The organism is Geobacillus sp. WSUCF1, from assembly GCF_000422025.1.
GTDB classification, from domain to species: domain Bacteria; phylum Bacillota; class Bacilli; order Bacillales; family Anoxybacillaceae; genus Geobacillus; species Geobacillus zalihae.
The window spans coordinates 1-42,842 of record NZ_ATCO01000138.1 but is presented as its reverse complement, the minus strand read 5'-3'; the positions used below and the strand labels follow the sequence as shown (position 1 = coordinate 42,842).

General features: G+C 55.0%; 43 protein-coding genes, 3 pseudogenes and 1 other annotated feature. Of the genes and pseudogenes, 42 read left to right on the top strand and 4 right to left on the bottom strand.

Translation table 11 applies throughout. The annotated features are described in order from the left end of the window. The first annotated feature begins 238 nt into the window (after nt 1–238). The 17 genes and pseudogenes from I656_RS0116405 (at nt 239) to pheA (ending at nt 12,633) form a co-directional block, all read left to right on the top strand. Nucleotides 239–813 (top strand): annotated as a pseudogene (locus I656_RS0116405) (nucleoside triphosphate pyrophosphatase). Nucleotides 814–948: 135 nt separating this feature from the next. Then, entirely contained in the window at nt 949–1,629 is a 681-nt protein-coding gene (gene radC, locus I656_RS03120) for a DNA repair protein RadC (protein WP_015375501.1), read from the top strand. Between the two features lie 157 nt (nt 1,630–1,786). Continuing rightward, on the top strand, nt 1,787–2,809 hold the full coding sequence (locus I656_RS03125) for a rod shape-determining protein (RefSeq protein ID WP_011232093.1): 1,023 nt from the start codon (nt 1,787–1,789) through the stop codon (nt 2,807–2,809). A 19-nt stretch (nt 2,810–2,828) separates the two neighbouring features. Continuing rightward, nucleotides 2,829–3,695 carry a rod shape-determining protein MreC gene (gene mreC / locus I656_RS03130; protein WP_015375500.1) on the top strand — a complete coding sequence of 289 codons (867 nt, stop codon included), beginning with the start codon at nt 2,829–2,831 and terminating at the stop codon, nt 3,693–3,695. Next, entirely contained in the window at nt 3,692–4,210 is a 519-nt protein-coding gene (mreD, locus tag I656_RS03135) for a rod shape-determining protein MreD (RefSeq protein WP_015375499.1), read from the top strand. The genes mreC and mreD overlap by 4 nt, the downstream gene beginning before the upstream one ends. A gap of 40 nt (nt 4,211–4,250) precedes the next feature. Beyond that, on the top strand, nt 4,251–4,943 hold the full coding sequence (gene minC / locus I656_RS03140; protein ID WP_013144614.1) for a septum site-determining protein MinC: 693 nt from the start codon (nt 4,251–4,253) through the stop codon (nt 4,941–4,943). Between the two features lie 2 nt (nt 4,944–4,945). Continuing rightward, a complete protein-coding gene (gene minD, locus I656_RS03145; RefSeq protein ID WP_014196423.1) occupies nt 4,946–5,752 on the top strand; it encodes a septum site-determining protein MinD in 807 nt (268 codons plus the stop codon). Between the two features lie 259 nt (nt 5,753–6,011). Further along, the gene (locus I656_RS03150; RefSeq protein ID WP_033006367.1) at nt 6,012–6,779 is read left to right on the top strand and encodes a M23 family metallopeptidase; all 768 of its coding nucleotides are present in this window, start codon (nt 6,012–6,014) and stop codon (nt 6,777–6,779) included. Next, nucleotides 6,772–7,633, top strand: a pseudogene (locus I656_RS0116400) (site-2 protease family protein). Before I656_RS03150 ends, I656_RS0116400 begins: the two are co-directional and overlap by 8 nt. 373 nt (nt 7,634–8,006) lie before the next feature. After that, nucleotides 8,007–8,086 (top strand) — a sequence feature (ribosomal protein L21 leader region). Nucleotides 8,087–8,100: 14 nt separating this feature from the next. Then, a complete protein-coding gene (rplU, locus tag I656_RS03155; protein ID WP_011232086.1) occupies nt 8,101–8,409 on the top strand; it encodes a 50S ribosomal protein L21 in 309 nt (102 codons plus the stop codon). Nucleotides 8,410–8,411: 2 nt separating this feature from the next. Continuing rightward, complete coding sequence (locus I656_RS03160; protein WP_020756216.1) at nt 8,412–8,741, top strand: ribosomal-processing cysteine protease Prp; 330 nt, start codon at nt 8,412–8,414, stop codon at nt 8,739–8,741. A gap of 15 nt (nt 8,742–8,756) precedes the next feature. Beyond that, complete coding sequence (rpmA, locus tag I656_RS03165; RefSeq protein WP_011232084.1) at nt 8,757–9,047, top strand: 50S ribosomal protein L27; 291 nt, start codon at nt 8,757–8,759, stop codon at nt 9,045–9,047. 170 nt (nt 9,048–9,217) lie between these two features. Continuing rightward, nucleotides 9,218–9,766 (top strand): sporulation initiation phosphotransferase B, encoded by a 549-nt coding sequence (locus I656_RS03170; RefSeq protein WP_015375495.1) that lies wholly within the window; start codon nt 9,218–9,220, stop codon nt 9,764–9,766. A gap of 21 nt (nt 9,767–9,787) precedes the next feature. Further along, nucleotides 9,788–9,913, top strand: coding sequence for a hypothetical protein (locus I656_RS19790; RefSeq protein WP_255348559.1), 126 nt, complete (start codon nt 9,788–9,790; stop codon nt 9,911–9,913). 91 nt (nt 9,914–10,004) lie between these two features. Then, a complete protein-coding gene (obgE, locus tag I656_RS03175) occupies nt 10,005–11,303 on the top strand; it encodes a GTPase ObgE (RefSeq protein WP_011232082.1) in 1,299 nt (432 codons plus the stop codon). 16 nt (nt 11,304–11,319) lie between these two features. Continuing rightward, the gene (locus I656_RS03180; RefSeq protein ID WP_011232081.1) at nt 11,320–11,763 is read left to right on the top strand and encodes an ACT domain-containing protein; all 444 of its coding nucleotides are present in this window, start codon (nt 11,320–11,322) and stop codon (nt 11,761–11,763) included. 21 nt (nt 11,764–11,784) lie between these two features. Beyond that, the gene (gene pheA, locus I656_RS03185) at nt 11,785–12,633 is read left to right on the top strand and encodes a prephenate dehydratase (protein ID WP_011232080.1); all 849 of its coding nucleotides are present in this window, start codon (nt 11,785–11,787) and stop codon (nt 12,631–12,633) included. Nucleotides 12,634–12,741: 108 nt separating this feature from the next. Here the strand turns inward: pheA and I656_RS03190 are convergent, their stop codons facing one another. Both I656_RS03190 and I656_RS03195 read right to left on the bottom strand, forming a co-directional pair. Continuing rightward, nucleotides 12,742–13,281 carry a transcription repressor NadR gene (locus I656_RS03190; RefSeq protein WP_013144620.1) on the bottom strand — a complete coding sequence of 180 codons (540 nt, stop codon included), beginning with the start codon at nt 13,279–13,281 and terminating at the stop codon, nt 12,742–12,744. Between the two features lie 15 nt (nt 13,282–13,296). Further along, nucleotides 13,297–14,421, bottom strand: a complete 1,125-nt coding sequence (locus I656_RS03195) for an IscS subfamily cysteine desulfurase (protein WP_013524233.1) — start codon at nt 14,419–14,421, stop codon at nt 13,297–13,299. A gap of 69 nt (nt 14,422–14,490) precedes the next feature. Between I656_RS03195 and nadB the strand changes: the two genes are divergently transcribed. The 15 genes from nadB (at nt 14,491) to yajC (ending at nt 28,387) form a co-directional block, all read left to right on the top strand. Then, on the top strand, nt 14,491–16,083 hold the full coding sequence (gene nadB, locus I656_RS03200; RefSeq protein ID WP_020756211.1) for an L-aspartate oxidase: 1,593 nt from the start codon (nt 14,491–14,493) through the stop codon (nt 16,081–16,083). 28 nt (nt 16,084–16,111) lie between these two features. After that, entirely contained in the window at nt 16,112–16,942 is an 831-nt protein-coding gene (gene nadC, locus I656_RS03205) for a carboxylating nicotinate-nucleotide diphosphorylase (RefSeq protein WP_013524231.1), read from the top strand. A 14-nt stretch (nt 16,943–16,956) separates the two neighbouring features. Further along, on the top strand, nt 16,957–18,060 hold the full coding sequence (gene nadA, locus I656_RS03210) for a quinolinate synthase NadA (protein ID WP_033006365.1): 1,104 nt from the start codon (nt 16,957–16,959) through the stop codon (nt 18,058–18,060). Nucleotides 18,061–18,217: 157 nt separating this feature from the next. Next, complete coding sequence (gene safA, locus I656_RS03215) at nt 18,218–19,834, top strand: SafA/ExsA family spore coat assembly protein (RefSeq protein ID WP_020756209.1); 1,617 nt, start codon at nt 18,218–18,220, stop codon at nt 19,832–19,834. Further along, a complete protein-coding gene (locus I656_RS03220) occupies nt 19,818–20,762 on the top strand; it encodes a phosphotransferase (RefSeq protein ID WP_033006364.1) in 945 nt (314 codons plus the stop codon). Before safA ends, I656_RS03220 begins: the two co-directional genes overlap by 17 nt. Nucleotides 20,763–20,796: 34 nt before the next feature. Next, on the top strand, nt 20,797–21,537 hold the full coding sequence (gene nadE / locus I656_RS03225; protein ID WP_013144627.1) for an NAD(+) synthase: 741 nt from the start codon (nt 20,797–20,799) through the stop codon (nt 21,535–21,537). Nucleotides 21,538–21,652: 115 nt separating this feature from the next. Continuing rightward, the gene (locus I656_RS03230) at nt 21,653–22,387 is read left to right on the top strand and encodes a YhcN/YlaJ family sporulation lipoprotein (protein ID WP_020756206.1); all 735 of its coding nucleotides are present in this window, start codon (nt 21,653–21,655) and stop codon (nt 22,385–22,387) included. Between the two features lie 138 nt (nt 22,388–22,525). After that, the gene (locus I656_RS03235) at nt 22,526–23,266 is read left to right on the top strand and encodes a YebC/PmpR family DNA-binding transcriptional regulator (protein ID WP_014196414.1); all 741 of its coding nucleotides are present in this window, start codon (nt 22,526–22,528) and stop codon (nt 23,264–23,266) included. Nucleotides 23,267–23,492: 226 nt separating this feature from the next. Beyond that, nucleotides 23,493–23,969, top strand: a complete 477-nt coding sequence (locus I656_RS03240) for an intercompartmental signaling factor BofC (protein WP_011232069.1) — start codon at nt 23,493–23,495, stop codon at nt 23,967–23,969. A 103-nt stretch (nt 23,970–24,072) separates the two neighbouring features. Then, a complete protein-coding gene (ruvA, locus tag I656_RS03245; protein ID WP_020756204.1) occupies nt 24,073–24,657 on the top strand; it encodes a Holliday junction branch migration protein RuvA in 585 nt (194 codons plus the stop codon). A gap of 25 nt (nt 24,658–24,682) precedes the next feature. Next, the gene (gene ruvB, locus I656_RS03250; RefSeq protein WP_033006369.1) at nt 24,683–25,684 is read left to right on the top strand and encodes a Holliday junction branch migration DNA helicase RuvB; all 1,002 of its coding nucleotides are present in this window, start codon (nt 24,683–24,685) and stop codon (nt 25,682–25,684) included. Continuing rightward, nucleotides 25,681–25,887 carry a DUF2905 domain-containing protein gene (locus I656_RS03255; protein WP_011232066.1) on the top strand — a complete coding sequence of 69 codons (207 nt, stop codon included), beginning with the start codon at nt 25,681–25,683 and terminating at the stop codon, nt 25,885–25,887. Before ruvB ends, I656_RS03255 begins: the two co-directional genes overlap by 4 nt. Nucleotides 25,888–25,902: 15 nt before the next feature. Further along, nucleotides 25,903–26,931 carry a tRNA preQ1(34) S-adenosylmethionine ribosyltransferase-isomerase QueA gene (gene queA, locus I656_RS03260; protein ID WP_020756202.1) on the top strand — a complete coding sequence of 343 codons (1,029 nt, stop codon included), beginning with the start codon at nt 25,903–25,905 and terminating at the stop codon, nt 26,929–26,931. Between the two features lie 17 nt (nt 26,932–26,948). Beyond that, on the top strand, nt 26,949–28,091 hold the full coding sequence (gene tgt / locus I656_RS03265; RefSeq protein ID WP_033006363.1) for a tRNA guanosine(34) transglycosylase Tgt: 1,143 nt from the start codon (nt 26,949–26,951) through the stop codon (nt 28,089–28,091). Between the two features lie 23 nt (nt 28,092–28,114). Further along, nucleotides 28,115–28,387, top strand: coding sequence for a preprotein translocase subunit YajC (gene yajC / locus I656_RS03270; RefSeq protein ID WP_033006362.1), 273 nt, complete (start codon nt 28,115–28,117; stop codon nt 28,385–28,387). Nucleotides 28,388–28,550: 163 nt separating this feature from the next. Here the strand turns inward: yajC and I656_RS03275 are convergent, their stop codons facing one another. After that, complete coding sequence (locus I656_RS03275) at nt 28,551–28,934, bottom strand: TIGR04086 family membrane protein (protein ID WP_033006360.1); 384 nt, start codon at nt 28,932–28,934, stop codon at nt 28,551–28,553. Between the two features lie 66 nt (nt 28,935–29,000). Beyond that, a complete protein-coding gene (gene spoVB, locus I656_RS03280) occupies nt 29,001–30,563 on the bottom strand; it encodes a stage V sporulation protein B (protein WP_033006359.1) in 1,563 nt (520 codons plus the stop codon). A 111-nt stretch (nt 30,564–30,674) separates the two neighbouring features. On the opposite strand from spoVB, the gene I656_RS0116395 reads away from it, so the two are divergent. The 10 genes and pseudogenes from I656_RS0116395 to ahpF all read left to right on the top strand — a co-directional run bounded on the left by I656_RS0116395 (nt 30,675) and on the right by ahpF (nt 42,722). Further along, nucleotides 30,675–30,962 carry a post-transcriptional regulator gene (locus I656_RS0116395; protein WP_033006357.1) on the top strand — a complete coding sequence of 96 codons (288 nt, stop codon included), beginning with the start codon at nt 30,675–30,677 and terminating at the stop codon, nt 30,960–30,962. A gap of 112 nt (nt 30,963–31,074) precedes the next feature. Beyond that, a complete protein-coding gene (gene secDF / locus I656_RS03285; protein WP_020756196.1) occupies nt 31,075–33,327 on the top strand; it encodes a protein translocase subunit SecDF in 2,253 nt (750 codons plus the stop codon). A 135-nt stretch (nt 33,328–33,462) separates the two neighbouring features. Next, nucleotides 33,463–34,371, top strand: a complete 909-nt coding sequence (locus I656_RS03290; protein ID WP_014196411.1) for a cation diffusion facilitator family transporter — start codon at nt 33,463–33,465, stop codon at nt 34,369–34,371. 57 nt (nt 34,372–34,428) lie between these two features. After that, nucleotides 34,429–36,793: pseudogene (gene recJ / locus I656_RS0116390) on the top strand (single-stranded-DNA-specific exonuclease RecJ). Continuing rightward, nucleotides 36,784–37,296: an adenine phosphoribosyltransferase gene (locus I656_RS03295; RefSeq protein WP_013144641.1), complete on the top strand. Its 513-nt coding sequence runs from the start codon at nt 36,784–36,786 to the stop codon at nt 37,294–37,296. The pseudogene recJ and the gene I656_RS03295 overlap by 10 nt, the downstream one beginning before the upstream one ends. 148 nt (nt 37,297–37,444) lie before the next feature. Next, on the top strand, nt 37,445–39,643 hold the full coding sequence (locus I656_RS03300) for a bifunctional (p)ppGpp synthetase/guanosine-3',5'-bis(diphosphate) 3'-pyrophosphohydrolase (RefSeq protein ID WP_011232055.1): 2,199 nt from the start codon (nt 37,445–37,447) through the stop codon (nt 39,641–39,643). A 23-nt stretch (nt 39,644–39,666) separates the two neighbouring features. Then, on the top strand, nt 39,667–40,125 hold the full coding sequence (gene dtd / locus I656_RS03305) for a D-aminoacyl-tRNA deacylase (protein ID WP_011232054.1): 459 nt from the start codon (nt 39,667–39,669) through the stop codon (nt 40,123–40,125). 81 nt (nt 40,126–40,206) lie between these two features. Further along, nucleotides 40,207–40,380, top strand: a complete 174-nt coding sequence (locus tag I656_RS18770; RefSeq protein WP_020756192.1) for a hypothetical protein — start codon at nt 40,207–40,209, stop codon at nt 40,378–40,380. A 234-nt stretch (nt 40,381–40,614) separates the two neighbouring features. Continuing rightward, complete coding sequence (ahpC, locus tag I656_RS03315; protein WP_011232052.1) at nt 40,615–41,178, top strand: alkyl hydroperoxide reductase subunit C; 564 nt, start codon at nt 40,615–40,617, stop codon at nt 41,176–41,178. Nucleotides 41,179–41,192: 14 nt separating this feature from the next. Next, on the top strand, nt 41,193–42,722 hold the full coding sequence (gene ahpF / locus I656_RS03320; RefSeq protein WP_011232051.1) for an alkyl hydroperoxide reductase subunit F: 1,530 nt from the start codon (nt 41,193–41,195) through the stop codon (nt 42,720–42,722). Nucleotides 42,723–42,842 lie beyond the last annotated feature (120 nt).

Genomic DNA, 42,842 nt, shown 5'->3' with positions numbered 1-42,842 from the left:
TCGACTGTCGAAGGCAAGCCTGTGGCTTGGAAGACCGAACAACCACCCGCTTCACAGACCCATACATGGGTCTGAAAGCGGCGTTGTTCGGTCGCCCGACAGTCGATCAAATGCCTAGTAAAATCTGCAAATGTTCATGCTTCAAATTGCATCTATACAGAAAATTGCCTTTCACCGCAAAATTTGCTACGATACAAATGAATCTTCCGAGCCGAAACGAGTGAAAGGAGAATGAACGATGCCTCCACGGTTCGTGCTTGCTTCCCGCTCCCCGCGCCGCAGGCAGATCCTCGAGCTGGCCGGTTGGCCGTTTGACGTTCAAGAAAGTCAAGCCGATGAGACGATCGCCCCCGGAACGCCCCCTGATGAAGCGGTTCAACTTCTTGCCCGCCGGAAAGTGGAGGCGGTGATGTCCTCTTTTCCCGACGCGTATGTTCTTGGCGCTGATACGATCGTTGTGTGCGATGGCCGCTTGTTAGGGAAGCCGCGCACGGAAGAAGAAGCATTCGCCATGCTGCGTCAGTTGTCCGGGCGGACGCATGACGTATGGACCGGTGTCGCCATCGCACTCCCTCAAGGTCCATCACCTCGTTTGCGGAAAAAACAGCGGTGACGTTTTGGGAGCTCGATGACGAGGAAATCGCCGCCTATATTGCGACCGGGGAGCCGATGGACAAGGCGGGGGCGTATGGCATCCAAGGCCGCGCTGCCCTGTTTGTCAAACGGATCGAAGGCGACTATTTGACGGTCGTCGGCCTGCCGCTGTCGCGGACGGTGAGGGAATTGCGCCGGCTCGGGTGGCCGCCGGCATAGATCAAAGCAAAAGCGGCCGCCGTCTGGCGCTTTTTGGCAAAAGAACGCCCCCGCAAACGGATTCTGCTGTCGTACCGAGGGGCGGTTCAAGCCTCTCCATCTTTCGATGAAGCAAAACAAAAAAGGGGGAGTATGATGGCGTGGATGATCCGCGATGTTCCGAAAGACAGCCGGCCGCGTGAACGGCTGCTGTCATCAGGGCCGGAAAGTTTATCCGACCATGAACTGATCGCCATTTTGTTGCGCACGGGCACGAAGGAGGAGTCGGTCGTGCAGCTCGCCCAGCGTCTCCTTCGCCATTTTGAGGGGCTGAGACCGCTCAAAGACGCAACGGTCGAAGAAATGACAAACATCAAAGGGATCGGGCCGACGAAAGCCGTGCAAATTTTGGCGGCGTTGGAGCTCGGCCGACGCATCCACCAGTCCGGCTGCGCCGACCGCTATGTGATTCGCTGCCCGGAAGACGGAGCGAAATACGTCATGGAAGATATGCGCTTTTTATCGCAAGAACATTTTGTCGCCATTTATTTAAATACGAAAAATCAAGTCATCTACCGCAAAACGGTGTTCATCGGCAGTTTAAACGCCTCGATTGTCCATCCGCGCGAAGTGTTTAAAGAGGCGATCAAACGTTCCGCCGCCTCCGTCATTTGTGTGCATAACCACCCTTCTGGCGATCCGACTCCAAGCCGCGAAGACATCGATGTGACGAAACGGCTCGCGGAATGCGGCCGCATCATCGGCATCGAGCTCTTGGATCACCTCATCATCGGCGATCAAAAATTCGTCAGTTTGAAAGAAAAAGGCTACGTCTAGCGGTTCTCATTTTTTGTCGAATCAGTTATAATATCAACTATGGGTTTTTCCGAATCCGTTCGGGCGGTGTTGTACAATTTATAAATGACTTGACATCCGATTCATGTTGTCAATAGAAAATCATATGCATTTCGTTTCGGAAAGGAAGATCGATCATATGTTTGGAATTGGGACGAAAGATCTCGGGATTGATTTAGGAACAGCGAATACGCTCGTTTATGTGAAGGGAAAAGGGATCGTTTTGCGCGAGCCGTCGGTTGTCGCCATTCAGCGCGACACGAAGCAAATCGTCGCCGTCGGCAATGAAGCGAAAAACATGATCGGGCGCACGCCGGGCAACATCGTGGCGCTTCGTCCGATGAAAGACGGCGTCATCGCTGATTATGAAACGACGGCGACGATGATGAAATATTTCATTCGCAAGGCCGTCAAAACGAAAGGGTTGTTTGCCAGCAAGCCGTATGTGATGGTATGCGTGCCGTACGGCATCACGGCCGTAGAGGAGCGCGCGGTCATCGATGCGACGCGCCAGGCTGGAGCACGCGATGCCTATACGATTGAAGAACCATTTGCGGCCGCGATCGGCGCCAATTTGCCGGTGTGGGAGCCGACCGGGAGCATGGTCGTCGACATCGGCGGCGGTACGACTGAAGTGGCCGTGATTTCGCTCGGCGGCATCGTGACGAGCCAGTCGATTCGCATCGCCGGCGATGAAATGGATGAGGCGATCATTCAATACATCCGAAAAACGTACAATTTGATGATCGGAGAACGGACGGCGGAGGCGATTAAAGTCGAGATCGGCTCAGCCGGAAATCCGGAAGGAATCGGAAACATGGAAATTCGCGGCCGCGACTTGCTCACTGGGCTGCCAAAAACGATCGAAATCAGCGCCGAAGAAGTGGCTGAGGCGCTGCACGATACGGTCTATGCGATCGTCGAGTCGGTGAAAAACACGCTCGAAAAAACACCGCCGGAGCTAGCGGCTGACATTATGGACCGCGGCATCGTGCTGACAGGCGGCGGCGCTTTGTTGCGCAATTTGGACAAGGTCATCAGCAAAGAGACGGACATGCCGGTCATCGTCGCGGAAAATCCGCTTGATTGCGTGGCCATTGGCACCGGGAAAGCGCTCGACCACATCGACTTGTTTAAAAACAAGGCGAGAGACCATCGCTGACGGTAAGAAGGTGTGACGCATGCCACAGCTTTTTGGGAATAAGCGTCTCATTTTTTTGCTCGTCAGCATCGTCATCCTTGTCATGTTGATCGGCTTTTCCCTGCGCAGCCGCGAAGAATTGACGTGGCCGGAGCAGTTTGTAAAAGATACGGTCGGTTTTGTTCAGCTTCTGTTTGGGAAGCCCGCCCAGCAAGTCGCGGGCTTCTTTGAAAATGTGAGCGATCTTCGCCGTACATATAAGGAAAACGAACTGCTGAAGGCAAGACTTGAGGAATATGCGGCGCTTGAGACCGAGGTCGAGGCGCTGCGGCAAGAAAACGAACGGCTGCGCGCGTTGCTCGATAAAAAAGAGAGCTTGCGTGATTTTGTTTCGATTCAGGCGACGGTGATCGGGCGGAACCCGGATCGTTGGCGGGAAACGATCATCATCAACAAAGGCGAGCAACACGGCGTGAAAAAAGATATGGCCGTCATCACCCCAGCGGGGCTTGTCGGCAAGGTGCAGCACGCTTCCCAATTTACGTCCACTGTGCAGCTGTTAAGCGCGCTTGACCAAAACAACCGCATTTCCGCTTATATCCAAGGAAAGGAAAACGTGTTTGGGTTGATCGAAGGCTACGATGAGAAGCGGCGCGAGTTGCTGCTCGGAGAAATTCCGATTGACGCCAAAGTGGAAAAAAGGCAAAAAGTGTTGACTTCCGGCCTTGGCGGCGTGTTTCCGAAAGGACTGCCGATCGGTGAGGTGACCGAGATCAAGCCGGACCAATACGGATTGACGAAAGTCGTCTATGTCAAGCCGTTTGCCAACTTGTATGATATTGACGACGTCATGATTGTGAAACGAACCATCGATGCAGCACTGCAGGAAAAGGAGGAGGCAAAGTGAACAAGTGGCGTCTCCCTTTCCTTGCGGTGTTATGTTTTGTGAGTGAGAGCCTGTTTGTTGATGTATGGCCAAAAGGCGACTTGTATGTCCACTATTTTTTTGTTCCCCGGTTTTTTCTTGTTTTTCTCGTGTTCACAGCGATGCATTTCGGCGGGACGCGGGCGATGGGGTACGGGTTCATCTTCGGTTTTCTGTATGACTGCGTCTACACAGAGCTGCTCGGTGTTTATGCGTTTGCCTATACGCTTATCGCCTACTTGGCGGGCAAAGCGATGAAATGGTTCCACCAAAACTGGTTCGTTGCATCGCTCTTGTCGCTGCTTTCCATTGTGCTGCTTGACAGTTATGTCTACGGCATCCAGCTGTTGATCGGGCGGACCGATTGGTCGTTTTCTGTTTTTTGGGACCGCCGTCTATGGCCGACGCTGCTTCTGAACGTCGCGTTTTTGCTCGTCTTTTCGTACCCGCTCGAACGGCGATTGGCCAAAATTCGCCGGTTTGAGCAGGAAGAATAAAAGAGGAAAAACGGCCCGTTTTGTAGAATTATTCGTTGGGGTGAACGTTGTGGCGAAACAAAAGCAGCAGTATGTGACGATTAAAGGGACGAAAGATGGGCTGACGCTGCATCTCGACGACCGCTGCTCGTATGACGATTTATTGAAAGAAATCGAGGAGCGGCTTGTCAAACAAGCTGGCGTCGCGCCAGACAGCCCCCTTGTCTCTGTTCATCTGAAAATTGGGAACCGCTATTTGACGCCTGCCCAAGAGGAAGAGGTGCGTGCGCTCATCCGCCGTTCAAAAAATTTGGTCGTCGATTCGATCGAAAGCAATGTCATGTCGAAAGCAGAAGCGATAGAATGGATGAGAAAAACGGAAATTGTGCCCGTTTCGCGCATTGTCCGTTCGGGACAAGTGCTTCATGTCGAAGGGGATTTGCTGCTGATCGGCGACGTGAACCCTGGCGGAACGGTCATTGCCGGAGGCAACATTTTCATTCTCGGCGCCTTGCGCGGCATCGCCCATGCCGGGTATGCCGGCAATAAACAGGCGATCATCGCTGCATCGGTCATGAAACCGATGCAGTTGCGCATCGGCGACATCATGAGCCGAGCGCCCGATTCGAAAACGGATGAAGGAAATGAAATGGAATGCGCCTATATTGATGAGCATAACCAAATTGTTGTCGACCGCCTTCAGCTGCTTATGCATTTGCGGCCGAATTTGACGCGCTTAGAAAGGAGAATGTGACCGTGGGAGAAGCGATCGTCATCACTTCCGGAAAAGGCGGCGTCGGCAAAACGACGACGACCGCGAACCTTGGGACGGCCCTCGCCATTCTAGGGAAGCGGGTGTGCCTTGTCGACACCGACATCGGGCTGCGCAACCTCGATGTCGTGCTTGGGCTTGAGAACCGAATTATTTATGATTTGGTCGATGTCGTGGAAGGGCGTTGCACAGTGCAAAAAGCGCTTGTGAAAGACAAGCGGTTCGATAACCATTTGTATTTGTTGCCGGCCGCGCAAACGAGCGATAAGTCGGCGGTCAACCCCGCGCAAATGAAACAGCTCATTGAGGAGCTGAAACAGGAATACGATTATGTGCTCATCGACTGTCCGGCTGGAATCGAACAAGGCTATCGCAACGCTGTCGCCGGCGCGGACGAAGCGATCGTCGTCACGACGCCGGAAGTGTCGGCGGTCCGCGACGCCGACCGCATCATCGGCTTGCTTGAAGCGGAGGAGCACGTCAAACCGCCGCGCCTCATCATCAACCGCATTCGCAGCCATATGGTGAAAAACGGCGATATGTTGGATGTCGACGAAATCATCTCGCATTTATCGATCGAGTTGCTCGGCATTATCGCCGACGATGAAAACGTGATCAAAGCGTCGAACCGCGGCGAGCCGATTGTGCTGGACCCAAACAGCAAAGCGTCGATCGCCTTCCGCAACATCGCCCGCCGCATCCTCGGCGAGTCGGTGCCGCTGCCGCCGCTTGAGGAAGAGGAGAAGGGGCTGTTTTCAAAGATTCGGAAAATATTTAGTTTGAAATCATGAAGTTGGCGCAAGAAGGCCGTTGAATGGGCCTTCTTTTTTTATTCATATTGTTGTGCCGTTTGGAATTCCTGATCTGTAACAACGGAAGCAGATGGTATCGATCGGTTGCGGCGCTCAGCCGAAACGTTGGTGTGAAACCGTTTGAGGGATTTGTTCGCGGACGTGTTCGGCGAGGCGCGGCGAAAAACGCTCGTTCATATTCCATGAGGTTGTCTCATAAATTAGTACAAACGTTGTTGGAAAGGTGGAGGGGGGACGTATGGATCGACGCGTCCGTGAGATGAAAAAACGCATTGAAAAACGAAGAAGGGAACGTCAATATAAGGGGCAGGTTCCAAAAGAATCTAGATGGAGCGCCGCTGATGAGGAGCGGTACGGGCTGCCGGTCGTCACGTACGACCGCTATTCGTTTGAATCCGCTCCCCATCCGTTGTTCCGCAAAGAATGGTTTTTATTCAAAACACTCATCGCTGCCTGTCTCGTGCTCGTGACGGCCATTGTGTTCCGGCATCCTTCCGCTTCGCTCGAGCCGGCGCGGCAGTTTATTGCCCGGACGATGGAAACGGAGTTTCAGTTTGCGGCTGTCTCAGCGTGGTATGAGAAAGCGTTCGGTGAGCCGCTCGCTTTTTTTGCCCCGAAAAAGGAAGAAAAGGTGAAAACGGCTTCATCCTATGCAGTGCCGGCTTCTGGACGGATTCTCGAAAGTTTTGAAAAAAACGGGGAGGGTGTGACGATCGAAACCGAGAATGGAGCCAAAGTGGAAGCGATGAAAGAAGGGATTGTCACCTTTGCCGGTACGAAAGACCGTCTTGGCAAAACGGTCATCATCCAACATGCGGACGGCACGGAGACGTGGTACGGACATTTGGGGGCCATTTCAGTGAAATTGTATGACTTTGTTGAAATGGGGCAGGAAGTTGGCACGGCCGAGGCGAGCGAGACAAATAAACAGAAAGGGCTGTTTTATTTTGCGATTAAACAAGGAGATGAATTTATCGATCCGATTCAGGTGATCTCCTTTGAATAAGTATATGGCGCTGCTCGGGAAGATGCACGTCCACCCGCTGTTATGGCTGATCGGCGGTATCGCGGTGCTTACCGCCCATTTCAAGCAGCTTTGCCTGTTGTTTTTCATCGTCCTCGTTCATGAGCTCGGCCATGCGGTGGCGGCCGCGTTTTTCGCATGGCGGGTGAAGCGGATTTTGCTGCTGCCGTTCGGCGGAGTGGCGGAAGTCGAAGAGCACGGCAACCGGCCGTTTGGCGAGGAGTGGATCGTGACGCTCGCCGGGCCGGCCCAGCATCTGTGGCTCACAGCGGCGGCGTTTTTTTTTGTGGAAGGCCGGCATGATGGATGGCGGGAGCTGGGAGCTCTTTTTTCGCTACAATGCGGCCATTTTCGCTTTGAACTTGCTGCCGATCTGGCCGCTGGATGGAGGCAAGTTATTGTTTTTGCTGCTGTCCTACCGCCGCCCGTTCAGCGAAGCGCATCGAAACACGGTCGCCATATCGGCCGCCGTGCTTGCTGTCGGCGTTGTTCTTTTGTTTGTGTTGGCGCCGCGCCAGCTTGATTTATGGGCGATCGCCGCCTTTTTGGCGCATGCTCTTTGGCAGGAGCAAAAGCAGCATCCGTATGTCGTTATGCGCTTTTTGCTTGAGCGGTATTATGGAAACAAAGGCGGCTATACAAAGCTGCGGACGATTACGGCGCCGGCGGACGAACGCATCTCGGCCGTGCTGCAGCGATTTTACCGCGGACAAAAGCATGCGATCATCGTCGTTCGCGACGGGCGCGAACGGGCGACGCTCGATGAAAACGAGCTGCTGCATGCGTTTTTTGCCGAAAAGCAAGCCGATGCGCCGCTTGGCGCTCTCATCTATTGATCGCGGCTATAGATAGATGCAACAAAAACGTTTCACATATCCTTGATGGAAAAGTTGCTTATCTATGTTTTTGACTGTCGGAGGCAAGCCTGTGGTTTGGGAGGCCGAACGACCGCTCGCTTCACAGACCCATACATGGGTCTGACAGCGGCGTTGTTCGGTCGCTCGACAGTCGATCCAATGCTCGGTAAAAGCTGCAAATGTGAAAGCTTCAAATGGCATCTATATAGTCGTTTGCACCGTTTCATCATCGCCCGCCGGGGGACGAAGATGACGGTTGACGCCGGCCGTTTCTATGTTACGATAGATGACGTTGTAGACTTTTTGTCCTGCCAACAAGGGCAAAAGAGGGCGGCTGTCGCAAAAAGACGCACCCGCACTACAACCGCTCAGCGCGGGCGATGAAGCGCTCCGTCTTGGGCCGCCTTGGCGCTGGCGAGTCTGAGTCCATGAAGGAGGTGCGATGCATGTACGCAATTATCGAAACTGGCGGCAAACAATTGAAAGTCGAAGAAGGCCAAGAAATTTACATCGAAAAATTGGATGCGAATGAAGGCGATACGGTCACGTTTGACAAAGTGCTGTTCGTCGGCGGGGAAACGGTGAAAATCGGCAACCCGACGGTCGAAGGCGCAACCGTGACGGCGAGAGTGCAAAAACACGGCCGACAAAAGAAAATTATCGTCTTCAAATATAAAGCGAAAAAGAACTATCGCCGCAAACAAGGCCACCGTCAGCCGTACACGAAAGTCGTCATCGAAAAAATCAACGCGTAACGATGATCCGCGTCACGATTGAACGGGAAGCGGACGGCCGCATCCGCGCGTTTACGATGGAAGGGCACGCCCATTTTGCGAAACGCGGGCAGGACATTGTATGCGCCGGCGCTTCGGCGGTCTCGTTCGGCACGATCAACGCCATCGAGACACTTATTGGCGTAAGCCCGCATGTTTCGCTCGGCAAAGACGGCGGCTACCTCCGCTGCGAGCTTCCAAAGCTGGAAGAAGCGGCGGCAGAGAAAGTGCAGTTGTTGTTGGAAGCGATGGTCGTTTCGCTAAAGACGATCGAACGCGATTACGGAACATTTATCCGCGTGACATCCATCTAGCGGGAGGTGACTGCCATGCTGAGACTTGACCTGCAATTTTTTGCTTCGAAAAAAGGGGTCGGTTCGACGAAAAACGGCCGCGACTCGATCGCGAAACGTCTTGGCGCAAAACGGGCTGACGGTCAATTCGTCACCAGCGGTTCGATTTTGTACCGTCAACGCGGAACGAAAGTCCATCCGGGCTTGAACGTCGGCCGCGGCGGCGACGATACGTTGTATGCGAAAATCGACGGCATCGTCCGCTTCGAGCGGCTCGGCCGCGACCGCAAACGCGTCAGCGTCTACCCGGTCAGCCAAGAAGCGTAATCGATGTGAAAAAACTCTAACCGTTCGGTTAGAGTTTTTTCTTTTTGGCGTAGAAAAATCGTTCCCGTTCAATGTCAAAAAATGTTATAGTAAAAGTACATGCCTCCCCCATGGAGGCGGAAGTCCAAGCGAGGCAGGGAGCCTACGCTTAGTGGATAGGGGAGCGTTGGATGGAGAAGCGATGGACTGTCGTTGAGGTGATGCGCCATGCCCGCCATGACTGGCTGAACAAAATCCAGCTCATCAAAGGGCATTTGGCGCTCAATAAAATCGAACGGGTGCAGGAAATCATTGAAGACATGATCGCCGAGATGCATCAGGAAACACGGTTGACGAACTTGAAAGCCGAGCAGTTCGCTGAGCTTGTCATGACTTATAACTGGGAGCCGCGCCCGCTTTTTCTTGAGTATGAAATCACGGACGGCGAAGCCGATTGGTCGCGGTGCGATGAGCAGCTGACTGAATGGTGCCGCCAATTTTTTCACCTGCTTGAAGCGCAATCCGATGAGCGGACAGAAAACCATTTATGTTTGTCCATTGAGCTGTCCGACCGACGGGCGGCGCTGTTTTTGGATTATTGCGGCACGTTTCGAGATGGCGAAGCCATTCGCACTTGGCTTAAGCGCTGCGAACCATCACCGCCGCTTCGGCTCGCGTCGTTTGCCGTTGGCGAGGGCGAATTGACGGTGGAGCTTGAGCTTTTGGCGGCGGAATCTTGACCATTGGTTGGACGAAGGAAAATGGAAGGCAAAGCTTATTTTGCCCTAAGAGGTGCGAACGGATCGATCCAATCGGACCGAAAAGCGGCGGCTGGGCTTGAGCCGTCCCGCCAGCCCGCAGACGGCCGGTGCTTGCGTACATATTGACATCATGGAATCGACTCTGTATACAATAATAAGTATTAGTCATACTCATTTCGCCATGATACCATGATGGAAGCGAATCGGAGGAACAGCCATGTTTGTTGATCAGGTGAAAATTTATGTGAAAGGCGGGGACGGAGGAAACGGCATGGTCGCGTTCCGCCGGGAAAAATACGTCCCAAAAGGCGGGCCGGCCGGCGGAGACGGCGGCAAAGGCGGCGATGTCGTCTTTGTCGTTGATGAAGGGCTGCGGACGTTGATGGATTTCCGCTACCAGCGCCATTTTAAAGCGCCGCGCGGCGAAAACGGCATGTCGAAAAACCAGCATGGCAAAAATGCGGAAGACTTGATTGTCAAAGTGCCCCCAGGCACCGTTGTCATCGATGCGGATACGAACGAAGTGCTCGCCGATTTGACCGAGGCGGGGCAGCGGTTTGTCGTCGCCAAAGGCGGGCGCGGCGGGCGCGGCAACACCCGATTTGCGACGGCGTCCAACCCAGCGCCGGAAATTGCGGAAAACGGCGAACCGGGCGAAGAGCGCAACATCATTTTAGAGCTGAAGCTTCTCGCTGACGTCGGGCTGGTCGGGTTTCCAAGCGTCGGCAAATCGACGCTGCTGTCGGTCGTCTCCGCAGCCCGTCCGAAAATCGCCGAGTACCATTTTACGACGCTCGTTCCGAACTTGGGCGTTGTCGAAACGGAAGACGGGCGCAGTTTTGTGATGGCCGACTTGCCGGGATTGATTGAAGGGGCCCATCAAGGGGTCGGGCTCGGGCATCAGTTTTTGCGCCATATTGAACGGACGCGTGTCATCGTCCATGTCATCGACATGGCGGCGGTCGAAGGGCGCGATCCGTACAACGATTATCTCGTCATCAACGAAGAGCTGAAACAGTACAATTTGCGCTTGACCGAGCGGCCGCAAATTGTTGCCGCCAATAAAATGGACATGCCGAACGCCGAAGAAAATTTGCGCCGCTTCAAAGAGAAAGTCGGCGATGCGGTGCCGGTCTTTCCGATTTCTGCAGCGACAAGACAAGGAGTGCGCGAGCTGTTGTTTGCCATCGCCGACCTGTTGGAAACGACGCCGGAATTCCCGCTTCATGAACGGGAAGATCCGGCCGTGCAGCGCGTCGTGTACAAATATGAAAAAGAGGAGCCGCCGTTTACGATCACCCGCGCCAGCGACGGAGCATTCATTTTGGCGGGCGACAAAATTGAAAAGTTGTTTAAGATGACGGATTTCTCGCGCGAAGAATCGGTGCGCCGCTTCGCCCGCCAGCTGAAGGCGATGGGGGTGGATGATGCGCTGCGTGAGCGCGGCGCGAAAGACGGAGACACGATCCGGTTGCTTGATTACGAGTTCGAGTTTGTCGACGACTGGGATGAATAGAGCGGGGGAAGATGCGGTGGAGAAAAAATTTTATTTGGTGCGCGAAGACGTCCTGCCGGAAGCGATGAAGAAAGTCGTGCTCGCGAAACAGCTGCTTGAGCGGAAAAAAGCCGCCTCGGTTGCCGAGGCGGCGCAGCTCGCCAACATCAGCCGCGGTGTGTTTTACAAATACCGCGATGCCATTTTTCCGTTCCAAGCGGTGACGAAAGAAAACATCGTCACGCTCTTTTTCCATTTAGAAGACCGCTCCGGAACGTTGTCACAGCTGCTTGGCGTTGTGGCGGCGGCCGGCTGCAACGTGCTGACCATCCATCAAACGATTCCGCTTCAAGGGAGGGCGAACGTGACGCTGTCGGTCAGCACAAACGATATGAACGAGGAGATTGATGAGCTCCTCGCTAAGCTCAAACAGCTCGAATTTGTCGAAAAAGTGGAAATTGTCGGTTCGGGAGTGTATTAAAGCAAGGGAGAGGCAAACGAGATGAAAATCGGTTATTTAGGACCGAAGGCGACGTTCACCGAAGCGGCGGCTGCTCTTCTTTTTCCGTCGCAGCCGCGGGAGCCGTATGACACGATTCCCGATTGCATTGACGCCGCGGCGGCCGGAGAGATTGAAGCGGCCGTGGTGCCGCTCGAGAACGCCTTGGAAGGATCGGTCAATTTGACACTCGACTATTTAATTCACGAACAGCCGTTGCCGATCATCGGCGAAATCGTTGTGCCCATCGAGCAACATTTGATGGTGCACCCATATTTCACCCCGCATTGGCGCGAAGTGAAAGAAGTGTATTCCCACTCGCACGCCATTGCCCAATGCCGGAAGTTTTTGCATACGGTGCTGAAAGGGGCGAAGCAAGTGCCGATGACGTCAACGAGCGCCGCCGCGAAATTTGTGAGCGAGCATCCGCACTTGCCGGCGGCGGCGATCGCCAACCGGCTGGCGGCGGAAAAATACGGGCTGGTGATCGTGCAGGAAAACGTCCACGATTACGATTACAACCATACGCGCTTTATTGTCGTCAGCCGGCGCAAAGAGCCGCTTTCGCCTGCTTCGCCTCTTTATGCCGGCGACAAGACGACCGTGGTCGTCATGCTGCCGCAAGACCGTCCGGGCGCACTCCATCAAGTGTTATCAGCGTTTGCCTGGCGGCGGCTCAACTTGACGAAAATCGAATCGCGCCCAGCGAAAACGGGCCTTGGAAATTATTTCTTTATTATTGACATCGACGCGCCGATGGATGACGTCCTCATCCCGGGGGCGATCGCGGAAATTGAGGCGCTCGGCTGCACTGTGCAGCTGTTGGGCAGCTATCCATATTATTTTGCTTGACACAGACAAAAACACGCGGGCGGTCTGCTGCCGTCCGCCTGTTCCTTTTTAGACGGCCCGCCGCGCAGTATTCCGCAGGGAATGAACCGATGTTCGGCCAGGTCCAGTTTACGCTTCGATGAGAAAGCCGGCTTGTTTCAAGGCGCGGCAGGCGGCGTCAAGCTTCACTGGTGAATCGGCTTCCAGCGTATGCAAATGGGTTCCGTCCGTCAGCTGCAACAAATACGACGATTTTGTCGCCTCGATTTTGGCGATGAATTGGTCGACTTCCAGGCGGTTGCTCACCATGATCGAGGCGGTTAAATCGCCGTAAACCGGATGCTCGATTTTGACGTCCTTGACTGTCACGCCGCAATCCACGAGCAAATACAACTCTTCTTTCGTCTGTTCTGGCGTATGGAAGCAGGCGACCGTCCTCGTGTACGTTTTGGCCGGTTCAGCCGGCTTTAAATACAAATAGCCTTGGCTTGTGGCGATGATTGGTTCGTTGCGCGCCTTTAACAGTGAAATGTCTTGGACGATCACTTGGCGGCTGACGTTCGTTTTCGCTGCCAGCTCAGCCCCCGTGAGCGGCGCTTCGCTTTCTTTCAACCATTGCAAAATGAGCTGGCGCCGCCTTTCCCCTAAAATTTTCTTTTCCTCTTTCACCTGCCATTCCTCCTTTCATGCCGATGTAAGTCGCTCCAATGTGGAAACGAACTGGTCGATCTCCGCTTCGGTCGTGGCCGCGCCCAATGAGACGCGGATGAATTGCTTCGCTTCTTCAGGCGTTTTCCCGACGGCGAGCATCGTCCGCGACGGCGCTTGCAGCCCGACTTGGCAGGCGCTGCCGGTGGAAATGGCGATGCCGGCGCGGTTGCATTCAAGCATCACAAGCTGCCCTTCGTACCCAGCGACGGACAAACCGATAATATGGGCAAGACGGAAATCGGGATGGCCTTCCACCGCCACCGGCAGCTGTTTGGCGGCGATGGCGTGAAGCAACCGATTCCGCAGTCGTTCCAAACGCGACTGTTCGTCCGCCATTCGTCGATGGAGCTGCTGCGCGGCCGTAATGAAGGCGGCAATACCCGGTACGTTGACCGTTCCCGGCCGAAAGCCTGATTCGTGCGTCGCTCCCGGGAATACCGGCTTCCAATGCCGGCGCGGGTTGATGTACACAGCGCCGACCCCTTTGGGACCGTACACTTTATGGGCGGAAACGGATAGGCTGTCTAGTCCTATCTCTTGAACATCTAGCTGTATTTTAGCAAAAGTTTGCACGCAGTCGCTATGAAAAAGGACGCCGTGCGCCCGCAGGAGGCGGCCGATGTCGGCAAGCGGCTGAATCGTGCCGATTTCCGAGTTGGCGTGCTGGATGGAAGCAAGGATTGTCTTCGGCGTGATCGCCCGCTCCAAATCGGCAAGTCGAATGCGCCCGAATCGGTCGACGGGCAAATACGTGACCGTATATCCTTCTGTTTCCAGCTGCTTGAACAGGTGATGGAGCGAGGCATGCTCGATTTCGGTCGTGATCAGGTGGTTTCCCTTATGCCGGTAGGCGGCAGCTAGCGAACGGATCGCGAGCACGTTCGCTTCCGTTCCGCCGCTTGTGAAATAGATCCCTTCCGCTTCTCCGTTAATCATGGCGGCGAGTTCGCGCCGGCATAAGGCAAGCAGTTGTTTCGCTTTCGTTCCGATGTCATGCAAGCTGCTTTCGTTGCCAAAGTAAACGGACGCCGCTTCAGCGTAAGCGGCGATCGCCTCTTGGCACATTGGCGTCGTTGCCGCGTAATCCAAATAAATCATATTCCCCCGCCTTTGCATCATTTTTTTCGCCAAACCTCTTGCCATTAGTTTAAATATGTGTAAATATAGATGTCAAGACAGGTGAAAAGAAAGGGGCGTCCGAGAGTGAAGGAAGGTGGCGTGATTATCGTCGGAAGCGGGCTGGCGGCGTTAACGGTCGCGTATCATTTATCTGAGCTCGACCATGTGATGATATTCACAAAAAAACGTTGCACCGACAGCAATTCATGGCGGGCGCAAGGAGGGGTGGCCGCGGCGCTGGCAGAGAGCGACGATTGGCGCGCTCATTTCCGCGATACGATGGTCGCCGGCTGCTTTCATAACGATGAACGAATGGTCGAACGGCTTGTCCGCGAAGGGCCGAGGCGGCTGCAAGAATGGATCAACGCCGGCATGGCGTTTGATCGGGACGAACGCGGCCGGTTTTGTTTCGGCCTTGAAGGCGGGCATAGCCACCGCCGGATTTTGCACGCCGGCGGCGATCAAACGGGCAAAGCACTCGTTTCGTTTTTGCTTGAGCGGCTCGAGGGACGCGTATGGATGGAAGAAGGCGAGCAGGTGATTGATTTGCTTGTGGAAGAGGGGCGTTGCGTCGGGGTGAAAACGAAGCGGGAAGACGGTTCGGTGTCCATTTGGCCGGCGTCGGCCGTCGTGTTGGCGACCGGTGGATGCGCCGGATTGTATACGTTCACTTCCAATGCGCCGACGGCGACTGGCGACGGCATTGCCATGGCGTACCGCGCCGGTGCGGCGGTGGCGGATATGGAGTTTATCCAATTTCATCCGACGATGCTCGTTGCCGGCGGAAAAGCGGTCGGGCTCGTCTCGGAAGCGGTGCGCGGCGAAGGGGCGGTGCTTGAGGCGGAAGACGGAAGACCGCTGATGGACGGCGTCCATCCGCTTCGCGATCTCGCTCCGCGCGACATCGTCGCCCGAGCGATCGCGGCGGAACTCGATCGCGGCGGCCGCGTCTATTTGAATATTTCCCGCGTGTCCCACTTCCGCCGCCGCTTTCCGACGATCGCCGCGCTATGTGAGGCCTATGGAGTCGACTTTGAAGCCGGCCGCCTTCCTGTCGCGCCGGGCGCCCATTTTTTAATGGGCGGCGTTGTCGTCAACGAGTGGGGGCAGACGACGGTTCCGGGCTTGTACGCCGTCGGGGAAGCGGCGTGCACCGGTGTGCACGGCGCCAACCGGCTCGCGAGCAACTCGTTGCTTGAAGCGATCGTCTTTGGATTCCGTGCGGCCTGCGCCATCCGCCGTCAGGCGGCGTGGCCGGAAACGGTGCACCGAGCGGATTCATCCAGCCCGCGTCGTTTGATTGTACCACGGCTGCCAGAGCGGGCGCTCATTCGCGAACAGCTGTCAACGTTTGTCGGCATCGTCCGCAACGGCGATCGGCTTCGCAAAGCGGTCGACTGGTTGGAACAGTTTTCGTTGCCGGATTGGCTGGATGGCGACCTTGAACGATTGTCGGCAGAGGAGATTGAAACAGGATACATGTTGCTAGTGGGCTGGCTTGTCGCTTCATCAGCGCTTGGGCGCACGGAAAGCCGCGGCGGCCATTACCGGAGCGATTTTCCGCGTGAATGCCCAAAGTGGCGGGGGCGGCGCCTCGTGCGGACGAAAGAAGAGTGGGCCCGCCTTGGGGCTGGGAGGTAAAGCGGCAAAGAAAACGGAGGGATGAAAGATGAACCGGTTGAAGCTCGAACAACTGTTGCGACAGTTTTTTCTTGAAGATATTGGCGACGGCGATGTGACGAGCGAGACGATTTTTCCGGCTCATGAACGGGCATCAGGCATGTTTATGGCCAAAGCGGACGGGGTGGTGGCCGGCGTCGGCATTATTGCGGCGGGCTATCAGCTGCTGGATCCGCGCGTCGAAGTAACCATCATGAAACAGGACGGCGAACGGGTCCAAGCCGGCGAAACGATCGCCGTCGCATCCGGCCCGGTCGGGCCGCTGTTGTCCGGTGAGCGCGTCATTTTAAACTTGCTGCAGCGGTTAAGCGGCATTGCCACCGTGACGCGACAGGCCGTTGACTTGCTTGGCAATAGCTCCACACGCATTTGCGACACGCGGAAAACGACGCCGGGGCTGCGCATGCTTGAAAAATATGCCGTCACATGCGGCGGCGGCTATAATCACCGCTTTGGCCTGTACGACGGTGTCATGATTAAAGACAACCATATCGCCTTTTGCGGATCGATCGCCCGCGCCGTCAAAACGGTGCGGGAGCGGCTTGGGCATATGGTGAAAATCGAAGTAGAGACCGAAACGGAAGACGAAGTGCTCGAGGCGGTCGAAGCCGGGGCGGATGTCATTATGTTTGACAACCGGACGCCGGATGAGGTGCGGGCGTTCGTCCGGCTTGTGCCAAAGCCGATCATCACGGAAGCGTCGGGGGGAATTACGCTCGCCAATGTGGCGGCGTACGGCGCGACCGGAGTCGACTACATTTCGCTCGGATGTTTAACCCATTCCGCCCCGGCGCTCGATATGAGTTTCAATTTGCGATAATGGAGGGGAGAACCGTGAACGTCCTTGAACAGTTGAAACGGCTGGATGAGATGCCCAAACGGTATAAAACGATGGAACGAAGCGAGCTCGAAGCACGCGCCCGCGCGGTGAAAGAACGGTTCGGCCGGCGCCTTTTCATCCCGGGCCATCACTACCAAAAGGATGAGGTCATTCAGTTCGCCGATGCGACCGGCGATTCGCTTCAGCTTGCCCAGCTCGCGGCAAAGAACAGCGAAGCCGAATATATTGTGTTTTGCGGCGTCCATTTTATGGCGGAAACCGCCGATATTTTAACGAGCGACGACCAAACGGTCATTTTGCCGGACTTGCGCGCCGGCTGTTCAATGGCCGATATGGCCGATATTTTTCAAGTCGAGCGGGCATGGGCGGCGCTTATTGAGCGGTTTGGCGAGACGATCGTGCCGCTTGTGTACGTCAATTCGACCGCGGCGATTAAAGCGTTTGTCGGCCGCCATGGCGGAGCGACCGTCACCTCGTCGAACGCGAAAAAGATGATGGCTTGGGCGTTTTCACGGAATGAACGGATTTTCTTTTTGCCGGATCAGCATTTAGGGAGAAATACGGCCTATGCGCTCGGCATCCGTCTTGACGAGATGGCGGTGTGGGATCCGCATGAGGAGACGCTCCAAGGGGCGGACGATCTCGACAAGGTGAAAGTCATTCTTTGGAAAGGACATTGCTCCGTGCATGAAAACTTCACCGTGCGACAAATCGAGCATATTCGACGGATAAAGCCGGGAATCCATGTCATCGTCCATCCGGAATGCAGCTGGGAGGTCGTCCAGCAAGCAGACTACGCCGGTTCGACAAAATACATTATTGAAACGATCCGCAATGCTCCACCCGGCACCCAGTGGGCGATTGGAACGGAAATGAATTTGGTGAACCGGCTGAAGCATGAACATCCAGACAAAGAAATCGTTTCTCTCAATCCATATATGTGCCCGTGTTTAACGATGAATCGAATTGATTTGCCGCATTTCGTCTGGGCGCTCGAATCGCTTGAGCAAGGAGCGATCGTCAATCGCATCACCGTTCCGAAAGACATCGCCGCAGAGGCAAAAGAGGCGCTCGACCGCATGCTTTCGCTTGCCTAGCTTTTTCCCTGGCTTGACGAGGAGGGATCCTCGTTCGGTCAGGGATTTTTTTATCATAAATCAACGATCATCGTCATACATTGTGTTGAAAGACGATAACGGGAAACAAGCATGGTTCGATCGAGCGTAAACAGTCTCGGTTTAGGAGGGGAACGGAGTGAAAATCCATATTGTCCAAAAGGGCGACACCCTTTGGAAAATCGCCCAAAAATATGGAGTGGATTTTGAACAATTGAAAAAAATAAATGGGCATTTGAGCGACCCGAATATGATTATGCCTGGAATGAAAATCAAAGTGCCGACAGCAGGAGTGCCGGTCAAAAAAGAGACGAAAGCGCCTGTGTCACCCAAAAAAATGCACGTAAAAGAGCACCCGTACGCGGAGGCGAAACCGTTCGTCTCATTCCACATTGATGCCGAGCTTGACACTGCTGTCGCCCCTGTTCCGGAAGGCGAGGCAGCGGTAAACGAACCGGCGGGTGAGGCGCCGAAAGCAGTGGTAAAGAAAACGCCCAAAGCAGTCGTAAAGGAAACACCGAAAGCGCCGGAGAAGAAGGCGGAGAATGTGCCAGTGAATGAAGCGCCGAACGTGCCGGTGAACGAAATGCCAAATGTATCAGTGAATGAAACGCCGAACGTGCCGGTGAACGAAATGCCAAATGTATCAGTGAATGAAACGCCGAATGCGCCCATCAATGAAGCGCCAAAGGCCGTCGAGAAGGAAGCGCCAAAAGCGGCACCAAAAGCAGTGGTGAATGAAGCGCCGAACGTACCGGTGAACGAAACGCCGAATGCGCCCATCAATGAAGCGCCAAAGGCACCGGCGGGTGAGGCGCCGAAAGCGGCGATGAACGAAACGCCAAAGGCTGTCGAGAAAAAAGCGCCAAAAGCAACGGCACAAGAAGCACCAAAAACGCCGAAAGCGGAGGCAAAAGAAGGGGCAAAAGCGAAAGGCGCCTCTGTGCCGCCGCTTGTGCATACGATTCCGCCGGTGGCCCCGCCTCCTCAACTTTCGTTCGCTCAATCGCTGGCCAACGTGCCGCCGATTCCGCCGAAGCCGAGCAATATTTTGCCCAACATGATGAAAGAGGAGGACAATGAAAGCCCAGCTGAATGGAAAGGGGAACCGGCGGCTGAGAGCGAAGACGCGCCGCCGCTGCCGAACATTCCATACGTTCCTGTCGCCCCGCCGACGATCCCCATATTTGGCACTGACCAAGGATGTACGCCAGTGCCGCCAGTTTGGCCGGGGAGCGGTTTTTACGCGCCGCCGCTGCCGATCATGCCGACGTCCTATCCGCCATCGTCTGCGCCGTCGGCCGTTGGGAAAAGCGGTGAAAGTCCGGAAAACGGTTCGGCGCCGTTTCCCGGCATTCACGAAAGCAGCAGTGAATCATTAGAGCCGCCGTTTTCTGGGCCTGGGGTTGCCGCTCCGTTTGTCCCGTCCACAGGGGGCGTTCTCCCGCCGCCCGGCGCTGCAACGGCAGTTTATGCGCCGCCTGCGGCGTATACTTCGCCTGCCGGCTATCCGCCTTTTGGATATGCGCCGGCCTATGCGCCGCCCCCGTACTACGGAGGGTACGCCCTGCCGGGTCCATACGGATATGCGCCGCAGTCAGCGCCGCCGCTTCCGTGGCCAGGCGTCGTTTACCCGACAAGTCCAGCGGGATACGCGCCGCCATCCTACCCGCCATCATCCGCTCCGCCGACTGCCGGTCCGCGTTTGTTTAGCGAACCGCCGGATGAGGAGAGCGGGCATGGCGAGGAACAATAACCAAGTGAAAAGAGACGCCGCCGGCCGTCTCTTTTTTCTTCTTGAACGCCAATATCGGCTGGTTATTCAACAAGTTGTGGCATTGAAACCGCATGTCTTCGCCATTGCCGCCCGGCAAGGAATGTTTGTCGCCAAAGCGTATCGCTTTCCTGTTGCGGCCGCGCGGCACGCCTGGCTTCTTGCCGCATTAAGGAAGACCGGTTTTTCCGCCGCGCCGGCCCCTATGCCGATCGGGCGCGGAGGAGTGGTTGAAGCCGGCGGATGCTATTGGCTGCTGACGGAATATGTGGCCGGAGCGCGTCCAATCTCGTTTGCCGCTTGGGCTGACGCCGCTGACGGACTTCATTTGCTCGAACGTTACCATACCATAACGGCAAACATCGCCAGCAGCAAGCAGGAGGCGATGGGGCTGCCGCGTGCGCAGCTGTATGACAAATGGCGGCGCCGCTATGAGGAGTTTTGCCGACATTTGCCTGTTGTTGAAACGATCATGGACAAAGAAGACATTTTATTTACGCTGAGCTGGGCGGATTACTGTCTATCAACGTGTCGCGAGCATGCTCCAGAGTTGACGGCGGATTCTGCTGCCATCATTCATGGTGATGTCGCCTCCCATAATTTTTTGCGCACCACAACCGGCCAGATGTACCTCATCGACTATGACGCGGCCGCTCTTGCCTCGCCCGGGCTTGACTATTGCCAATACGCCAATCGCCTCTTGCCGTATATCGGTTGGTCATATTCAACACTCGCCCGTTTCGCTCCGCTTCGCCGTTGGTTGGAAAAACGCTGGTTTTTGCATGCGCTCTTATTTCCGGCTGATGTGTTTCGCGAATGGCGGTCAGCCGCCGCGCGCCGCCGCCCCCTTGTGTTTGACCGCAAGCGGAGAGAACGGTTTGTCCGCCGCCTTTATGCTATGCTACAATGAAGAATGGAATCTTTGGAAAAGGAGTCGAGGACGGATGCAAGAAAAAATTGACAAACTCGTGCAATGGTTGCGTGACCAAGTCTCATCAGCCGGTTTAAACGGGGCGGTCGTCGGCATCAGCGGCGGCATCGACTCGGCGGTTGTCGCCCATTTGATTAAGCGTGCCTTTCCGGACGATTCGCTGGGGCTGATCATGCCTTGCAAAAGCAATCCGAAAGATATGGAAGATGCGCTGAAAGTGGTGAAAAGCTGCGGCATCCGGCATTTGGTCATCGATTTGACCGAGGCGCACCGGACGTTGTTTGGCGCGGTCGAGGCCGAGCTGAAAGCCATCGGGGAATGGAGCGAAGAGCGCGCGCGCCTCGGCGATGCGAATACAAGGGCGCGTTTGCGCATGACGACGTTGTATGCGGTCGCCAACAATTACGGCTATCTCGTCGTCGGTACGGACAACGCCGCCGAATGGCATACGGGCTACTTTACGAAATACGGTGACGGTGGAGTCGATTTAGTGCCGCTCATTCACTTTACAAAAGGCGAAGTGCGCGAAATGGGCCGTCTGCTCGGCGTCCCGGAAGAAATTATCAAGAAAGCTCCAAGCGCCGGACTGTGGGAAGGGCAGACGGATGAAAGCGAAATGGGCACGACGTATGAAATGATCGATAAATATTTAAAAGGGGAAGATATTCCAGAACGCGATCGAAACATTATTGAACGGCTTCATGAACGTTCGCATCATAAACGGCAGTTGGCGATTGCGCCGCCGAAGTTTTAGCTGTCATCTCGTTGGGTTGAACTGACAGCGATAAACCCCCCGCGTTTGCCGCAAGCTAAACGTAAGGCTGGCTTCATGCCAGCCTTGGGCGAAGGAAACCAAGGGGGGTTTTCCATTGAGATACGCGGTCAGATGGATCGGCGCGTTGTCGGTCGCCGGATTGCTCGCCTCATGCACCAACTACCGGGCGAATGAGGAAGGGGCGCAGCGTTATCATGATGCGGCGAGACCGATCGGTTTTTACTCGACGGAGCGAGGCGACGATTTCCGCTATGGCCGATACGGGACGAATGCGCTCAATTATGACAACCGTTATATATGGGCGCGCCGCGGTCCGGTCACCGATTATTTGACGGACGGCGGCCGCCTCGGAGGACCAGCAGCGACCCGGTTTGACACGGACGTTCCGGCTCTTCCGCCCGACGTCGATTTCGGTGACAGTGATTACAACTACCATGGGCATTTGCACTCGCTAAACGTCGATCCGCACCCGTCGTACTACCGAAGCTATGCCGGCGGTTTGGCTGAGAAGCTCTCCCGCCGCGCCGCAGCGGTGAACGGAGTCGACGATGCCCGCGCGGTTGTGTATGGCGATCAGGCGCTCATCGCGATTGCCACAGACGCCCGCCATCCCAAGCGGCTTGAGAAGCAAATCGAGCAAGCGGTCGCTCCGTACGCGGACGGCAAGCGGGTGCGCGTCACCTCGAATCCGAGCATGTACCACCGCATTCGCACGATTGACAACGCGCTTCGACGCGGGACTCCAATCAATATGGAAGAAATCCGCCGTGATTTGCGCACCATTTTTATCGATGGCACGATTCAAGAACGGCCGGAAAACACTCGGTGACAAACGAAAAAGGCGTCCCCAAAAAGCGGGGCGCCTTTTTTCATGGCTGCTCCTTCGCTGGAGCTTGGCTGACAATTTCCGCGTTTTTTGCTATAGTAATAGTCGGAACATTCCGTTGCGATGAGAGGAGAACTGTCGATGGCTGGACATTCGAAGTGGAAAAATATCCAACGGCGGAAAAATGCTCAAGATGCCAAACGCGGCAAACTGTTCATGAAACTGGCGAAGGAAATTTATGTGGCCGCCAAAAGCGGCGGAGGCGATCCAGCGTCCAATCCGAGCCTGCGCCTTGTCATTGAGAAGGCGAAAGCGGCCAACATGCCGAGCGAAAACATTGAACGGGCGATTAAAAAAGCAACTGGAACCCAAGAACATACCAACTATGAGGAAATTCGCTACGAAGGATATGGACCAGGCGGCGTTGCCGTCATGGTCGTTTGCCTGACGGATAATAAAAACCGCACCGCCGCCAACGTGCGTGCGGCGTTTTCGAAAAACGGCGGCAATTTAGGGGAAACGGGCTGCGTCTCCTATTTGTTTGAGCGCAAAGGGCTGCTCGTGATTGACCGCGAACAGCACAACGTTGATGAGGATGAATTGCTGCTGTTGGCCATTGAAGCGGGCGCCGAGGAGATGGAAACAACGGACGAATCGTTCGAAATTTATACAGCGCCCGAATCGTTTGAAACGGTGAAAGACGAGCTGGAACAGCAAGGATTCACGTTTGCCAGCGCGGAAATTACGATGATTCCGCAAACGTATACGACGCTTGAGGGCGACGATTTGAAAAAAATGCTGAAGTTGATCGATACGCTTGAAGATGATGATGACGTCCAAGAAGTGTACCATAATTTGGACGAATCGGTGCTTGAGGAGTAGCGGCGTCCGTCGGCGAAGCCGGCGGATTTTTTTGTACATACGTTCGAAGGTCGTGGAACATAATGGAATATGATGATCGAGCGCCGTTGGCTCGATCCCCGCCCCACTTTTTGGATCGGCGGCAGCTTGCTTGGCAAAAAAGCTGATGGATCAAGGAATAAAATGGCGTCCGCTGGTGAAACTAGTGGCGTAAAGGAACCATCATCCGAGAAGAGAGGAACAAACGATGCGAATTCTTTCCCTCATACTGTGGATCGCCGCCATCGTGTTGCCGGTTCATTCGGCCTCCGCCGCACCGGTTAAGATGACGATTGTGCTCGAGCGGCAATACTTGGACGGAGAGATGAGCGAAGAGAAAGTCACCGAAACCGTCGATTCGATGACAGAAATATGGAAAAAATATCGCGGTTGGCAACTCGTGACGCTCGATGATCAGACGATCGTGTTTCGCAAAACAATCAACGACATTTCGCCGTTGTTAAAAACAAACGGCTACTTCGGAATTACGGACGATGGCACGTTGTCTATCTTCAACGGCAAACCGGGCCGGTCGAGCGAAATCATCCAGTCGTTTTTCCAAATCGACGTGCAAAAGCTCGAAAGCCGTCAGCAAGAAAAGCTGAAGAAAGGAATTCGCGTCCTCTCGAAAGAGCGGTATGAACAAGTGATCGAAATGTACCGCCATTTTGCGGTCGTCCAATAAACCAAGCGAAAGCCCGTGGTGCAAAGCGCATCGCGGGATTTCTTTTTGCTATAATGAAATCATATGATACAATGAAAGGACGAAAAAAGGAGAGGAGCATCCATTGATCGAGTTTATCCGTGGGTATGTCGATTACGTCTGCCCGGAATATATCGTCATCGACCATAACGGCATCGGCTACGAAATTTTTACGCCGAATCCGTTTGCCTTTCGCGAGAGCCGCGAGGCGGTGGTGACGGTGTATACATACGAATATGTGCGCGAAGATGTGCACGCTTTATACGGGTTTTCCACGCGCGAAGAGCGCAACTTGTTCACAAAGCTGCTTCAAGTGTCCGGCATCGGTCCGAAAGGCGGCCTCGCCATTTTGGCGGCCGGGCGTCCTGATGAACTGGCGCGGGCCATCGAGGAAGAAAACGAGGCGTTTTTATGCAAGTTTCCAGGCGTAGGCAAAAAGACGGCTCGGCAAATGATTTTGGATTTAAAAGGGAAGCTCGGGGCGCTTGCGGCGCCGGCGGCTGCACGTTCGGCCGCACCGCTTTCCGGTGCGCTCGCCGAGGCGGTGGCGGCGCTCAAGGCGCTCGGCTACGCTGAACGGGAGATCGAGAAAATCATTCCGGCGCTCCGCGAAGAAGCGATGTCGACGGAACAGTATGTGAAGCGGGCGCTGGCGCTGCTTTTGGGATAAACAGCGGCCAAAGGGAGGAATGACGGTGAAGGAACGGCTTGTATCCGGGGAGGTCTTAGGGGAAGAAACTGCGCTTGAACCGAGTTTGCGCCCGCAATATTTGCATGAATATATCGGGCAAGATAAGATCAAAGAAAACTTAAAAGTGTTCATTGAAGCGGCCAAGCTCCGCGAAGAGACGCTCGACCATGTGCTGCTGTACGGACCGCCGGGGCTTGGGAAAACGACGCTCGCCGTGATCATCGCCAATGAAATGGGCGTCAAGCTGCGAGCGACATCTGGACCGGCGCTCGAGCGGCCGGGAGATTTGGCGGCGCTTCTCACTTCGCTTGAGCCGGGGGATGTGCTCTTTATTGATGAGATCCACCGGCTGCCGCGGGCGGTGGAAGAGGTGCTCTATCCGGCGATGGAAGATTATTGCTTAGATATCGCGATTGGCAAAGGGCCGGATGCGCGCACGCTTCGCCTCGACTTGCCGCCATTTACGCTCGTCGGGGCGACGACGAGAGCCGGGGCGCTGTCGGCGCCGCTTCGCGACCGGTTTGGTGTCATCAGCCGGCTCGAATACTATCACGTCGACCAACTCGCCCAAATCATTGAGCGGGCGGCGGCCATCTTGCAAATCGGCATCGAGCGCGAAGCGGCGCTTGAGCTTGCCCGTCGGGCGCGCGGCACGCCGCGCATCGCCAACCGTTTGCTGCGGCGCGTCCGCGATTTTGCGCAAGTGCGCGGAGAGGGGGGAATTACGCTGCCGCTTGCTGTCGAGGCGCTCGAGCGGCTGCAAGTCGACCGGCTCGGGCTCGACCAAATCGACCATAAGCTGCTTTCAGCGATGATTGAAAAATTCGCCGGCGGCCCGGTCGGGCTCGAAACGCTGGCGGCCGTCATCGGCGAAGAAGCACAAACGATTGAAGAAGTGTATGAGCCGTACTTGATGCAGATCGGTCTCTTGCAGCGTACGCCGCGCGGGCGCGTCGTCACGCCGGCTGCGTACACCCATTTCGAAATGGAGGTTCCGAAGCGGTGAACAGCTTGCCAAAGTTGATCATGACGATCGGCGTTGTGCTCATCATGGTCGGGTTTGTCATGCAGTTTGTCAAACTCGGCCGCTTGCCGGGGGATATCGTCATCCGCAAAGGGAATATGACGTTTTATTTTCCCGTTGTGACATCCATCTTGCTGAGCGTTGTGTTATCATTGATTTTTTACGTGCTCGGACGATTTCGCTGAAGAAAGGAGAACTGCATGAAAGTCGATTTGTTTGATTTTCATTTGCCGGAAGAGTTGATTGCGCAAACGCCGCTTCCAGACCGGGCGGCATCAAGGCTCATGGTGCTCGATAAACGAACGGGCGCCATTCGCCATGAAACGTTTCGCAACATTATTTCGTACTTGAATCCGGGCGACTGCCTCGTTTTAAACGATACGCGCGTCATGCCGGCGCGGCTTTACGGCGAAAAAGAGGAAACGGGCGGAACAGTCGAAGTGCTGCTGTTAAAGCAATTGGACGGCGACCGTTGGGAGACGCTCGTTAAGCCGGGCAAACGGGTCAAGCCGGGGACGAAGCTCACCTTTGGCGAGGGGAAGCTTGAAGCCGTCTGCCTCGATACGCTGGAACACGGCGGGCGAGTGCTTGAGTTTTCGTATGACGGCCTGTTTTATGAAGTATTGGCCGAACTTGGGGAGATGCCGCTGCCCCCGTACATTAAAGAAAAGCTTGACGACCCGGAACGGTATCAGACGGTGTACGCCCGTGAAATTGGTTCGGCAGCGGCGCCAACCGCCGGTTTGCATTTCACCGAAGAGCTGCTTGACGCCATTCGCGAAAAAGGGGTGCATATCGTCTTCATCACCCTTCATGTCGGGCTTGGCACGTTTCGGCCGGTGCAAGTGGACGACGTCGAGAAGCACGATATGCACGCCGAATTTTATCAAATGAGCGAGGAAACGGCTGAGACGTTAAACCGTGTCCGGAATCAAGGCGGCCGCATCATCGCCGTCGGCACGACGTCGACACGGACGCTCGAGACGATCGCCGGCAAACATAACGGCCGATTTGTTGCAGAAAGCGGCTGGACCGACATTTTCATCTATCCGGGCTATGAGTTCAAAGGGATTGATGGGCTGGTGACGAACTTCCACCTGCCGAAATCGACGCTCATCATGCTCGTGAGTGCGCTCGCCGGGCGCGAAAATATTTTGCACGCGTATCAAGTAGCGGTCAAAGAGCGATACCGCTTTTTCAGCTTCGGTGATGCGATGCTCATCATTTGAGAAAGGAGACGAGCACGTTGACGACACCGATTCGCTTTGAACTGATCAAAACGTGCCGGCAGACGGGCGCGCGCCTTGGCATCCTCCATACGCCGCACGGCTCGTTTGAAACGCCGATGTTTATGCCGGTTGGGACGCTCGCCACGGTCAAGACGCTGTCGCCGGAAGAGTTGAAGGAAATGGGTGCAGGCGTCATTTTAAGCAACACCTATCATCTTTGGCTGCGCCCGGGGCATGACATTGTCGCGGAAGCGGGCGGGTTGCATGCGTTTATGAATTGGGATCGCGGCATTTTGACGGATTCCGGCGGCTTCCAGGTGTTTAGTTTGAGCGAATTCCGCCGCATCGAGGAAGAAGGCGTCCATTTCCGCAACCATTTAAACGGCGATAAGCTGTTTTTATCGCCGGAAAAAGCGGTCGAAATTCAAAATGCGCTCGGTGCGGACATCATCATGGCGTTTGACGAATGTCCGCCGTATCCCGCGACGTACGACTATATGAAACGGTCGGTCGAGCGGACGAGCCGTTGGGCGGAGCGCTGCTTGAAGGCGCACCGCCGCCCGAATGAGCAAGGGCTGTTTGGCATCGTCCAAGGCGGCGAGTATGAGGAGTTGCGCCGGCAGAGCGCCCGCGATTTAGTGTCGCTCGATTTCCCGGGCTATGCGGTCGGCGGGTTGTCGGTCGGCGAGCCGAAAGAGGTCATGAATCGGGTGCTCGAGTTTACAACGCCGCTTCTGCCGGCGGACAAGCCCCGCTATTTAATGGGCGTCGGTTCGCCGGATTCGCTCATCGACGGAGCGATCCGCGGCATCGACATGTTCGATTGCGTGCTGCCGACGCGCATTGGCCGCAACGGCACCGTGATGACGAGCGAAGGGCGAGTCGTCATCAAAAATGCTCAGTATGCCCGGGACTTTTCGCCGCTCGATCCGAACTGCGACTGCTACACGTGCCGGAACTATACGCGCGCGTACATCCGCCATCTCATCAAATGTGATGAAACATTTGGCATCCGCCTCACGTCTTACCATAACGTCTATTTTTTGATAAAATTGATGGAGCAGGTGAGGCAGGCGATCCGTGAAGATCGACTCGCCGATTTCCGTGAGGAATTTTTCGAACGCTATGGCTTCAACAAGCCGAATGCAAAAAACTTTTGACGACCGGAAAGGAGGGGGATTGCATGAACGCAGCGATCGCCAATTTGTTGCTGATTGTGCTGTTTTTTGTGATGTTCTACTTTTTGCTCATTCGCCCGCAACAAAAACGGCAACGCGCCATCCAGCAAATGCAGGCGAATTTGAAAAAAGGCGATAAAATCATCACGATCGGTGGATTGCACGGCATCATCGACTCGGTCGATGAGGACAAAATCATCGTTCGCGCCGGCGACGGCACGCGACTGACGTTCGACCGCTCCGCGGTGAGAGAAGTGGTGGCGGAAAGCAAGGCGTAGCGAAAGCGCGGCCATCGGCGTCTAAGCTTGAGCGCCGATTTGAACGGCGGTGTGAAAAGCGCGAGCGAGACGCAATCTCGTTTCTTACCATCGCGCTCTCCATCACAAAAGGTGTCCCGTTTGCTTTGAGGACACCTTTTGCTTTTGCGCTGGTTTGTCGTTTTTACGTCCGTTCATAGCGCGACGATGACAAATTGACCCCGACGATGCCGCCTAAGGAAGCAGCGGCGAAAAAGGCAAGGTGGTACAGCCATTGTTCGACGGTAAACGATTTTTCCATGCCAAGAAATTGAAACAAAAAGATGATCGCCGTAAATAAGAGGCCGGTCAGCCCGCCGGCGAGCCATCCTTTTTCTTGGCTTTTTCCGCCGGCGACAACGCCGCCGATAAACAGCGAGACAACCGAGGCGGCAAACACGATCCAGGTGAGCGACGATTCGTGAATGTCCGTCCATTTGAGCAACAACGAAAAAATGAAGCTGACGAGCGCCGCCAACACAAAAACTGTGGCGATTCCATACACCAGTGCGCTGCCAAGCCGTGACACCGCGATCCCTCCTTGGCCCAAACGCTTTTTACCACAATATATTCACCGCCGGACAGGTTTAGACGTTTATTTTCGCTTGTTTTTGCCGGCCAGCCAGTGCAGCCCCGGAAGGTAGACGAGCTCTTCGCGCCGGATGAGCCGGAACAGAACGAGGCAGGCGGCATATAGGGCGGCTGTCGCGGCCATGGCAAGCAGCGTCCAAAGCGGTGCGGGCACCGCCAAAAGCGGATGGCGGGAGAGCGCATAGCCGATTGCGCCCGCAGCGATGATGGCGCCAAGCGCTTTGATGTACTCGCGCGCATCGATGGAAAAAGACACCACCTTGACGACCGTGGCAAAGTGAAGCAACGTCACAAGAACGGTGCTGACTGCAGTCGCCAGCGCCGCGCCCATAATGCCCAAACTTGGACGGGAAGCAAGGACGAAGATGCACACGAGCTTCACCACTGCTCCGATCAAGCTGTTCGTCATGGCGGCGTTCGCCAAGTCCAGTCCTTGCAAGACCGCCTGCAGCGGGCCTTGGAAATAATACAATAAGAAAAACGGCGCCATCACTTGAATAAAGATCGCGGCTTCACTTGTGCCGTACATCCAGCGCATGAGCGGCTCGGCGAACAAGTAAAGAACGACGGTGGAAAGGCCGCCGGTGACAAGCGACAAGCGCATCGCCTGGGCGATCCGGTATTCGACCAAAAGCAGCTTGCGTTGCGCCATGGCTTCGCTGATGGCCGGCACCAGGGCGGTCGAAAGCGCGTACGTAATAAACGACGGCAACGTCAACAACGGCAGCGCGTAGCCGACAAGCTGTCCGTATTGCCTTGTGGCAGTGGAGGCGGCGATGCCGGCCAATGCCAAGCTGTTGGCGACGACGATTGGCTCAAAAAACCAAGAAAGCGAGCCGATCAAACGGCCGCCGGTCGTCGGCAAGGCAATGCGCATGAGGCGGACGAACGTCTCTTTGCCGGCTTGGACGTAGTGAAAAAACTTTGTCCGCAGGCGAATCGATTTTTTAACCTTAAATAAAAACAGCAAATACAATAATGCTGCCAGCTCGCCGAGAACGGAAGACGCCATGGCGCCGGCGGCGGCATACTCGACGCCGTACGGCAAAAGCGGCTGTGTGCATAAGGCAATCAAGCTGATGCGGACGATTTGTTCCAACAAGAGCGAATAGGCGTACGGTTTCATTTGCTGGCGTCCTTGAAAGTAGCCGCGCAGCACCGAAGAGATGGCGACGATCGGCACAATTGGAGCGATGGCAAGAAGCGGATAGTACGTGCGCGGGTCGGTGAACATCGTCCGGGAGAGCCATGGCGCAGCAGCGATCAACGCCGGCAGAAGCACGATGCTTAGCGCGCCGGTGGTGGCCAGCGACACGACGAGAATTTGTTTCACCCGCTGCCGGTCGCCGGCCGCCTCTGCTTCGGCGACGAGTTTGGAAATGGCGACCGGCAGCCCGATCTGCGTCGCGGTAATCGCTAAAACGAGCGTCGGCACGGCCATCATGTACAGCCCGACTCCTTCATCGCCGATCATGCGGGCGACGACAATTCGGTTGATGAAGCCGAGAATTTTCGTAATAAAGCCAGCGGCGATTAAAATGACCGTACCTTGTAAAAATTTAGACATTTTCTCCCCCTGCCTTCTCAAATGCCTCCGTCTTTTATACAATATATGCAAGGCCCATGGCCAAGCATGACAAGATTGGCAGGCGGCAATGGATACAAGGGGGTATGGGGGATGGATGAAAACCGGAAGCTGCGCGAACAGCTCATGCCGGCGCTCGAGTCGAAGTGCGATGAGTTTCGTCTTCTCGGCTATACGCAAGTGACGATGGACGGGCTGTGGGAATGTTTATGTTCCCGCAAGTGGAAGCATCGGCCGGTGGAAAAAAAACTGCATGAGTTGGTCAGCGACATTTTCTCTCTTTCGCCGAGCGAGTATATGATGTTTTTGACGATGCGTTCGTATAAGCAGCAGGCGGCCGGCGATGATGAGTTGGAGCGGGTTTTAAAGGAATTGTTATAGTGGAAAATTGACACTTGCCGGCTGCTGTTTCATAATGGAAGGCGAGGCCAATGTTTTGCTTGGCGCTGCGGCGGACGGCGCCGAGGCAAGTTGAAGGAGGATCTTAAGGAGAATGGTAAAACGAAGCCGCATCGTCGCCTTTTTTCTGCTCCTGCTTTTGTTCGCCGGAGTGATGGGGCCGACGATTCAAGGAATTGTACATAACATCAAACTGGGCCTTGACTTGCAAGGCGGTTTTGAAGTGCTGTATGAAGTGAAGCCGGCCAAAAAAGGCGATAAGATTGACCAAGAGACGCTGCAAAGCACCGTCAGCGCGCTGAATAAACGGATCAACGTCCTTGGCGTCAGCGAGCCGCGCGTTGACATCGAGGGAGGAAACCGCATCCGCGTCCAGCTCGCCGGGGTGAAAGACCAAAATGAGGCGCGCGAAATTTTGTCCACGCAGGCGAAATTGACGTTCCGCGATGTCAATGACAACGTGCTTATGGATGGAAGCGACCTCGTCCAAGGCGGAGCGAAGCTGTCGTTTGATGAAAACGGCCGGCCGAGCGTCGCTCTGAAATTGAAAGACGCCGACAAGTTCCGCCAGGTGACGGAAAAAGTATATAAAATGGGGCCGCCAAACAACATTTTAGTCATTTGGCTCGATTTTAAAGAAGGGGTGGACTCCTACCGGAAAGAAGCGGGAAAAGCGGATCCGAAATTTATTTCCGCCGCTTCAGTCAACCAAGTGTTCAATCAGACGGATGTGTCGATCGTCGGCAATTTTACGGTCAAAGAAGCGCAACAGCTGGCCGATTTGCTCAATGCCGGCGCGCTGCCGGTCGAGCTGCATGAAATTTACTCCACGTCCGTCGGCGCTCAGTTTGGGAAAAACGCCCTGCAAAAAACGGTGTTGGCCGGCATCATCGGTGTGGCGGCGATCTTCTTGTTCATGATTTGGTTTTACCGGCTTCCCGGGATCATCGCCGTCATTACGCTGTCGGTATACATTTATTTGATTTTGCTTTTGTTTGATTGGATGAACGTCGTGATGACGCTGCCAGGCATTGCCGCCCTGATTTTGGGGGTTGGGATGGCGGTCGATGCCAACATTATTACGTACGAACGGATCAAAGAGGAGCTGAAGCTCGGCAAGTCGATGCTGTCGGCGTTCCGTGCTGGCAACCGCGGGTCGTTTGCGACGATTTTTGACGCCAACCTTACGACGATCATCGCCGGCGCTGTTCTTTTTATTTACGGGACAAGCTCGGTGAAAGGGTTTGCGACGACGCTCATCATCAGCATCGTCGTCAGCTTTCTCACCGCCGTTTACGGCACGCGGCTGTTGCTCGGACTGCTTGTGTCAAGCCGCTGGCTCGATAAAAAGCCGGAGTGGTTTGGCGTCAAAAAGTCGGAAATCTTAAACATTGCCGAAACGACCGAGGAAACGGAAGTGCCGACGAAGTTTGACCGCTGGGATTTTGTCAAACATAGCCAAAAGTTTTTCATTTTCTCTGGCGCATTGACGATCGCCGGCGTCATCTCGTTGTTTGCCCTGGGGCTGAATCTTGGCATTGACTTCACGAGCGGAACGCGCGTTGAGGTGACGAGCAGCCAGCCGATCGATGCTAAAGAGTTGAGCCGCTATTTCGAGCGGCTCGGCTACAAGCCGGAAGATGTCGTCCTGTCCGGCACGGATGGGAAAACAGGCGTCGTCCGCTTGATTGGCGTGCTCGATAAGCAAGAAATTGCCAAGCTGAAAAATGAATTGAAGCAAGCGTATGGCAACGAACCAAACATCAGCACCGTCTCTCCGGTCGTCGGCAAGCAGCTGGCTCGCAACGCGCTCATTGCTGTGCTGATTTCCTCGATCGGCATCATTCTTTACGTGACGATCCGCTTTGAGTGGCGAATGGCGCTCGCAGCCATTGTCGCCTTATTGCACGATGCGTTTTTTATCATTACCGTGTTCAGCTTGACGCGTCTTGAAGTCGATTTGACATTCATCGCCGCGGTGCTGACGATCATCGGGTACTCGATCAACGATACGATCGTCACGTTTGACCGCATCCGGGATTTGATGAAAAAGCGGAAAGTGAAAACGGTCGACGACTTGAAGCATATCGTCAACCGGGCGTTGCAGCAAACATTTACGCGCTCGGTCAATACCGTCTTGACCGTCTTGTTTACGGTCATCGCGTTGCTCATCTTTGGCAGCGAAGCGATCCGCAATTTCAACCTCGCCTTGCTCGTTGGACTTGTGTGCGGCGTCTATTCGTCGCTTTGCATCGCTTCTCAGCTTTGGGTCGTTTGGAAAGGACAGGAGCTCAAAAAAGGGAAAGGAGCCAAAAAAGCGGCGGCCGAGGCCGAACCGCAAGTGTAACAGCGCGCCGGAAAAGCGAATGTGCTTTTCCGGCGCCTTTTTGTTCGGTGCAATGCTTAGGGCGGAAAATGGATACACTAACCGTCAGATGCAACATAGGCAGCGCGTGAGGCTGCTGAATGCAAAGGTGGGGAGATGGCCATGGAACACGAACAGCGGTTCAGGCAGGCGAAAACGGCAGCGATCGTCGGGATCGCTGGAAATATGGCGCTTGCTGCTGTCAAGGCGGCGGTCGGCGTGTGGAGCCAAAGCCAAGCGTTGATCGCTGATGCCGCCCATTCAGCGTCCGATGTTGCCGGCTCGTTCGCCGTTTGGGTCGGACTGCGGGCCGCTGCGCGCCCGCCGGATGAGGATCATCCGTACGGGCATGGGAAAGCGGAATCCATCGCCGCCATTATTGTGGCGGTTCTTCTATTTCTCGTTGGGATCGAGATCGGGCGCTCGGCGTTTCTGTCATTTTTCGCCCCACTGTCGCCGCCCGGGGCGGCCGCCATTTACGTCTTGTTGTTGTCGATTGCTGTCAAAGAAGCGATGTTTCGCTATAAATACCGGCTCGGGAAAAAGCTAAACAGCGATGCGCTGATCATCAACGCCTATGAGCACCGATCGGATGTGTTTTCGTCGTTTGCTGCGCTCATCGGCGTCGGCGCCGCCATTGTCGGTGGAAAATGGGAGATTGACTGGCTTGTATACGCCGACCCGCTCGCCGGATTGTTCGTCTCGCTGCTTGTTCTGAAAATGGCATGGGACCTTGGCCGACAGTCGGTCCATACGGCGATCGACCATGTGCTTCACGAGGAAGAGGCCGGCTATTTGCGCGAGGCGGTCTTGTCCATTCCCGATGTGCGGCAAATCAATGAGCTGCATGCGCGCGAGCACGGCCATTACGTCATCGTCGATTTGAAAATCGCCGTCGATCCGCAATTGACGGTCGAAGAGGGGCACCGGATCGGAAAGAAAGTGAAAGAAAAACTGCTGACGCTGCCGCGCGTCCGCAATGTCATGGTTCACATCAACCCGTACAACCCGGAAAAAAAACCGTAATGTCGTTGCCTGCCCTTTTCTCCTTTTTGTATAATAAGGAGAGTTGAGGTGGGAGACATGTTGAAAGCGAAAACGCGTTGGGAGGTGGAGCGCCTCGATGAGCAGGCGGTGAGGCGGCTGGCTGAGGAAGCCGGCGTCACGCCCTTATTGGCGAGGCTTCTCGTCCGCCGCGGGGTGCGGACGGCCTCGGAGGCGGCGGCGTTTCTCAATCCGCTTCGCCAACCGTTTCATGATCCGTTTTTGCTTGATGGGATGGAGCGAGCGATTCAGCGTCTAAAGCGGGCGATCGACGCGGGTGAACGCGTGTTGGTATACGGCGATTACGATGCCGATGGCGTTTGCAGCACGTCGGTGATGGTGAGTGCTCTCAAGGAGGCGGGGGCGTCGGTCGAGTTCTACATTCCGAACCGATTTACGGAAGGATACGGGCCGAACATGGCGGCGTTTCGCTCCGCAAAAGAGCGCGGCGTTTCCGTCATTGTGACCGTCGACAATGGGATTGCGGCGGTCAAGGAAATTGCGGCCGCCAACGAGTGGGGGATGGATGTCATCGTAACGGATCACCACGAGCCAGGTCCGGTGTTGCCGGAGGCGCATGCGATCATTCATCCGAAGCAGCCGGGAAGTACATATCCGTTTCGCGATTTAGCCGGCGTCGGCGTTGCGTTTAAGGTAGCCCATGCCTTGCTTGGGCGGGTGCCGCGCCATTTGCTTGATTTGGTCGCGATCGGCACGATCGCTGATTTGGTTCCGCTTGTTGGGGAAAACCGCCTCTTTGTTGCACACGGGCTTGAAGCGTTGCGAGCGACGGAGCGCATCGGGCTGCGCGCTCTTTTTCGGCAATGCCGCATTGATGCGGCGGCCATCAACGAACAGACGGTCGGATTTGTCATCGCTCCGCGCTTGAACGCGGCGGGCGCCTCGGCGGCGCCGATCCGGCAGTGGCGCTCTTAATGACGGACGATGAGAACGAAGCGGTGCAGCTGGCGGCGGAGATGGACGAGTTAAACCGCGAACGTCAGCAGCTTGTGGCACAAATCGCTGAAGAAGCGGCGGACATGGTGCGCCGCCAATTTCCTCCTGAGGAACATCGCGTCTTGGTTGTGGCAGGCGAAGGATGGAATGCCGGAGTGGTGGGCATTGTTGCTTCTAAGCTTGTCGAGCAGTTTTACCGCCCGGCGGTCGTGCTTTCCATCGACCGGGAAAAAGGGATCGCCAAAGGGTCAGCCCGCAGCATTCATGGGTTTGACTTATTCGCCAGCCTGTCGCAATGCCGCGACCTGTTGCCGCACTTTGGCGGCCACCCGATGGCGGCGGGGATGACATTGTCGCTTGATGATGTCGAAGAATTACGGCAACGGCTGAACGACATCGCCGCCGAAACGTTGTCTGAGGACGATTTTACGCCGCCGACGTTCATCGATGCTTCCTGTTCGATTGCTGAGTTGACGCTCGACGCCGCCCGCGGTCTTGAGCGGTTCGCTCCGTTTGGCGTCGGCAATCCGCGGCCGCTTGTTCTCATTGAAGGGGCGTCCGTTGAAACCATGCGGCGCGTCGGGGCGAACGGAGCCATATGAAAGCCGTCTTTTCCCAAGACGGGGCCGCGATCGATGCCATCGGCTTCGGCCTTGGGCCGTTATGCGAAGAAATCGCTCCGGATGCGCGCATTTCGGCGGTCGGGGAGCTGTCGGTGAACGAATGGAACGGGTTCGCCAAGCCGCAGCTGTCGTTGTGTGATCTGGCGGTCAGCGACTGCCAGCTGTTTGACGTCCGCGGCTGCCGCGACGTCCGTCCACTTCTTGAGCGGCTGCCAAAAGAGAAGCGGCTAGTCGTCTCCTTTCGCTGTGAAACTGGGCAGCGCCCGGACGTGGCGCCATTTCGCGGGGAGCTTCATTGCGTGCCGACCGAAGAAGAGGCGGGCGCCTTATCGATTGACGACCGCTATGTCGTGCTGCTTGACGTGCCGCCGCGGCTGGCCTTGCTGTCGGCGCTTCTTGGCAGCGGGCGGCCGGCGCGCATTTACGCGGTGTTCGCCCAGCCCGAGGCGCAATTTTTCCGCACGTTTCCGACGCGCGACCATTTTAAATGGTTTTACGCCTTTTTGCATCAACACCGTTCGTTTCCGCTCGCCAAGCGCGGTGGTGAGCTGGCCCGCGCCCGCGGTTGGACGGAAGAGACGGTTCATTTTATGGCGAAAGTATTTTTAGAGCTTGACTTTATCAACGAACAAAACGGCGTCATTTCGCTCGTTCATCAGCCGGCGAAGCGCGATTTGCACGAATCGCCGACGTACCGCCGGCGGCGGGACGAGCTCGAGGCGGAGCATCAGTTAGTCTATTCCACTTACGAGCAATTGAAACGCTGTTTGGCGGAAATGACACGTTCGCAAACGCACGAGGAGGCAAACGTATCATGGACTTAAAACAATACATTACGATTGTGCCCGATTTCCCGAAGCCGGGCATCATGTTTAAAGATATTACAACGCTGATGGACAACGGTCCGGCGTACAAATATGCGACCGACCAAATTGTTCAATATGCGCGCGAAAAACAAATCGATATCGTCGTTGGTCCGGAAGCGCGCGGCTTTATCATCGGATGCCCAGTCGCCTATGCGCTTGGCGTCGGATTTGCGCCGGTGCGCAAGGAAGGGAAGCTGCCGCGCGAAGTCGTCCGTGTGGAGTATGGCCTGGAATATGGAACAGATGTCTTGACGATGCATAAAGATGCCATTAAGCCAGGGCAGCGCGTGTTGATCACCGACGATTTGCTGGCGACGGGCGGGACGATGCGGGCGACGATCGATTTGGTGGAACAGCTCGGCGGAGTGGTGGCCGGATTGGCCTTTTTGATTGAGCTTACCGAGCTTGGCGGCCGCAAAAAATTGGAAGGCTACGATATTTTGACGCTGATGCAGTTTTAAACAGTCGACATTGTTCGCATCTTCGGATACAATAAAGAAAAAAGGGGCACTCACACATGAGTGCTCTTTCTTATTAACCGTATGAACGCAACGGACCTCTGTGCTTTGCAGCTTCAATTTTAATCGATTAAAAAGGTGATTCAACCCTATGGCCAATGAACAAGTGCTGACAGCGGAGCAAGTGTTTGAACGAGCGAGCTGTTATTTGTCGGAACAAGACGTCGCCTTTTTGAAAAAGGCGTATGAGTTTGCCAAGCACGCCCATCGCGACCAATTTCGGAAATCGGGCGAACCATACATCATCCATCCGATTCAAGTCGCGGGCATTTTGGTGGACTTAAAGATGGACGCGACAACGATCGCCGCCGGGTTTTTGCATGATGTCATCGAAGACACCGAGGCGACAAAAGAAGACCTCGAGCGCGAGTTCGGCGCGGAAGTGGCGATGCTTGTCGACGGGGTGACGAAGCTTGGGAAAATTAAATATAAATCGCAGGAAGAACAGCAGGCGGAAAACCACCGGAAAATGTTTTTGGCCATGGCGCAAGATATCCGGGTCATTTTGATCAAGCTCGCCGACCGGCTGCACAATATGCGGACATTGAAACATTTGCCGGCCGAAAAACAGCGGCGCATTGCCAATGAGACGCTCGAAATTTTCGCTCCGCTCGCGCATCGGCTCGGCATTTCGAAAATCAAATGGGAGCTTGAGGATACGGCGCTTCGCTATTTAAACCCGCAGCAATATTACCGCATCGTCAATTTAATGAAGAAAAAGCGGGCCGAGCGCGAGCAATATTTGGAGGAAGTCATTCAAGAAGTGCGCGAACGGCTCAACGAAGTGCATATTCCTTGCGAAATTTCCGGGCGTCCGAAACATATTTACAGCATTTATCGAAAAATGGTGATGCAAAATAAACAGTTCAACGAAATTTACGATTTGCTCGCTGTCCGCATCATCGTCAACAGCATCAAAGACTGCTATGCTGTGCTCGGCATTATTCATACATGCTGGAAGCCAATGCCAGGCCGCTTCAAAGACTACATCGCCATGCCGAAGCCGAACATGTACCAATCGCTCCATACGACGGTGATCGGCCCAAAAGGCGAACCGCTTGAGGTGCAAATCCGCACGTTTGAAATGCATCAAATCGCCGAGTTCGGGATCGCCGCCCACTGGGCGTACAAAGAAGGAAAGACGATCAAACCCAACTCGTTTGAAGAAAAGCTGTCTTGGTTTCGGGAAATTTTGGAATGGCAAAACGACGCCAGCAATGCCGAAGAGTTCATGGAATCGCTCAAGATGGATTTGTTTTCCGACATGGTGTTCGTCTTCACGCCAAAAGGCGATGTCATCGAGCTGCCGGCCGGATCGGTGCCAATCGATTTCGCTTACCGCATCCATTCGGAAATCGGCAACAAGACGATCGGGGCGAAAGTCAACGGCAAAATGGTGCCGCTTGACTACAAGCTGCAAACGGGCGACATCGTCGAAATTTTAACTTCCAATCATTCGTACGGTCCGAGCCAAGACTGGCTGAAACTGGCGAAAACGTCGCAGGCGCGCAACAAAATCCGCCAGTTTTTCAAAAAGCAACGGCGCGAAGAAAACATCGAAAAAGGCAAAGAGATGGTCGAAAAAGAGGTGCGCAGCCTCGGCTTTGAGCCGAAAGAAGTGATGACGGCCGACAACGTAAAGCGCGTCGCCGAAAAGTTCAACTTCTCGAACGAAGACGATATGTATGCGGCAGTCGGCTATCATGGCATCACAGCGGCGCAAATCGCCCATCGGTTGACGGAAAAATGGCGAAAGCAGCGCGATCTCGAGGAACAGCAGCGCAAACTGGCCGAAGCGGTCTTCGAAGCCAAGCTGCCAGCTGGCAAAAAGCGCGACTGCGGCATTCGCGTCCAAGGAATGGACAACTTGCTCATCCGTTTGTCGCGCTGCTGCAACCCGGTGCCGGGCGATGAAATTATCGGCTTCATTACCCGCGGCCGCGGCATTTCCGTCCACCGCGCCGATTGCCCGAACGTCAAGACCGAAGAAGCGGCCGATCGGTTGATTGCCGTAGAATGGGAGAGCGGAGCAAACGGCGAGCGTGAATATAACGTGGACATTGAGATCACCGGATTTGACCGCCGCGGTTTGCTGAATGAGGTGCTGCAGGCGGTGAATGAAACGCGCACCGATATTTCCGCCGTCTCGGGACGCTCAGACCACCGACATAAAATTGCGACGATCCATATGACAATCGCCATTCATAATTTGAGCCACTTGCAAAAAGTCGTCGAACGAATCAAACAAATTCCCGACATTTATTCCGTCCAGCGCTTGATGAACAACTAAGGGCGGCGAAAGGAGGGATGCAAGTGAGAGCGGTCATCCAGCGGGCGAAAGAGGCAAAAGTCACCGTCGGCGGCGAAGTCGTTGGTGCCATTGATGCGGGTTTTGTCGTCCTTCTTGGCATCACGCATGAAGATACAGAAGACGATGCTGCCTATTTGGCTGAGAAAATCGCTCATTTGCGCGTTTTTGAAGATGAAGACGGAAAAATGAACCGCTCCTTGCTTGACGTCGGCGGGGCGGTGCTGTCGGTGTCGCAGTTCACCCTTTACGGCGACTGCCGAAAAGGCCGGCGCCCGAACTTTATGGCGGCGGCCAAGCCCGACCATGCCTTGCCGCTGTATGAGGCGTTCAACGCCGCTTTGCGCGAAAGAGGCGTTCATGTAGAAACCGGCGTATTCGGTGCGATGATGGACGTATCGCTCACAAACGACGGGCCAGTCACCTTGATCATCGACAGCAGCGAGAAACTGGGAAACAGATGAAGTTTCCCGGTTTCTTTTTTATTTTCGGCGAAAAATGGGAAAGATGAAAACAAGTGCGGCGATAGAGAAAGGAGGAGCGCGATGCGGCAAACCAAAAGAGGCGAGCAGGCGCACCGGACAAACGATGTGCTGTCCGTCGACTTTCACGAATGGGTGCGGCTCGAGGCCCAATATAGAGCGTTTGAGTTGGCATCCGAATTCGGTGTGGCGCCGAAAGACGTACAAATGTTGAAAAAACAGCAGCCCCGCCCGTAAACATGGCGAGTTGGAAGGAGCGCACGGGGCGTGTGGATGTTTCGTGGGCCTAGGCGGTGTGGCCGTTCAGACGAAACAGCTGCGAATGAGCGCTGCGCATCCGCTCAACACTGATCCAGCTCGGTAGAGGAAAAAATCCATTGCATATGTATTGACAAACATATGCCCCTATATGATAATAAGTATTGGTTTAAAATTATTATAAATTAACAGTCGCAGGAGGTAGATGAAGCAATGTCTTTGGTTGGGAAAAAAGTACAACCATTCCGTGCCCAAGCGTATCACAACGGCGAATTCATCGAAGTGACAGAGCAAGACTTCATGGGGAAATGGAGCATCGTTTGCTTCTATCCAGCGGACTTTACGTTCGTCTGCCCGACGGAGCTCGAAGATTTGCAAGATCACTACGCGACGTTTAAAGAACTTGGCGTGGAAGTGTACTCGGTTTCGACCGACACTCACTTTACTCATAAAGCATGGCACGATACATCGCCAGCCATCAGCAAAATCGAATACGTGATGATTGGCGATCCTTCGCATCAACTGTCGCGCATGTTTGATGTGCTCGATGAAGAACAAGGATTGGCGCAGCGCGGCACGTTCATCATCGATCCAGACGGCGTCATTCAAGCGGTGGAAATCAATGCGGACGGCATCGGCCGCAACGCCAGCACGCTGATTGATAAAATTAAAGCGGCCCAATATGTGCGCAACCATCCGGGTGAAGTCTGCCCGGCGAAATGGAAAGAAGGAGCGGAAACGCTGAAGCCAAGCCTAGACCTCGTCGGCAAAATTTAAGGGGGGCTTAGGCGATGCTGCTGGATGCTGACATCAAGGCGCAACTAGCCCAGTATTTGCAATTGCTTGAAAATGATATTGTCTTGACGGTAAGCGCGGGAGACGACAACGTTTCCCGCGATATGCTTGCTTTAATCGATGAATTAACGGCGATGTCGTCGAAAATCAAAGTGGAAAAAGCGAAGCTGGAACGAACGCCAAGCTTCAGCGTCAACCGGGTCGGCGAAAACACCGGCATCACCTTCGCCGGCGTGCCGCTCGGCCATGAATTTACGTCCCTCGTTTTGGCGCTGCTTCAAGTGAGCGGGCGGCCGCCGAAAGTCAGCCAAGACGTCGTGGACCGCATTCAACAAATCAGAGGCAAACATCATTTTGAAACGTACGTCAGCTTGACCTGCCACAACTGCCCGGACGTCGTGCAAGCGCTCAACATTATGAGCGTGTTGAACCCAGATATTTCGCATACGATGATCGACGGGGCGGCGTTTAAAGAAGAAGCGGAGCAAAAAGGGATTATGGCCGTACCGACGGTGTTTTTAAACGGCAAACTGTTCGCGAGCGGCCGCATGTCGCTTGAAGATATCCTCGCCAAATTAGGGAGTGCTCCGGATGCTTCTTCCTTCGCCGACAAAGAGCCGTTCGACGTGTTGGTGATCGGCGGCGGCCCTGCGGGTGCGACAGCAGCCATTTACGCAGCGCGCAAAGGCATTCGCACTGGGATTGTTGCGGAGCGCTTCGGTGGACAAATTTTAGATACGCTCGGCATTGAAAACTTTATCAGCGTCAAATATACGGAAGGACCGAAGCTTGCGGCCAGCATTGAGGAACATGTGAAGCAATACAACGTCGACATCATGAACTCGCAGCGGGCAAAACGACTCGAGAAAAAAGACTTGATTGAAGTCGAGTTGGAAAACGGCGCCGTGTTGAAAAGCAAAACGGTTGTGATCGCAACGGGCGCCCGTTGGCGCAACCTTGGCGTGCCGGGCGAGGAAGAGTTCAAAAACAAAGGGGTCGCCTATTGCCCGCATTGCGACGGCCCGCTGTTCGAAGGGAAGCACGTGGCGGTCATCGGCGGCGGGAACTCTGGAGTCGAAGCGGCGATTGACCTCGCTGGCATCGCCAGCCATGTGACGCTGCTTGAGTTCGCCCCTGAACTCAAGGCCGATGCTGTTTTGCAAGATCGTTTGTACAGCTTGCCGAACGTAACGGTGATTAAAAACGCGCAAACGACGGAAATCACCGGCACGGACAAAGTCAACGGCTTGACGTACATTGACCGGGAAACAGGGGAAGAACATCATATCGAATTGCAAGGCGTGTTCGTGCAAATCGGCCTTGTTCCGAACACCGAATGGTTGGAAGGAACGGTGGAACGGAATCGCTTCGGTGAAATTATCGTCGATAAACGCGGCGCGACGAACATTGAAGGCGTCTTTGCCGCGGGCGACTGCACGGACAGCGCCTATAAGCAAATCATTATTTCGATGGGCTCGGGTGCAACCGCAGCGTTAAGCGCGTTTGATTATTTGATTCGCCATTAAAGAGAGCCGAAGGTGGACCGCCTCTTCGATCCCATGGAGGGGCGGTTCAACGAGTCGGCTCTCTTTTTTTAACATCTTTCCGAAAGAAGTCTCCCACTTTGAAGCGAAGTGAAAGTGGGA

Bases quoted from the DNA above. Each gene is read 5' to 3' on its own strand.
- radC (WP_015375501.1), top strand. From the start codon at position 949: ATGGCGTGGATGATCCGCGATGTTCCGAAAGACAGCCGGCCGCGTGAA.
- I656_RS03125 (WP_011232093.1), top strand. From the start codon at position 1,787: ATGTTTGGAATTGGGACGAAAGATCTCGGGATTGATTTAGGAACAGCG.
- mreC (WP_015375500.1), top strand. From the start codon at position 2,829: ATGCCACAGCTTTTTGGGAATAAGCGTCTCATTTTTTTGCTCGTCAGC.
- I656_RS03150 (WP_033006367.1), top strand. From the start codon at position 6,012: ATGGATCGACGCGTCCGTGAGATGAAAAAACGCATTGAAAAACGAAGA.
- rplU (WP_011232086.1), top strand. From the start codon at position 8,101: ATGTACGCAATTATCGAAACTGGCGGCAAACAATTGAAAGTCGAAGAA.
- I656_RS03160 (WP_020756216.1), top strand. From the start codon at position 8,412: ATGATCCGCGTCACGATTGAACGGGAAGCGGACGGCCGCATCCGCGCG.
- rpmA (WP_011232084.1), top strand. From the start codon at position 8,757: ATGCTGAGACTTGACCTGCAATTTTTTGCTTCGAAAAAAGGGGTCGGT.
- I656_RS03170 (WP_015375495.1), top strand. From the start codon at position 9,218: ATGGAGAAGCGATGGACTGTCGTTGAGGTGATGCGCCATGCCCGCCAT.
- I656_RS19790 (WP_255348559.1), top strand. From the start codon at position 9,788: ATGGAAGGCAAAGCTTATTTTGCCCTAAGAGGTGCGAACGGATCGATC.
- obgE (WP_011232082.1), top strand. From the start codon at position 10,005: ATGTTTGTTGATCAGGTGAAAATTTATGTGAAAGGCGGGGACGGAGGA.
- pheA (WP_011232080.1), top strand. From the start codon at position 11,785: ATGAAAATCGGTTATTTAGGACCGAAGGCGACGTTCACCGAAGCGGCG.
- I656_RS03195 (WP_013524233.1), bottom strand. From the start codon at position 14,421: ATGATTTATTTGGATTACGCGGCAACGACGCCAATGTGCCAAGAGGCG.
- nadB (WP_020756211.1), top strand. From the start codon at position 14,491: ATGTCAAGACAGGTGAAAAGAAAGGGGCGTCCGAGAGTGAAGGAAGGT.
- nadC (WP_013524231.1), top strand. From the start codon at position 16,112: ATGAACCGGTTGAAGCTCGAACAACTGTTGCGACAGTTTTTTCTTGAA.
- I656_RS03220 (WP_033006364.1), top strand. From the start codon at position 19,818: ATGGCGAGGAACAATAACCAAGTGAAAAGAGACGCCGCCGGCCGTCTC.
- nadE (WP_013144627.1), top strand. From the start codon at position 20,797: ATGCAAGAAAAAATTGACAAACTCGTGCAATGGTTGCGTGACCAAGTC.
- I656_RS03235 (WP_014196414.1), top strand. From the start codon at position 22,526: ATGGCTGGACATTCGAAGTGGAAAAATATCCAACGGCGGAAAAATGCT.
- I656_RS03240 (WP_011232069.1), top strand. From the start codon at position 23,493: ATGCGAATTCTTTCCCTCATACTGTGGATCGCCGCCATCGTGTTGCCG.
- queA (WP_020756202.1), top strand. From the start codon at position 25,903: ATGAAAGTCGATTTGTTTGATTTTCATTTGCCGGAAGAGTTGATTGCG.
- yajC (WP_033006362.1), top strand. From the start codon at position 28,115: ATGAACGCAGCGATCGCCAATTTGTTGCTGATTGTGCTGTTTTTTGTG.
- spoVB (WP_033006359.1), bottom strand. From the start codon at position 30,563: ATGTCTAAATTTTTACAAGGTACGGTCATTTTAATCGCCGCTGGCTTT.
- I656_RS0116395 (WP_033006357.1), top strand. From the start codon at position 30,675: ATGGATGAAAACCGGAAGCTGCGCGAACAGCTCATGCCGGCGCTCGAG.
- secDF (WP_020756196.1), top strand. From the start codon at position 31,075: ATGGTAAAACGAAGCCGCATCGTCGCCTTTTTTCTGCTCCTGCTTTTG.
- I656_RS03290 (WP_014196411.1), top strand. From the start codon at position 33,463: ATGGCCATGGAACACGAACAGCGGTTCAGGCAGGCGAAAACGGCAGCG.
- I656_RS03295 (WP_013144641.1), top strand. From the start codon at position 36,784: ATGGACTTAAAACAATACATTACGATTGTGCCCGATTTCCCGAAGCCG.
- I656_RS03300 (WP_011232055.1), top strand. From the start codon at position 37,445: ATGGCCAATGAACAAGTGCTGACAGCGGAGCAAGTGTTTGAACGAGCG.
- I656_RS18770 (WP_020756192.1), top strand. From the start codon at position 40,207: ATGCGGCAAACCAAAAGAGGCGAGCAGGCGCACCGGACAAACGATGTG.
- ahpC (WP_011232052.1), top strand. From the start codon at position 40,615: ATGTCTTTGGTTGGGAAAAAAGTACAACCATTCCGTGCCCAAGCGTAT.
- ahpF (WP_011232051.1), top strand. From the start codon at position 41,193: ATGCTGCTGGATGCTGACATCAAGGCGCAACTAGCCCAGTATTTGCAA.